The organism is Nisaea denitrificans DSM 18348, from assembly GCF_000426505.1.
In the GTDB taxonomy this organism is placed as follows: domain Bacteria; phylum Pseudomonadota; class Alphaproteobacteria; order Thalassobaculales; family Thalassobaculaceae; genus Nisaea; species Nisaea denitrificans.
In genome coordinates, this window is the sequence record NZ_AUFM01000015.1 from 342360 (window position 1) to 397917 (window position 55558).

The 55558-nt window shown below is 61.0% G+C and carries 59 protein-coding genes and 1 tRNA gene (1 of these 60 running past the window's edge); 33 read left to right on the forward strand and 27 right to left on the reverse strand.

What is annotated here, in order from left to right:
- Both K328_RS0112040 and K328_RS23755 read left to right on the forward strand, forming a co-directional pair.
- Positions 1–544: the 3' portion of a tetratricopeptide repeat protein gene (locus tag K328_RS0112040; RefSeq protein ID WP_028466188.1), read on the forward strand. It extends 1193 nt beyond the left edge of the window; only the last 544 of its 1737 coding nucleotides appear in the window; its start codon lies beyond the left edge, outside the window; its stop codon occupies positions 542–544.
- A complete protein-coding gene (locus tag K328_RS23755) occupies positions 537–1445 on the forward strand; it encodes a 4-(cytidine 5'-diphospho)-2-C-methyl-D-erythritol kinase (RefSeq protein WP_051284828.1) in 909 nt (302 codons plus the stop codon). The genes K328_RS0112040 and K328_RS23755 overlap by 8 nt, the downstream gene beginning before the upstream one ends.
- Here K328_RS23755 and K328_RS25825 read toward each other — a convergent pair.
- The 3 genes from K328_RS25825 to K328_RS0112065 form a co-directional block, all read right to left on the reverse strand.
- Positions 1442–3784 (reverse strand): SEL1-like repeat protein, encoded by a 2343-nt coding sequence (locus K328_RS25825; protein WP_156901297.1) that lies wholly within the window; start codon positions 3782–3784, stop codon positions 1442–1444. The two genes, K328_RS23755 and K328_RS25825, sit on opposite strands and share 4 nt — an antisense overlap.
- 117 nt (positions 3785–3901) lie before the next feature.
- On the reverse strand, positions 3902–4732 hold the full coding sequence (locus tag K328_RS26680; RefSeq protein WP_156901299.1) for a hypothetical protein: 831 nt from the start codon (positions 4730–4732) through the stop codon (positions 3902–3904).
- 174 nt (positions 4733–4906) lie between these two features.
- Positions 4907–5323, reverse strand: coding sequence for a hypothetical protein (locus K328_RS0112065; protein WP_028466191.1), 417 nt, complete (start codon positions 5321–5323; stop codon positions 4907–4909).
- Between the two features lie 124 nt (positions 5324–5447).
- Between K328_RS0112065 and K328_RS0112070 the strand changes: the two genes are divergently transcribed.
- Positions 5448–5522, forward strand: a tRNA-Gln gene (locus K328_RS0112070).
- A gap of 43 nt (positions 5523–5565) precedes the next feature.
- Here K328_RS0112070 and K328_RS0112075 read toward each other — a convergent pair.
- The 5 genes from K328_RS0112075 to K328_RS0112095 form a co-directional block, all read right to left on the reverse strand.
- A complete protein-coding gene (locus K328_RS0112075; protein WP_245577509.1) occupies positions 5566–6360 on the reverse strand; it encodes a class I SAM-dependent methyltransferase in 795 nt (264 codons plus the stop codon).
- Positions 6361–6445: 85 nt separating this feature from the next.
- Positions 6446–7279 carry an MBL fold metallo-hydrolase gene (locus K328_RS0112080; protein ID WP_028466193.1) on the reverse strand — a complete coding sequence of 278 codons (834 nt, stop codon included), beginning with the start codon at positions 7277–7279 and terminating at the stop codon, positions 6446–6448.
- 115 nt (positions 7280–7394) lie between these two features.
- Positions 7395–8084, reverse strand: a complete 690-nt coding sequence (locus tag K328_RS0112085; RefSeq protein WP_028466194.1) for a response regulator transcription factor — start codon at positions 8082–8084, stop codon at positions 7395–7397.
- 68 nt (positions 8085–8152) lie between these two features.
- The gene (locus tag K328_RS0112090) at positions 8153–8458 is read right to left on the reverse strand and encodes a DUF427 domain-containing protein (RefSeq protein ID WP_084608262.1); all 306 of its coding nucleotides are present in this window, start codon (positions 8456–8458) and stop codon (positions 8153–8155) included.
- A 13-nt stretch (positions 8459–8471) separates the two neighbouring features.
- Positions 8472–9341, reverse strand: a complete 870-nt coding sequence (locus tag K328_RS0112095; protein ID WP_028466196.1) for an alpha/beta hydrolase — start codon at positions 9339–9341, stop codon at positions 8472–8474.
- Positions 9342–9440: 99 nt separating this feature from the next.
- Here K328_RS0112095 and ribA point away from each other — a divergent pair, with 99 nt between their 5' ends.
- From ribA to K328_RS0112110, 3 genes are all read left to right on the forward strand, one after another.
- Positions 9441–10598 carry a GTP cyclohydrolase II gene (gene ribA / locus K328_RS0112100; protein ID WP_028466197.1) on the forward strand — a complete coding sequence of 386 codons (1158 nt, stop codon included), beginning with the start codon at positions 9441–9443 and terminating at the stop codon, positions 10596–10598.
- 75 nt (positions 10599–10673) lie between these two features.
- Positions 10674–11597: a hypothetical protein gene (locus tag K328_RS0112105; RefSeq protein WP_156901301.1), complete on the forward strand. Its 924-nt coding sequence runs from the start codon at positions 10674–10676 to the stop codon at positions 11595–11597.
- Between the two features lie 46 nt (positions 11598–11643).
- The gene (locus tag K328_RS0112110) at positions 11644–12183 is read left to right on the forward strand and encodes a L,D-transpeptidase family protein (RefSeq protein ID WP_036553961.1); all 540 of its coding nucleotides are present in this window, start codon (positions 11644–11646) and stop codon (positions 12181–12183) included.
- Here the strand turns inward: K328_RS0112110 and K328_RS0112115 are convergent.
- From K328_RS0112115 to K328_RS0112135, 5 genes are all read right to left on the reverse strand, one after another.
- Positions 12180–12887 (reverse strand): YggS family pyridoxal phosphate-dependent enzyme, encoded by a 708-nt coding sequence (locus K328_RS0112115; protein WP_028466200.1) that lies wholly within the window; start codon positions 12885–12887, stop codon positions 12180–12182. The two genes, K328_RS0112110 and K328_RS0112115, sit on opposite strands and share 4 nt — an antisense overlap.
- Positions 12868–14799 (reverse strand): tetratricopeptide repeat-containing sulfotransferase family protein, encoded by a 1932-nt coding sequence (locus K328_RS25830; protein WP_051284831.1) that lies wholly within the window; start codon positions 14797–14799, stop codon positions 12868–12870. The genes K328_RS0112115 and K328_RS25830 overlap by 20 nt, the downstream gene beginning before the upstream one ends.
- A gap of 20 nt (positions 14800–14819) precedes the next feature.
- Entirely contained in the window at positions 14820–15665 is an 846-nt protein-coding gene (locus K328_RS0112125) for a sulfotransferase domain-containing protein (protein WP_028466201.1), read from the reverse strand.
- Between the two features lie 19 nt (positions 15666–15684).
- Positions 15685–16872 carry a JmjC domain-containing protein gene (locus K328_RS25835; RefSeq protein ID WP_028466202.1) on the reverse strand — a complete coding sequence of 396 codons (1188 nt, stop codon included), beginning with the start codon at positions 16870–16872 and terminating at the stop codon, positions 15685–15687.
- Positions 16873–17019: 147 nt separating this feature from the next.
- Positions 17020–18123 (reverse strand): porin, encoded by a 1104-nt coding sequence (locus tag K328_RS0112135; RefSeq protein WP_028466203.1) that lies wholly within the window; start codon positions 18121–18123, stop codon positions 17020–17022.
- A 241-nt stretch (positions 18124–18364) separates the two neighbouring features.
- Here K328_RS0112135 and K328_RS0112140 point away from each other — a divergent pair, with 241 nt between their 5' ends.
- From K328_RS0112140 to holA, 4 genes are all read left to right on the forward strand, one after another.
- Positions 18365–18988 (forward strand): DUF3576 domain-containing protein, encoded by a 624-nt coding sequence (locus tag K328_RS0112140; RefSeq protein ID WP_245577511.1) that lies wholly within the window; start codon positions 18365–18367, stop codon positions 18986–18988.
- A gap of 95 nt (positions 18989–19083) precedes the next feature.
- Entirely contained in the window at positions 19084–21645 is a 2562-nt protein-coding gene (gene leuS / locus K328_RS0112145) for a leucine--tRNA ligase (RefSeq protein ID WP_028466205.1), read from the forward strand.
- Entirely contained in the window at positions 21638–22156 is a 519-nt protein-coding gene (lptE, locus tag K328_RS0112150; RefSeq protein WP_028466206.1) for an LPS assembly lipoprotein LptE, read from the forward strand. Before leuS ends, lptE begins: the two co-directional genes overlap by 8 nt.
- Before the next feature lie 12 nt (positions 22157–22168).
- Entirely contained in the window at positions 22169–23209 is a 1041-nt protein-coding gene (gene holA / locus K328_RS0112155; RefSeq protein WP_028466207.1) for a DNA polymerase III subunit delta, read from the forward strand.
- A gap of 5 nt (positions 23210–23214) precedes the next feature.
- Here the strand turns inward: holA and K328_RS23775 are convergent, their stop codons facing one another.
- The 5 genes from K328_RS23775 to mnmE form a co-directional block, all read right to left on the reverse strand.
- A complete protein-coding gene (locus K328_RS23775; protein WP_084608265.1) occupies positions 23215–24279 on the reverse strand; it encodes a ParB/RepB/Spo0J family partition protein in 1065 nt (354 codons plus the stop codon).
- Positions 24276–25103, reverse strand: coding sequence for a ParA family protein (locus K328_RS0112165; RefSeq protein WP_028466208.1), 828 nt, complete (start codon positions 25101–25103; stop codon positions 24276–24278). Before K328_RS0112165 ends, K328_RS23775 begins: the two co-directional genes overlap by 4 nt.
- Positions 25075–25749, reverse strand: coding sequence for a 16S rRNA (guanine(527)-N(7))-methyltransferase RsmG (gene rsmG / locus K328_RS0112170; protein ID WP_084608266.1), 675 nt, complete (start codon positions 25747–25749; stop codon positions 25075–25077). The genes K328_RS0112165 and rsmG overlap by 29 nt, the downstream gene beginning before the upstream one ends.
- A complete protein-coding gene (gene mnmG / locus K328_RS0112175; protein WP_036553964.1) occupies positions 25715–27577 on the reverse strand; it encodes a tRNA uridine-5-carboxymethylaminomethyl(34) synthesis enzyme MnmG in 1863 nt (620 codons plus the stop codon). Before mnmG ends, rsmG begins: the two co-directional genes overlap by 35 nt.
- Positions 27578–27694: 117 nt before the next feature.
- The gene (gene mnmE, locus K328_RS0112180) at positions 27695–29056 is read right to left on the reverse strand and encodes a tRNA uridine-5-carboxymethylaminomethyl(34) synthesis GTPase MnmE (RefSeq protein ID WP_028466211.1); all 1362 of its coding nucleotides are present in this window, start codon (positions 29054–29056) and stop codon (positions 27695–27697) included.
- A 102-nt stretch (positions 29057–29158) separates the two neighbouring features.
- Between mnmE and K328_RS23780 the strand changes: the two genes are divergently transcribed.
- From K328_RS23780 to K328_RS0112200, 4 genes are all read left to right on the forward strand, one after another.
- Positions 29159–31186, forward strand: coding sequence for a thioredoxin domain-containing protein (locus K328_RS23780; RefSeq protein WP_036553967.1), 2028 nt, complete (start codon positions 29159–29161; stop codon positions 31184–31186).
- Positions 31183–31671, forward strand: coding sequence for a methylated-DNA--[protein]-cysteine S-methyltransferase (locus K328_RS23785; RefSeq protein ID WP_036553970.1), 489 nt, complete (start codon positions 31183–31185; stop codon positions 31669–31671). The genes K328_RS23780 and K328_RS23785 overlap by 4 nt, the downstream gene beginning before the upstream one ends.
- An 88-nt stretch (positions 31672–31759) precedes the next feature.
- A complete protein-coding gene (locus tag K328_RS0112195) occupies positions 31760–32458 on the forward strand; it encodes a dienelactone hydrolase family protein (protein WP_028466212.1) in 699 nt (232 codons plus the stop codon).
- Between the two features lie 18 nt (positions 32459–32476).
- The gene (locus K328_RS0112200) at positions 32477–33451 is read left to right on the forward strand and encodes a quinone oxidoreductase family protein (protein ID WP_028466213.1); all 975 of its coding nucleotides are present in this window, start codon (positions 32477–32479) and stop codon (positions 33449–33451) included.
- A gap of 72 nt (positions 33452–33523) precedes the next feature.
- On the opposite strand, the gene rho is transcribed toward K328_RS0112200, so the two are convergent.
- From rho to hemE, 3 genes are all read right to left on the reverse strand, one after another.
- Positions 33524–34786: a transcription termination factor Rho gene (gene rho, locus K328_RS0112205; RefSeq protein ID WP_028466214.1), complete on the reverse strand. Its 1263-nt coding sequence runs from the start codon at positions 34784–34786 to the stop codon at positions 33524–33526.
- Between the two features lie 206 nt (positions 34787–34992).
- Positions 34993–35427 (reverse strand): protoporphyrinogen oxidase HemJ, encoded by a 435-nt coding sequence (hemJ, locus tag K328_RS0112210; protein ID WP_028466215.1) that lies wholly within the window; start codon positions 35425–35427, stop codon positions 34993–34995.
- Positions 35428–35453: 26 nt separating this feature from the next.
- Complete coding sequence (gene hemE / locus K328_RS0112215) at positions 35454–36485, reverse strand: uroporphyrinogen decarboxylase (protein WP_028466216.1); 1032 nt, start codon at positions 36483–36485, stop codon at positions 35454–35456.
- A gap of 406 nt (positions 36486–36891) precedes the next feature.
- On the opposite strand from hemE, the gene K328_RS23790 reads away from it, so the two are divergent.
- Genes K328_RS23790 through dnaQ form a run of 4 tightly spaced genes read left to right on the forward strand, consistent with a single transcriptional unit; the run spans position 36892 to position 39640 of the window.
- Positions 36892–37716, forward strand: a complete 825-nt coding sequence (locus tag K328_RS23790) for a pyruvate, water dikinase regulatory protein (RefSeq protein WP_245577512.1) — start codon at positions 36892–36894, stop codon at positions 37714–37716.
- Positions 37716–38354, forward strand: coding sequence for a Maf family protein (locus tag K328_RS0112225; RefSeq protein WP_051284833.1), 639 nt, complete (start codon positions 37716–37718; stop codon positions 38352–38354). Before K328_RS23790 ends, K328_RS0112225 begins: the two co-directional genes overlap by 1 nt.
- A gap of 4 nt (positions 38355–38358) precedes the next feature.
- On the forward strand, positions 38359–38955 hold the full coding sequence (coaE, locus tag K328_RS0112230; protein ID WP_028466218.1) for a dephospho-CoA kinase: 597 nt from the start codon (positions 38359–38361) through the stop codon (positions 38953–38955).
- Positions 38948–39640, forward strand: a complete 693-nt coding sequence (dnaQ, locus tag K328_RS0112235; RefSeq protein ID WP_028466219.1) for a DNA polymerase III subunit epsilon — start codon at positions 38948–38950, stop codon at positions 39638–39640. Before coaE ends, dnaQ begins: the two co-directional genes overlap by 8 nt.
- Here dnaQ and secB read toward each other — a convergent pair whose 3' ends face one another.
- The 3 genes from secB to K328_RS25840 are packed head-to-tail and all read right to left on the reverse strand — an operon-like array spanning position 39641 to position 41314.
- On the reverse strand, positions 39641–40159 hold the full coding sequence (gene secB, locus K328_RS23795) for a protein-export chaperone SecB (protein ID WP_051284834.1): 519 nt from the start codon (positions 40157–40159) through the stop codon (positions 39641–39643).
- Between the two features lie 46 nt (positions 40160–40205).
- Positions 40206–40760 carry a histidine phosphatase family protein gene (locus K328_RS0112245; RefSeq protein ID WP_028466220.1) on the reverse strand — a complete coding sequence of 185 codons (555 nt, stop codon included), beginning with the start codon at positions 40758–40760 and terminating at the stop codon, positions 40206–40208.
- A gap of 41 nt (positions 40761–40801) precedes the next feature.
- Entirely contained in the window at positions 40802–41314 is a 513-nt protein-coding gene (locus K328_RS25840) for an FxsA family protein (protein ID WP_051284835.1), read from the reverse strand.
- Positions 41315–41475: 161 nt separating this feature from the next.
- On the opposite strand from K328_RS25840, the gene K328_RS0112255 reads away from it, so the two are divergent.
- From K328_RS0112255 to K328_RS0112285, 7 genes are all read left to right on the forward strand, one after another.
- Positions 41476–42147, forward strand: coding sequence for a Tim44/TimA family putative adaptor protein (locus K328_RS0112255; protein ID WP_028466221.1), 672 nt, complete (start codon positions 41476–41478; stop codon positions 42145–42147).
- A gap of 40 nt (positions 42148–42187) precedes the next feature.
- Positions 42188–43369, forward strand: coding sequence for a murein transglycosylase A (mltA, locus tag K328_RS0112260; RefSeq protein ID WP_245577514.1), 1182 nt, complete (start codon positions 42188–42190; stop codon positions 43367–43369).
- 66 nt (positions 43370–43435) lie between these two features.
- Positions 43436–44212, forward strand: a complete 777-nt coding sequence (locus tag K328_RS0112265) for a (Fe-S)-binding protein (protein WP_028466223.1) — start codon at positions 43436–43438, stop codon at positions 44210–44212.
- Complete coding sequence (locus K328_RS0112270) at positions 44212–45648, forward strand: LutB/LldF family L-lactate oxidation iron-sulfur protein (protein ID WP_028466224.1); 1437 nt, start codon at positions 44212–44214, stop codon at positions 45646–45648. Before K328_RS0112265 ends, K328_RS0112270 begins: the two co-directional genes overlap by 1 nt.
- A complete protein-coding gene (locus K328_RS0112275; protein WP_028466225.1) occupies positions 45645–46331 on the forward strand; it encodes a LutC/YkgG family protein in 687 nt (228 codons plus the stop codon). The genes K328_RS0112270 and K328_RS0112275 overlap by 4 nt, the downstream gene beginning before the upstream one ends.
- Before the next feature lie 22 nt (positions 46332–46353).
- Positions 46354–46959: a Smr/MutS family protein gene (locus K328_RS0112280; protein ID WP_028466226.1), complete on the forward strand. Its 606-nt coding sequence runs from the start codon at positions 46354–46356 to the stop codon at positions 46957–46959.
- A 19-nt stretch (positions 46960–46978) separates the two neighbouring features.
- Complete coding sequence (locus K328_RS0112285) at positions 46979–47350, forward strand: helix-turn-helix domain-containing protein (RefSeq protein ID WP_028466227.1); 372 nt, start codon at positions 46979–46981, stop codon at positions 47348–47350.
- Positions 47351–47366: 16 nt separating this feature from the next.
- Here the strand turns inward: K328_RS0112285 and hslU are convergent, their stop codons facing one another.
- Together hslU and hslV are read right to left on the reverse strand one after the other, a co-directional pair.
- On the reverse strand, positions 47367–48674 hold the full coding sequence (gene hslU / locus K328_RS0112290) for an ATP-dependent protease ATPase subunit HslU (RefSeq protein ID WP_028466228.1): 1308 nt from the start codon (positions 48672–48674) through the stop codon (positions 47367–47369).
- Between the two features lie 52 nt (positions 48675–48726).
- Positions 48727–49290 carry an ATP-dependent protease subunit HslV gene (gene hslV, locus K328_RS0112295; protein ID WP_028466229.1) on the reverse strand — a complete coding sequence of 188 codons (564 nt, stop codon included), beginning with the start codon at positions 49288–49290 and terminating at the stop codon, positions 48727–48729.
- A gap of 168 nt (positions 49291–49458) precedes the next feature.
- On the opposite strand from hslV, the gene hisB reads away from it, so the two are divergent.
- From hisB to K328_RS0112330, 7 genes are read left to right on the forward strand one after another with little or no spacing between them, the layout of a single operon-like run.
- On the forward strand, positions 49459–50067 hold the full coding sequence (hisB, locus tag K328_RS0112300) for an imidazoleglycerol-phosphate dehydratase HisB (protein WP_028466230.1): 609 nt from the start codon (positions 49459–49461) through the stop codon (positions 50065–50067).
- Positions 50064–50741 (forward strand): imidazole glycerol phosphate synthase subunit HisH, encoded by a 678-nt coding sequence (gene hisH / locus K328_RS0112305; RefSeq protein WP_028466231.1) that lies wholly within the window; start codon positions 50064–50066, stop codon positions 50739–50741. The genes hisB and hisH overlap by 4 nt, the downstream gene beginning before the upstream one ends.
- 11 nt (positions 50742–50752) lie before the next feature.
- Positions 50753–51307, forward strand: a complete 555-nt coding sequence (locus K328_RS0112310; RefSeq protein ID WP_036553979.1) for a GNAT family N-acetyltransferase — start codon at positions 50753–50755, stop codon at positions 51305–51307.
- Positions 51304–52047: a 1-(5-phosphoribosyl)-5-[(5-phosphoribosylamino)methylideneamino]imidazole-4-carboxamide isomerase gene (gene hisA / locus K328_RS0112315; protein ID WP_028466233.1), complete on the forward strand. Its 744-nt coding sequence runs from the start codon at positions 51304–51306 to the stop codon at positions 52045–52047. Before K328_RS0112310 ends, hisA begins: the two co-directional genes overlap by 4 nt.
- Complete coding sequence (gene hisF / locus K328_RS0112320) at positions 52047–52808, forward strand: imidazole glycerol phosphate synthase subunit HisF (protein ID WP_028466234.1); 762 nt, start codon at positions 52047–52049, stop codon at positions 52806–52808. Before hisA ends, hisF begins: the two co-directional genes overlap by 1 nt.
- Entirely contained in the window at positions 52805–53125 is a 321-nt protein-coding gene (locus K328_RS0112325) for a phosphoribosyl-ATP diphosphatase (protein WP_028466235.1), read from the forward strand. Before hisF ends, K328_RS0112325 begins: the two co-directional genes overlap by 4 nt.
- Before the next feature lie 31 nt (positions 53126–53156).
- Complete coding sequence (locus K328_RS0112330) at positions 53157–53522, forward strand: histidine triad nucleotide-binding protein (RefSeq protein ID WP_028466236.1); 366 nt, start codon at positions 53157–53159, stop codon at positions 53520–53522.
- A gap of 30 nt (positions 53523–53552) precedes the next feature.
- On the opposite strand, the gene K328_RS0112335 is transcribed toward K328_RS0112330, so the two are convergent.
- The gene (locus K328_RS0112335) at positions 53553–53951 is read right to left on the reverse strand and encodes a DUF427 domain-containing protein (RefSeq protein WP_205620654.1); all 399 of its coding nucleotides are present in this window, start codon (positions 53949–53951) and stop codon (positions 53553–53555) included.
- A 300-nt stretch (positions 53952–54251) separates the two neighbouring features.
- On the opposite strand from K328_RS0112335, the gene K328_RS0112340 reads away from it, so the two are divergent.
- Entirely contained in the window at positions 54252–55514 is a 1263-nt protein-coding gene (locus K328_RS0112340; protein WP_028466238.1) for a pentapeptide repeat-containing protein, read from the forward strand.
- Positions 55515–55558 lie beyond the last annotated feature (44 nt).

Genomic DNA, 55558 nt, shown 5'->3' on the forward strand with positions numbered 1-55558 from the left:
TGCGGCCTATGACGAGGCCTTCGACAAACTCGGAAAGGCCGCGACGCAGGACTGGACGCTCTACTACACACGGGGCATCGCGCTCGAACGGGCGAAAAAATGGGAACGCGCGGAATCCGATTTTCTGGCCGCCCTGAAGCTCGCGCCGGAGCAGCCCTATGTCATGAATTACCTCGGCTATTCATGGGTCGAACAGGGCCTCAACCTCAAAGAAGCGCAGACTCTGATAGAACGCGCCGTCCAGCAGCGTCCGGATGACGGCTATATCGTGGACAGCCTCGGCTGGGTCCTCTACCGCACCGGCCAGCACAAGGAAGCGGTCCCCCACCTTGAACGCGCCGTTCAGCTCCGGCCGGGCGATGCCGTCATAAACGATCATCTCGGCGATGCCTATTGGCAGGTTGGACGCCGCCGCGAGGCGGCTTATCAATGGCGCCGCTCGCTGGAAATGGACCCTGATTCCGAATTGGCCGCGCAACTCGAACGGAAGCTTCGCGACGGGCTAATCTCGGAAACGGGCAAACATTCAGCAAACAATGGCTAAAACAGGCTATTCAGCCACCCTGATTGCTCCCGCCAAGCTCAACCTCAGCCTGACCGTTCTGGGCAAACGTCCGGATGGCTTCCACGATCTGGTCAGCCTGGTTGCTTTCGCGGACCTGCATGACGTGCTGTCAGTGACGCTGGCAGAGACTGCGGTTGACCAGCTCACGGTAGCGGGCCCCTTTGCCGGCAGCCTTGATCGGGACAATCTCATCCTGAAGGCGGTCTCGGCCGTCCGCGACGCAATCAAGGCGGTGCCGCCGCTTTCGATCACGCTGCACAAAACCATCCCTGTTGCCGCCGGTCTTGGCGGAGGATCGGCCGACGCGGCCGCGATCCTGCGGCTGCTGGCCCGGCAACATGGCCTGGCCGCCATGGCTCCGCCCATTCAAGAGATTGCCGCCGGGCTCGGCGCGGATATTCCGGTCTGCCTTCAATCCCGATGCCGGTATATGCGCGGCACCGGAACGACCCTTGATCCGGAGCAAAGCGGATTTGCCCGCTATCCGGCTCTACTGGTCAATCCGGGGGCCGCTGTCCCCACCGGCGCCGTATTCAAGACGTTGGCCGCGAAAAAGAAAGCCGCGACAGACACTTCGGTCCCGCATGGCCTTACGGAGGAGATCCTCGCCGGTAGAAACGATCTCGAAGCCCCCGCCGTCGCGGTGGCTCCAGAGATCGGCCCGGTATTGCGCACATTGTCCGGCCTGCCGGGTGCTCTCGGCGCACGTCTGTCCGGCAGCGGCGCCACCTGCTTCACGCTTTTCAAGACCGATAGCGCGCGGGATCAGGCGGCGGAGCTGTTCCGGCAGACTTATCCGGCATATTGGATGCATGCGGGCGCACTCAGGAACTGGGATCCGGATTCCCTGTTTCCGGAGACACCGGCGTTTTCAGGCTAAGGCTTGGCCGCTTTCAGTTCCTCAAGCAGGATTGTCGTCGCCTCGCCACTTTCATCCATTCCGGCAGATAGCTCGAACTCACGGATAGCGGCGCGGGTCTTCGGCCCCATCAAACCGTCAATGCGCCCCGAGTAGAAGCCAAGACGGGTGAGCTCTCCCTGAACCGCGGCGACCATAGCTGCCGGTGCGTCGGCTGCGGTTTGCACTCCATCCGCGCCGTTCAAGGTCGAGCTGTTTTCTCCTGACGTCTCGCCGCTGCCCGAGAGCATTTCAATGGCTCGCTGGTCGCCGGCTTCCGCGGCGGCGCTGAACAGCTCAAGAGCTTTCTTCTTGTCCTGCGCCACGCCAAGACCCTCATCGGTCATCACGGCAAGATTATAGAGCGCCCGTGCCATGCCCTGTTTGGCTGCCGCCTGAAACCAACGGGCGGCTTCCCCGAAGTTCAGCGGGATACCCCGGCCCTCGGCATACATCACACCGAGATTGTACTGCGCATTCGGATGCCCCTGCTCGGCAGCGCTATGGTACCAGAGCAGTGCCCGGACATCGTCCTGCCGGACGCCCTGTCCCGTTTCATACAGCACGGCGAGATTGTACTGCGCACCAGGCAAGCCCTGGATCGCGGCTTCCCGCAAGAGTTCCGCGGCCCGTTCGGGGTTTTGCGTGCCCGCCGCGCCGGTCAGATAAGCCAGGGCAAGATCATGCTGAGCCTTTGCGTCTCCGGCGTCGGCACTCTGCTCAAGCGATTTCCGCTCTCCTTGCTGTAGCCCGGCTTGAGGCGATGCGGACGCCCCCGTATCGACCGGATCTTTTGCGTCCGATGTCGGCAATGCAGGGGCGGGCGGCGGCACGGCTTCCGAGACTTTCGGCGCGGGTGCCGCGTCAGGCACCGGAACCGGCGGTTCACTTGGCGCGGGCATCGGAGCGATCTCGCCCGCGGATACAGGTGCCGTTTCTTCAACCGGTCCCGGTGTGGCCGTTTTCGGCCCCGCTGGTGCCGTCTCCGCGGGCTCCATTTTTGCCGGCTCTGCGGTCTGCGGCGCATCTCCTTCGTCACTGGACGGCAAGGAACTGCCGGATTGATCAGGCTGCGCAGGCTCCTCGGGCGGCGTTGCCTCCACCGCATCGTCCATCGCTTTTTCAGGTGCTTTTTCAGGCGCGGGAGCTTCGGGACGATCTGCACCAAGCAACGCTGTCCGGGCCTGCTCGATCATCGGCGCGACACGCGCCGCCGCATTCTCCCAGATGTGGGCCGCCCCTTCCGCGATGTGATGTGCAGCCGGCTTCAGACGGCTGTCCAGGTCATGCCGCAGCGGTCCTAGCCCAAGCTGACCGGCAAAAACATAGAGCCCGATCGCCAGAGCGACGGCGAGGCCTGTCGTTCCCAGAAGAATCTTTCGAAGCCCACGTTTGCGCTGACGCCGTGTGCCCCGCGCGACCTCACCAGCCACCGCACCGGGAGCAGACTCAAAAGCGTCTTGCTGTAGCCCGCGGAACGCCATCGGAAGCACGAGAGGCGGCTCCGGCTCGCTTTCCGGTGGCGGCGCGTCGATAACAATTTCCGCCGGACCGAGATCGCCTGTCGGCGGTGGCGGGTCCCCGTCGACGGCATCAACCGCGTCGACCTCACCGGCAAGAGCCCTCAGACGGCGATCGATCTCCCGGGCGCGATCCGTCTCTTCGACGGGAAGCATCGGCACATCGAGACTGTCGAAGTCCGTAGCCAGATCGTGAGACGGTGGAGGCGGCGCCTGCTCCGGGTCCGGCGCTACACTCGGCGCCACACTGGGAGCCGGTGCGTCATACATTTCCAGTTCCTGCTCTTCGGCAGGCTCGTCAAATGTCTCCGGCGGAAGTTCCGGCCCGAAATCATCGTCGACTGCCTCATCCAGCCCGAGGGCCCCGGCATGTTCGGGGCCCTGCTCGCCAGGCGCCGCTCCGATGCGTGCCTGGCCCGACCGATCTTTCTCGACGGAAACCATCCGCTCGGCCAGATCGAGCAGAGCGAGACCCATGGGGCGCAATGCACGATCAAGCCGGTTCGTCGAGGCGTCCAGCTCCCGGTCAATGATATCGAGCAGGGCCTGGTCCGTCAGGCTGGGCGCAGCCGTCTGCTGCTTTGCCGTATCGGTCGGTGCGGGTGTGACTGCGACCGGCCCCTTATCTTTACCAGCATCATCTTTGCCGGCATCGCGTGGCCGCTGCCCGCCATGGACACGGATCGCATGATCTATCCAGGAGCCGATGGTCTGCTGATCCCGTTCCGCCGCAGCACGAGCGATATCACGGATATCTTCCTCGATACCCTTCACACTCCATGTCGTCGGCTTTCGGACCACCGGCACTCCTCACGATGCAGGATGCGCGGGTTTACGGGTAACAGTCGGAGTAGTGGTCCCTCCGAACCCGCCTAACCTATCGCTTTTGTTCAATTTATACAGTTCTGGAAAGTAGCGCTACCCACGACGGAAGAGGCGCGAGAAGAATCCACGGCCGCGCCTGGAGCCGGGCAGAACAGTTTGCTCTACCCTGCCCAACCGTTCAGACAATCGCATCACCGCGCGCTCTATGGGCGCCGTGGAAAAAGACGCTTCGCCCTCCGCAATCATCGCAGGCTTGGCGTCGATCCGGTCAATCTCGGCGGCGAGAGACTCGATCTTGGCGAGGATTGGCTCGAAACGGGCAAGCGTTTTGTCTTCTACCGTGTTGATCCGCTGTTGCAGATCACGGAGCCGGCCTTCAAGGGAATCAACACGCTTTTCGATCGCATCCGCCTCTTCGCGAGACATACCGGGCGGCTGAGGCGCGGGCACTGGCATCTGTTGTGGTTGTTGCATGGGCGTCGAATAGCCGCCATTCGCAGGTACTGGCGGCGCCTGTACTGACGGCGCAGCTATGGCAGGGGGCGGATGCTGGGTATTGCGGAACTGCCACGGATAGGCTGCGGACGCATTTCCAACCATCCCTTTGTCCACGGCCTCTTCCGCAACACTCCACTGCCCGCGTCCGAACGCAAAGCGGGGGTCTACCTGGCCGCTGCGCTGGCGCTGCTGTGGGGGATGATCGCGCGGCCCGGGTTCCTGTGGGTGCCGATGATCTTCCTCATCAGGCATGCGGGGCCGTTCCGCAGGCGGCTGTTCAGGCGGCGGCGGCTCTTCAGACGCATGGCGGATCTGTTCGCTCAGCCAGACACCAATCGGCACGCCCGCTTTACGGGCCGCGATCTTCGCAACCTCGCGGTCTTCCGCCGAGATACCTTTTACGCTCCAGGGGGATTTACCTGACAACCGACACCCTGCCTTTATCTTGTTTCGGAGGCCGGGCCACCGAATGGTCACCAAAGGAGCGGAAAAATACCAAAGGTTACCCGGTAAGGCAAGGGTTTCTGTGCACTACGCGCAAATCGAATGCCCAAATATGACCGGCCTTCCGACCGGCCTACGGGGCTGCGGAGGTGAGAGCTACCAGCCATCCAGGCGGCGTGGATCGGCATCATCGTTGACGCGCTGTTCCGGCCGGTCCTCGACCCTCGCATCCCTCTCCTCGATCCGGGTCAGCCGACGGGAGAGCCGTTCGATGATTTCCTGCAACGGGCCGACCATGTGCGCGACGCGCTCTTCGGACTCGTAGATCCGGGTCCGGACAGCTTCGCGCACCGTTTCTGCATCCGTCTCGGTGCCGCCGGACAGAGGAGCTTCGTCATGCACCGGAACACTCTCCGGCACGGTTTCCGGTTCCTGTTCCGGGCCAACATCCCGGATTGCACGGCTGACCCATTCACCGATGGTCATGCCTTGCTGGGCCGCCGCCTTTTTCGCGATTTCCCGCGCTTCGGGCGACACGCCCTTCAGGCTCCACGGCAAGACAGGTTTGGACATGATTATCCTCATCCCCAAAAAGCGAAATAATCTAAGGAGTCTAGCTGTTTCGGATCAAGATGTTAAGGGAGCAGAGCCGAAGCAGTTGCATGGATTTGGGTTTCTGATTATGTTCGCGCCCGATTGGGGCGTAGCCAAGCGGTAAGGCAGCGGTTTTTGGTATCGCCATGCGCAGGTTCGAATCCTGCCGCCCCAGCCATTCCATAAAACCGATCCGACTGACGGCAAACCCGCAGCGCGGGCTATAGCTTCTCAAGCCAGAGGCTCGTCTCGAGCGCCCCCTGTTGCAGCGGCAACCAGTCAAGTGCAGGCCCGTCGAGCATTGGAACACCATCACGGCCGAGCAGGCGCGTGCGGGCATAGTGGCTCGAGAAAACCGGCCGGAATCCGCCTCCGCTCAGCAGAGCCGCCACCAGCAATTGCTCGTTATAGACTCGCCAGTCCCAAGCTTCCGGATAGGGGTCGGGCAGCACAATGTCATGGATGTGAACCAGCAGGCCGGCAGGCAGGGTCGGCAACAGGTGATTCAAGACCAGGTCAACGTCGGAGCCCGGCAGGGCCAAATGGCTTGAATCCAGAAACAGCACGTCACCTGGACCAAGATCCGGCAGACTCTCACGCGGTACATCCTGGATCGTATGCTCAAGGAAGCGCACACCAGTCCCGGCAAGGCTGGCACGCGGTGCCGGATCGACACAGGTAATCTCGGTTTCAAGGCCGCCATCGCGGACGGCGCGGGCAAGGAAGCGGGTGCTGTGGCCCGAGCCAATCTCCAGAATGCGCGCCGGGCGACGTTCCCGCACGAGAGTATAGGCCGCGGCACCGTCAAGTCCGGGAAACCAGTCCTGACTCCAGCGGGGTTCCGGCGGCTCCTGATCACCTACCGCCTGTAGCGCATCCCGGTAGCGGTCAATATCGGAAAGCATCCCGGAAAATGCGGGTAGCGCATCAGTGGCGAAGCGCTCCTCGACCCAGTCATACCGACTACCTTGCGTGGGAACCTGCGATGCGTACCGGTATGGAACAAAGTAACCCATTGGTTTTAAGCCAAGAATCGTACTTAACCCAAGACGGAGCCGACGCCATGAATGACCTCGGTTTGTCGATTTTGAGTTGGTCATATCAGGGAGTAATTTTCAGGCCTTCGTAGGCCGCTATGGTGCCGGGGCGGCGTTCGTCGGCCTGGTGAAGGATCTCGTCCATCTTCTCGTCCGTGTGGCTCGGGTCGTGGTGGAAGAGAACGAGCTTCTTGACCCCTGCCGCATCGGCAAGCCGGATGCCCTCCTGCCATGTCGAATGGCCCCAGCCGACAAATTTCGGGAATTCCTCATCCGTGTAACAGGCATCGTAGATCATCACATCCGCATCCTGCACCAGCTCCAGAATATTCTGGTCAGGCTCGCCCGGCCGATGCTCCGTGTCGGTAATGTAGCAAATCGACTTGCCGCCATAATCGAAGCGATACCCGACAGCACCCTGCGGGTGATTGAGCGACGTGGTCCGTACGGAGATATCCGGCCCGAAGGCCAACGTGTCACCCGAGACAAAATCGTTGAATTCGAGCTCCGCCTGAAAAATCTCCAGCGGCACCGGAAAAAGCGGGGAGGACATCAGCCGCGCAACCACATCGCGCATACTCGCCCTGCCGCCCAGATGTCCGGACCAGACACGAAAGACGTTGCCCTTCTTGAAGGCTGACGTGAAGAAAGGCAGACCGCCCAGATGATCAAGATGAGAATGGGTGAAGAGGATATCCGCGTCCACCGGGCCGGACTTGTCCAGCATCAGGCCGAGATTGCGGAGGCCCGTGCCGGCATCGAGAATAAAGACCCGATTGCCACAACGAATTTCAAGACAGGCGGTGTTTCCGCCATAGCGCACGAATTCAGGCCCCGGGCATGCAATGCTTCCGCGGGCGCCCCAGATCCGGACAAAGAATTCGGCTCCCGGCGACACAACAACTCCCAACCCACAATCCACAGCCGGCTATTTTGGAGCGCCAAGTCTGCATGAGCAGGGCCAACGTGAAAAGATTAATTCAGGACAAGACTCTATTTGGCACCGAGCGCAATCAGGGAACCAGTCTGTAACCGCCCGGATCCGTCACCAGAATTTGCGCATTGGACGGATCGATCTCGATCTTTTGCCGCAGCCGGTAGACGTGGGTTTCCAGCGTATGCGTGGTCACGCCCGCATTGTATCCCCAGACCTCGTTCAGCAGGGTCTCACGCTTCACCATGCGTCCGCCGGTCCGATAGAGATACTTGAGGATCGCGGTTTCCTTTTCCGTCAGCCGGACCTTCTTGTTCCGGGCTTCGTCGAGCAGCAGCTTGGCGCTGGGACGAAAACTGTAGGGGCCGATCGTGAAAAGCGCGTCGTCGCTCTGCTCATGCTGCCGCAGATGCGCCCGCATGCGGGCCAGTAGCACGGCGATCTTGAAGGGCTTGGTGACATAGTCGTTGGCCCCGGCGTCGAGGCCGAGAATGGTATCCGCGTCGCCGTCCTGGGCGGTCAGCATGACGACCGGCGATTTCACGCCGTTGCGGCGGATCAGCCGGCAGACATCGCGGCCGTCCATGTCCGGAAGACCGACATCAAGCAGGATCAGGTCGAAATGTGCCGACTTGACTGCCTCCAGCGCCGCGGCTCCGTTCTCCACTGCGCTGACCACGAATTCCTCATGCAGCTCCAGCTGTTCGCTGAGCGTCACCCGAAGAGCTTCGTCATCCTCGACCAACAGGACTTTCTTACCGTTCACCATCACCAGCCACGACCCGTTGCTACGTACCCGTCCACACTTAAGGAGAAAGGGAGGCGAATACCAGAGGCTTAAACCGGCCCAGTTTCGACCTCTTTCCAGAAACTGACAAAGCCGGCGACGCGTTTTGCCTTCCGGCCAGGCTGCGGGTAGGACCAGGCCGCGTCTGCGGAAATGCGCGTTCCGTCGACCACATCATAGTAGACAGCCTCCCCGCGCCAGGGGCACCGGGTCCGGGTCGCCGTCTCCCGCAGCAGCTCGAAACGCACGGAATTCGGCGGAAAATAGACACTCCCCTCGATCGTCACGGTTTCTTGTTCCGGCGCCCGGGCTATTTCCGTCTCGCCGAGACGCGCCACCAAGACCTGATCGAACATCGCGTGCTGCCCCTCAGAAAGACGGCGCCAGGATCAGCCGGAGCATCGCCAGGCACATTGGATGATGCGGATCGCCGAAGGCTTCAAGTGCGGTAAAATGATCGCGATCTGGCAAATCGACACACTCGACGGGTTGCCGTTTCTCCCTCAACGCACCCGCAAGCTCATCCCGCTGACGCAGATATTCCGGCCCTTCGAGACCGCCGACCGTAAGAAGGTGTGGCGGCAAACGCAGCCCGGCAGCATCCGCATCGCGCACAAGCCGGATCGGAGACAATAGGCTCACATCGCTTTCCGTGAGGGACAGTGCGTCATTCAGATAGCAGAGCCTGATCGGCTCCAGATCATGCAGACCGCTGACAGAGCAAATGCCCTTCAATGTGCCTGCCGGTACCCCGGCCGGCCCCCCCATCAGCGCCGAGAGATGTCCCCCCGCCGAATGCCCCGCAAGATAGAGATCCCCCGGATTACCGCCGAAGCGGTGGGCGTTTTCCTTGACCCAGGCAATCGCCGCACGGATGTCATCGGCAATATCCGCTACCGTGACCTCCGGGCAAAGCCGATAGCCGACAGAGACGAAATTGATGTCCGCGGCGATGAAGGTCGGCGCCAGAAAATGCGCGATCGACTTGTCGCGCATGTGCCAATAGCCGCCGTGAATGAAAATCAGCACCGGCGCATCCCGTTTCCCGGCAGGAAAAACATCGACGCGCTGGCGTGGATGATCGCCGTAAGGCTGGTCGAGATCAGCCGAGAACTGTTTGCGTACATCGGCGCCAGCCGCTTCCCAACGTGCTGAAATCTCAGCACTGTTGGCGACTTTCGCACGATTGTCGTATTCGCGGTCGAGCCCGGCGCGGTCATAGGAATTGAAAAGTGTCATATCCCGGTCCATCTGTGCACATCTCTGCTAACAGTGCGGGAGGCAGAAAGCCGGTTCAAGGTGCTTGACCTCCAGCCCGGTCGGAACATGATGCGGTCCATGACAGATACACTCCCAATTCAGGGTACCGGCACGCCCGCAGGCTCACCGACCCAGACCCATGTTGACAGGGCAATCTCCGAGCTGCGCCGCGGTGGGCTGATCCTGCTGCACGGTTCGGCCGAGGAGAGCGTGCTGCTGGTGCTCGCCGCCGAAATGGCGAATGAAAGCGGTCTCGGTGCAATGATCCGGCTGGCGGGAAGCCTGCCTTCGGTCATCGTACCGAAGAACCGGGCCCGCGATATTACCGGAAACCCGGAGCTGCCGCCCTATTCCAGCATGGCCCTCCCCAAAGGGGCGGATGCCGCCCTGATCCGGCAGATCGCCGACCCGCTTTTCGAGCCGGAGAAATTTGGCACGCTTCGGCGCGGCCTTACCGTGGTCCCGGTGCGCGCGGGCCGGCTTGGACCGGCGGCTGTCCAGTTATCCAAATGGGCCCGGCTGTTGCCGTCTGTCGTCGTCGCCCGGCTGACCGATGTGAAAGTCGCCGACGCTGAATCCTGGGCACATGGACAAGGCCTCCTGTCAGTCAGCGTGTCGGACACCGAAGATTACGTCGAGGAGAGCGCGCGGCGCCTCACCCGGGTTGCCTCCGCCCGCGTGCCCCTGGCGGATGCCGAAGCGTCCCGCATTGTCGCCTTCCGCCCGGCAGATGGCGGGGAGGAGCATCTGGCAATCGTTGTCGGCGAGCCGGATGTCAGCCAGCCGGTTCTGGTGCGACTGCATTCCGAATGCCTGACAGGCGACCTGCTCGGCAGCCTGCGCTGCGACTGTGGCGACCAGCTGCGCGGCGCCCTTCGGGAGATTGGCAAGCAAGGGTCTGGCATCTTGCTCTATCTGGCGCAGGAAGGCCGGGATATCGGCCTGATCAACAAGCTCCGTGCCTATCAGCTACAGGATCTCGGCAGCGATACAGTCGATGCAAATGAGCAGCTTGGTTTCGAAGCGGACGAACGGGTCTATCTGACCGCCGCCGAAATGCTGCATCAGCTTGGCGTCGAATCCGTCAGGCTGATGACGAACAATCCGGAAAAGATTGCCCAGCTCCGGAGCTCCGGGGTCAATGTGGTCGAACGGGTGGCTCATATTTTCCCGTCCAACACCCATAACGAAGAGTACCTGCGCACCAAAGCGAACCGCACAGGGCATCTTTTCTAGGAAAACCGGGCTTTTTCAGCACCGTCTGTTAATGGTACGCGGCTTGCATCAAAGCGAGGCAAAGGAGCCTTCGCGATGGATGTCAGTCAAACGGCAGCAGCACAACCGGCCTGGTGGTCACAGTCCTCCCAAAACGGGGAACGGGACGTGAAAGAGGATATGTACGAGCCAGCGCAGGCCGCTTCCGCAGCCGGTGATGATGGCTGGGGTCCTGATGGTTTCGGTTTCGACGATTTCGTCGACATCATCAATCCGCTGCAGCATCTTCCGTTTGTTTCCACCCTTTATCGGGAATTCACCGGCGACACGATTGCGCCTGCGGCTCGTACTGCGGGAGGCGCATTGTATGGCGGCCCTGCGGGGCTCGTGGCTGGCGTGGCAAACGTGATGTTCGAAGCCGAGAACGGATCCGATATCGGCGCGACGATGGTCGCAGAGCTGACGGGTGGAGGATCAACACCAGTCAATGCCGCCCCGGCCGAAGCGGCCTTACTGGCTGAAGCGCCTCAAACAGTATCACCGTCCCCGGTACCCGCTCCGAACGATGGCGCAATTACACCTGCCGCCAATCACCGCAGCTTTGCCGTTCCAGGTATTGAGACCGCCAACGCGGATGCGGCCATGACGCCCGAGGCCATGGCCGCCTATGCCCGGGCAAGCGCCCTTACAGCGCCTACACCAGGCAAAGGCTCCGTAGACTGGACCAACGGCGTGATCACACAACCCGCCGCAGAGTCCGGCACCGGCATGCAAGCAGTTTCCGGAGGAGGCCTTGATGCCCTCATCCGGGACAGTCAGGCAAAGACAGCGACGCGGCGGCGTGGCCCGGCCTTGCCGTCCCTGGTACAGCCCGGTCTGAAAACCCGTGGCGCCCAGGCACCGGCAAGCGAGCCGGCTCTGCCTGTCGATCCGTCTCAGCGCGCCGGATTGGCAGATTGGATGATGAAGGCGCTCGATAAATATGGAACCATGAAGGTCAGCGGCAGCGGTGTCGGATAAACTCCGCCAGACGCTGCTTTCCGGCGTCTGATCAGGAGTGCCCCCCTTGGACCTCATCCTCCGCGCTCAGCAAGATGGTTCCCACAGCATCGTACTGGATGGGCAGGCGCTGTCCTGTGCTATCGGCAAAGGCGGCATCCGTGAATACAAACGCGAGGGTGATGGGGCAACGCCGGTTGGGCGGTTTCCTTTCCGGCGGATCTTCTACCGGGCAGATCGCCTGAAACATATTCCCGGATGCCCGGATGCGATCCCGATCGAAGAGGATCATGGCTGGAGCGACGATCCGGCTGACCCGGAACAGTACAACCGGCTGGTCAAACTGCCTTATCCGCACTCTCATGAAAGCCTGAAGCGCGAGGATGCGGTCTACGATGTGGTTGTGGAGCTTGGCTACAACGATGCCCCGCCGATACCGGGTCGCGGCAGTGCGATATTCATGCATGTGGCCCGGCCGGATTATTCCGGAACGGAAGGCTGTATCGCATTGGCCCTTCCGGATCTGCTGCGGGTCCTGGAGCAGACCGCGGGCAACGGCACCGTTATTGTGCCGCCAGAGCTTGCGGACACAACAGGGCCGTCTTAACCGGCGGGTTTCAGCCTGTCACCGAAGATGGCCGTGCCGACGCGGACATGGGTCGCACCGAATTCGATCGCGACCTCATAGTCTCCACTCATGCCCATGCTGAGCTTTTCCAACCCATGGCGCCGGGCAATTTCGCGCAAGAGGGCGAAGTGAAGCGCCGGCTCGTCATCCGCTGGGGGAATGCACATCAGGCCGACCACGTTCAGGCCATGCTCATTCCGGCACGCCTCGATAAACGCATCAGCATCACCCGGCAGGACGCCTGCTTTCTGGTCTTCCTCGCCGGTATTAACCTGCACGAAACACTCCAGCGCCCGGCCCTGCTTTTTCATTTCCGCAGCCAGAACCCGGGCCAATTTGGGCCGGTCGACCGTCTCGATCACATCAAAGAGCGCAATGGCGTCCGCCGCCTTGTTGGTCTGCAGTGGGCCGATCAGATGCAATGTCACGTCTGGATAGCGGGCCTTCAGCTCCGGCCATTTTCCCTGCGCTTCCTGCACCCGGTTCTCGCCGAAAATACGCTGCCCTTCCGCGAGAGCCGCCTCGACCTTCTCGACCGGCTGCACCTTGCCGACAGCGACCAGCGTGACCTCTCCGGGTGCCCGGCCACCCGCCTTTTCAGCGGCCTCGATCTGTGCCTTCACAGCCCGGAGATTGGCCCCTACATCAACCGTCGCACTCGCCTCAGGCATCTGCTGTTCCATTGCTCTTATCCCTGTATCCGAACGCTTCGATCTCCGGCGCGAGCTCTTTCGCGGCCGCATCCATTACGCTACCGTAACGCCTCCATCGCGCCACGGCGTGACTGTAGAGCGGCTGCGTCACCTGGGCATAACTCGGTGTCGCGATATAGCCGCGCTGGCGGGCATGCTCATGGAAGTCCATCACGCGCTCATCCCAATCAAGGCCGAGAAAATCGAGAACCGGCTCTGCCGCCCCGCGCAGATCGCGGGTCATGTCTTCGTATTTCACAGTAACGAAGGCTGGTTTCAAGTGCGTCAGATAACGTTGCCAGAGCCCGAACACCTCGCGATAGAAGCGGATCGTATCGGGCAACGAACAGAAGACTGCCATTGAATGGTTGAGGCCAAAATTCTGCATCAGACAACTGAGACAAACGTCGCAAGGGTGCCGCAGGGCCAGGATAAACCGCGCACGGGGAAAGATTCTCAGAATCAGTCCTGCATGCACGATGTTGAGCGGCATCTTGTCGACATAGATCGCTCCGTCGGACGGCTCAAGAAACCGGTTCCGCTCCGCGAAGTAGGCCGCGCGCATTTCCGCCCGCATCGCTTCCGGCAGAGCCTCCAGTGCCCCCGGATACCCTGCCGCCTCTCCCAGTCTCGTCGCCAGGCCCGTGATCAGTGGGCGCTCTTCCAGCACCTCGACTCCAGGATGAGCATCGAGGACCTGATCGAGCAACGTCGTGCCCGAGCGCGGGAAACCGATAAGGAAAACAGGATCTGCTTCACCACCCTCCGGCTGCGGCGCTGAAGCAGCCCAGGCCGGAGGGTGATCAAAAGCCGCGCTGAGAGCCGCGACTTCGGCAAAAGCGCGCTTCGGATCGGCGAGCCCGCCACGAAACTGGTCGAGCTGGGTCCGGTTCGCCGTCTCAAACCAGGAAAAGGCACCGGCATGATCGCCAAGGGAGTCGAGTGCCTGCGCCAACTCGAATCCAAGCCGGTGCGTGTCAGGACCCGCAATGGTTCCGTCCAAGGCTTTCCGGAGCCCGGCGGCAGCTTCGTCGAACCGTTTCAGGCGGCGGAGAGCCCGGCCCTCTAACGCCGCCAGATATTGGTCAGACGGCAACAGGTAGAGACCCTGGCGAGCCACTGAAAGTGCCCTCTCCAGATCCGATACCCGATCATGCAGTTCTGCCAGCATCGTATAGGAGGCGCCCTGGACCGGATCGAGCAGAAGGGCCCGCATGGCCAGACGCACCGCCTGCTCCGCATTACCGGTATCGCGGGCAAAAATCGCCTGGGCACGCAAGGCCCGCGGATCGGTGCTTCCCTGCTTGGCGATCCCGTCGAACAGCAACTGCGCGTCATCAAACCGGCCGGTCGCAAGATAGAGGCTGGCGAGATTGCTCCGGATCTCTATTCCGCCATCCTGCTTTGCTGCGCGTTCCAGCATGGTGACGGCTCGCTGAAGGTCACCCATGCCCCGATAGATCAGGGCAAGGTTATTCAGCACCGTTGGGTCCTCTCCCTGACGCAACGCCACTTCTAATGCAGTCACTGCCTCTTCTTCGCGGCCCGCTTCCAGCAATGCCGTGCCGTAGAGTTTCTGCACTGCCGGGCTTGTGCCCAAACGGCTGGCAAGCGGATCGAGAATACCAAGAGCGTCGCGAGGCTTCCCGCGATGCAAATGAACCTGGGCCAGATTTACAGCCACCTGTAGCTCGCCAGGCGCCAGGGAGCGGGCTTTCTCCAGCGCTTTCACTGCCCGGTCGAAATCACCGCCCGAAGCTTCAAGCATGCCGGCCATATAGAAAGGCCGCCAATCCTTGCCTGCTTTCCGGAGGATGCGGGCATAACGCTCCCGCGCCTCGCGCCAGCGCCCGGCGGCCGCAAGCTTCTGAACCTGCTCGAAATCAATCGATGGAGCGGACATGGGCTTCAGGACCGCAAGATTCAGACACGGGGAACTCCGGACTTTGTAATGTAGCCGAGCTCCAGGAGCAGATCATAGTGACGATCCGTCAAGCGCTTCACATGATCCTCGCTCAATACCTTGCGATATCCGCCGACACCGCCGGAACGGAAGAATTTCTGCGACTGGTGCACCCGCTCGCGGAAGCCTTTTTGGTTTTCCTGGCTGGAAACCACGGAAAAGCTGCTGTTCTTGATCGCCCGCTTCAACCGCTGGGGGCTTTTAGGCACCCCGAGATAACGCATGAAAGAGCCAAAGGCCTTCATCGGGCTCTTCACCATGTCCTCGTATCTCAGCGTCAGCGGATTGAAGTTCTCCACCGCGTGCCAGCTGCGGTAATGGTCTGTCCAGGTACCAAGGACCTGAAACACCGCCGCCGGACTGGTCCGCGTGGTCTGCAGTCCCGAGGTCATTGCCTCGACCGCATCGTCAAGCGTGAGCCGATAGTGATCCGCATAGGAAACCGTCACATCGAACACATTCCGCACGACATAGGCCGCGCCCGCCGTGCATTCGAGATAGATGAGCGGCCGTCCTTCATGCAGTACAAGAGCATTGTGGGTCTTCACAATGGTGGTCTGTGGTTCCTGCGCCCAGGATTTCTGCAAAGGCTCACGCAATGCATGCAGCTCGGCATCGCTCATTTCCTGCAACGGCTTTCCGGCGATTTTCTCGTAGAGCGGCCCCATCATATCGCCGTAGCGGACCACGCCGAGCTCATTGATCGAGACCGGCTCCGCACTGTTGCGGAACAGGTTCTCGATAAAGACCCGGAGCCAGGTGTTTCCGGACTTTGGAAAGGACGCGAGCCAGAGGATACCGCTCATGAGGTCATGCCGGTCCAGCTCATCCGCGCAGGCGCCAGATGACGCGACTCTGGTCCAGTGCTTTAAGCAAGGGTTCGAGGTGCGCGACACGATCGGGGAACTTCGCGCGCAGATCAGAAAGCCAGAACTCCTCGGATTTCACGATATAGTCGGCAACCGCAAAATCGTCCTTGGCGATATCGAGCGTAAAGCCGTCCCCGGTCAGCATCGCGGCCTGGCCCCTGCGGGCAAGCTTCAGAGGCCGGCGGGTCACCATGAAATTGATGTCAGGCGTACGGTCAGGCAGCGTATGCCGGACCACTTTGTCAGCGACTTTGCTCATCAGGACGCTGCGGACGTGATTATGAAACTCCGGGCGAGCCATATGATCCGCAACACGCTTGCCAAGCTCGGTTATGTAGTCTTCCAGGTCTCTCCCATCATCAAAATGTGGGATTCGTTTCCGGAAAATCTCATCCTGATGCAGGAAGGGCGCGAGCATCGAGAGCGAGGTGTGGCCATCGACATAGGTCGCGCCGAAGGACAGATGCAGCGAGGCGGTGTCCGTCGTCATTGCGTCGTGATACAGCCCCCGCGGCAGATAGAGCACGTCGCCCGGGCGCATGACGATCTGCTGCATGATCTCGCCCTTTTGCTGATCATGCTGTTCCCGGGAAAAGTCTCCCGGACGCACCTGCGGGACGTCGATCGCCTCGTTCACACGTCCGCGATAGATGTTCCAGGTCTTCTCACCCTCGATCTGAATCGCAAACACACACATCGTGTCGAAATGCGAGTGATAGGCCTGCACGCTCTTCCAGGAACAATAGGCGTTGCAGGAGGCGTGCGTTCCGGTGAGCCGCTCGATAAAGCGGGTGGCGTCCTGGATAGAGGGATGAATGCCCTCGATATAGTCGAGAACAAGACTGGCGCCCTTGGACATCAGGAAGCGTACACGCTCCGGGTCCGGCACCATTACGTTCATGCCCTTCCGATCGAGCCCCGGACGGCAATATTGCTCGGACGGCAGGACGTTTCCGTCAACCGCCATCTCCATATAGTTGGCGTGCCAGAGCTTGGAGCGATTGACCAGATCGTTCATCTGATCCCAGTTGAACAGATCACTGACGGGATCGAAGGCCCCCTGCTCGAAATAGTAGGCCTTATCCCAGTAATCCTTCAGGAACTGGTCGCGTGTGATTTTCTTGAAGAAAGTCTCGAACTGCACCGTGTTGCCCCCAGATACCGGTTGGTCAGTGATCTGTATAACAAGGACGTTGTGAGTTCCAGAGGGCAAGCTGCTTGTGGAAGAGATAGGCAAAAGAAAAGGGGCCGCGCGAGGCGGCCCCTTCCCATAGTCCCTAACCCGTTTGGATTAGAAGGACACTTTCATGCCGACGACGAAATAGGTGCCGTCGGTGTCGCTGTTACCAGCAGAAGCGGTGTTCTTGGTGCTGAGTTCGGTATAACCGAGCGTGGCAGCAGCGGTGACACCCGGGCCCAGAGCGTACTTGCCGTTCAGGGAGTAGGTGTCATGCTCGCCGTCGTTGGTGATCACACCAGCGGTGGTGATCGCATCGCTCTCGCCATGGAACCAGTTGACGCTGACGCCCCACGGACCGGTCGCATAAGCGGCGCCGAGGGTGTAACCGGTTTCTTCGTCACCAGTTGTGGTGCCTTCGCTGGCAGCATAAGCGCCACCGAGGGAGAAGCCGCCGAAGCCAGCGGTAGCACCGAAGGAATAAGCAGACGGATCTTCAGCGCCGGCCACACCATCGGTGAACGCACCGTAACCAGCGGACAGGCCGACGTTGAAGCCGTCGAAGTCGCGCTTGAAGTTAGCAGCGATGGCATAACCATCGGACACTTCAGAGTTGCGATCAACGGTGCCGTTGTCATCCTGGCCGGATTCCGGAATGTAGGAAACACCGAGCTGGAAGCCTTCAACACGCGGTGTGTAGTAGGTCAGCTTTTCGGAGTCGTTGGTCCGGTTCGGCTCAACATTGGTGGAACCGAACGGGCTGCGGAAGAAGCCGCCGGAAGCACCGATTGAGTTCGGAACCCACGCGGTCTGGTCACCGGAGTTGATGCCGATGCCGTAGTCAGACGGACCGTAGTTCATCTTGTACAGCGCGGAGTTTTCAGAACCCAGGTTGATCTCACCAAAGTTGCCTTTGACGATCAGGTAGGATTCATCGATCTGGTCGCCAGGGTTGCTGTTGGCTTCCAGCTGGACATTGACGCCGACAGAGATGCCGTTGTCGAGGGTGGTCATGCCCTTGAAGTGGATTTCCGCATCAGAGACGTTAGCGAAGCCCTGATAATCAGCGGAGCTTTGGTCGTCAGCTGTCGTGTAGCCGAACCACTGTTCCATGTAACCACCAACGGACACTTTAAGCTTTTCAGCAGCGTCCACAGACGGCGCAGCGATCATGCCAGCGGCAACAATCGCAGTCGTTCCGAGAAGAATCTTTTTCATCTTTTCCCCTACTCCCGAGAGTCATCGGTTAAGTAACGCGGTAAGTTGTTTGCAGAGAATCTGCCTAACCCCCTAACCTCACGTCACAGCATCACTATTCTCTCACCATTTGACCGTCAAGAAAGACAGGCTGGGCATTTATGCAAATCTGTCTCAATGTGGCGAAAATGCCACAAATCGATGGCTGCGCTTGTATTTATCGGGATTCTTGCATGCAGAACCGGCGTGATCATATGTCAAGTTGTTCACGGGCAAGAGAAACGGTAAAAGGCGTCTCGTCCGTATCGAAACGCGAGTGCGAGTCTTGGCTGATATGAAAATTCCGGGTCTTCTGGAGCTAAACAAGAGCCTGCGCCTGCTGGCGCTGCTTGGGATGGCATCCCTTACGGCATGTTCAGGTGCTGATATCGAATACGAATATCCGCGCACTGGTGCCGGAGGAAGACCAACCTACGAAAAAGAAGAGAAGATCTTCGGCGAGGATGGCTTCACCCTGCTTGGGAGCGATGTGGACAACCAGCAGGCTTCTGCCGGGTCCGGCATTGCCGTGAACAGCTACCTCTGGCGCGCATCTCTCGACACGATCTCCTTTATGCCATTGGCATCGGCAGACCCGTTTGGTGGTGTCATCATCACCGATTGGTATTCGCCACCGGACACGCCGAGCGAGCGCTTCAAGATCAATGTCTTCATCCTCGACCGCGCATTGCGGTCCGACGGCATAAGGGCCAAGGTCTTCAAGCAGAAGCTCACGGCATCCGGCCAGTGGCAGGATCTGGGCACGGAAGAAAAGCTGCACAGAGACCTTGAGGACGCGATTTTAACGCGGGCGCGGCAACTGCGCATCGGTTCCACCAAGAACTGATCACCCTCGTCAATATGAGTTTTGGCACCGGCACGCTCATGTGCCGGACCATTACAGAAGATCAGGCGCAGAGCGCCACCGACCAAGGCTAAAAGATGTCCCGTTACAATTTCCGCGAAACCGAAACCAAATGGCAGCGCGCCTGGGAAGAGAACCGCTGCTTCGAAGTGACGGAGGACCCGGACAAGCCGAAATATTATGTGCTTGAGATGTTCCCCTACCCGTCCGGGCGCATCCATATGGGACATGTCCGGAACTACACGCTCGGCGATCTCGTTGCCCGCTACAAGAAAGCCAAGGGCTTCAACGTCCTGCACCCGATGGGCTGGGACGCCTTCGGGCTTCCGGCCGAGAATGCGGCTTTCGAGCGCGGCGTCCATCCGGCAAAATGGACTCACGAAAACATCGCCTCGATGCGCGAGCAGCTCAAGACCATGGGCTTGTCCTACGACTGGCGCCGCGAGATCGCGACCTGCGATCCGGACTATTACCAGCATGAGCAAAAGATGTTCATCGACTTCTACAAGGCGGGCCTCGCCTACAAGAAGGAAAGCTGGGTCAACTGGGATCCGGTCGAGAACACCGTGCTGGCAAACGAGCAGGTCATCGACGGCATGGGCTGGCGCTCCGGCGCGCCTGTCGAAAAGCGCCTGCTCTCCCAGTGGTTCCTGAAAATCACGGAATATGCCGAGGACCTGCTGCAGGCTCTTGAAGGTCTGGACCGCTGGCCGGACCGGGTCACGCTGATGCAACACAACTGGATCGGCAAATCCGAAGGCGCCCGCGTCTTCTTCAAGCTGAAGGATGCGGACGACAAGCTTGAGGTCTTCACCACCCGGCCGGATACGCTCTACGGCGCTTCCTTCTGCGCGATCGCGGCGAACCATCCGATCGCGGCCAAGGTGGCCGAAAACAATCCCGCACTGGCCGAGTTCATTGCCGAATGCAACCGCATGGGCACCAGCGAGACCGAAATCGAAACCGCCGAGAAAAAGGGCTTCGATACCGGCCTCAAGGTCACCCATCCACTGGACGACAGCTGGGAGTTGCCGGTCTATGTCGCGAATTTCGTGCTCATGGAATATGGCACCGGCGCCATCTTCGGCTGCCCTGCGCACGACCAGCGCGATCTGGACTTCGCCCGTAAATACGATCTGCCTGTGACGCCCGTGGTGCTTCCGCCGGAAGCCGATGCCGATAGTTTCGAAGTCGGCACCGAAGCCTATACCGGCCCCGGCAAGATCTACAATTCAGACTTTCTGGACGGCTTGTCCGTCGACGACGCAAAGTCAAAAGTCGCCGAGCGCCTTCAGGGTGCCGGACAGGGTGAGAAAACCACAACCTATCGTCTGCGCGACTGGGGCGTATCCCGTCAGCGCTATTGGGGCTGTCCTGTTCCGTTCATCCACTGCCCCGATTGCGGCGAGGTTCCCGTTCCGGAAGCCGACCTGCCCGTTGAGCTGCCAGAGGATGTCGATTTCGAAGGCACCGGGAACCCGCTGGACCGGCATCCGACCTGGAAGCACGTCACCTGCCCGAGCTGCGGCGGCAAGGCCGAGCGCGAGACCGATACATTCGATACATTCTTCGAATCCTCCTGGTACTTCGCCCGTTTCGCGGACGCCAAGGCCGAGAACGCCTTCTCCAAGGAAGCGGCCGAATACTGGCTTCCGGTGGATCAGTATATCGGCGGCATCGAGCATGCGGTCCTGCACCTGCTCTATTCCCGCTTCTTCACCCGCGCACTCCACAAGTGCGGCTATCTCGATCTCGACGAGCCGTTTGCCGGCCTGATGACCCAGGGCATGGTCTGCCACGAAACCTTCAAGGATCAGAACGGCGCCTGGTTGTTCCCGACCGAGGTCCGCAAGGAAGGCGACGGCTACGTCACGATCAAGGACGATGCGCCGGTGAAGACCGGGCGCATCGAGAAGATGAGCAAGTCGAAGCGCAACGTGGTCGATCCGGAAAACATCATCGGGTCCTACGGCGCGGATACGGCACGCCTGTTCATGCTGTCGGACTCACCGCCCGAGCGGGATCTGGAATGGACGGAGTCCGGTGTTGACGGAGCCTGGCGCTATCTGAGCCGTCTGTGGCGCCTGATCACCGAGCCGGCAAAACCTTTCGCCCCGCATGGAACAGCCCGCCCGGCCGATATTGGTGCCGCGGCGGAAGCGGCCGAGCGCGCGACCCATAAAGCCATCAAGGCAATCGAAGAGGCCGTAGAACGGTTCCGCTTCAACACTGCGGTCGCCCAGGTTCGCGAACTCAGCAACGCTCTTGCAGAGCTCGATGGCGACGATGACGGCTCGGCCTGGGCGCGGCGCTTCGGTTATGAAACGCTGGTCAGGCTGATCGAGCCGATGGTGCCGCATATCGCCGAAGAGCTCTGGCAGCAACTCGGCGGAGACGGCATGCTGACGGACCGGCCCTGGCCGGTCTTCGATGAAGCCCTCGTTACGGACGACACGCTCACTATCGGCGTTCAGGTCAACGGCAAGCTGCGCGGCACAATCGAGGTGGCACGCGATGCTGACAAAGCACTGGTTGAGGAAGCCGCACTGGCCGTCGAGAATGTGCAGAAGATCCTCGAAGGAAAACCGCCGCGCCGCGTGATTGTGGTGCCGAACAAGATTGTGAATATCGTTGCCTAGATCGCTGACAGCCCTTGCCGTCCTTCTGGTCCTGACCCTCGGCGCCTGCGGGTTTCAGCCGGTTTACGGCACGCGGAGCGCGGGCGGCACGAGCAGCAGCGTCACAGTCGATCTGGCCGCCATCAAGATTTCTCCAATTGCAGACCGTGGCGGCCAGTTGCTCCGCAACAGCCTGCAGGACAAGCTGACACCGCGGGGCGTTCCGGCCCGGGCCCGGTACCGGCTGGATGTAAGCCTGACCGAAAACCGATCCGACCTTGTGATCCTGAAGGATTCCACCTCGACCTTTTCCAAGGTCCGGTTTGTCGCGGACTTCACTCTTGTAGATCTGACAGATGGACAGCCGGTGAATAGTGGTCGGGCTGAGTCCACCACCACCTTCAACCGGGTGGATTCCGATTTTGCCATTCTCGCGGCGGAAAAGGATGCACGGCGACGGGCCGCCGATGAAATCGGCGAGGACATCCGGCTTCGCCTCGGACTCTATTTCAATCGTATTCGCGGCAGCTAACCCGGACAGGCAATGAAGCTGAAATCGAACGAGATTGCCGGTTTCATCCGCCGCCCGCCGGATAGCGTCGGAGCCGTTCTGATCTATGGAGCGGACGGCGGTCAGGTCCGCGAAGTCTCCGATAGAATTGGCAAAACCATCGTCGAGGATCTGTCCGACCCGTTTCAGGTCGCTGATCTTACGCCGGAAGTTCTGAAGGATGAGCCAAGCCGGATTGCCGATGAGGCAGCCGCTATTTCCCTGACCGGTGGACGTCGGCTGGTCCGCTTGCGTGGCGCGACAGATACGGTAACCGCCGCTGCGGAACTGGCGCTGAATGCCGAAACCGGCGACAGCATGATCATCGTCGAAGCCGGCGCCCTCGAGGCACGCTCGAAGCTGCGCAAACTTTTCGAGACAAGCAAGAGCGCGGCCGCCATCCCCTGCTATCTCGATAGTGGAGCGGGACTGGATGCCGTGATCCGCGAAACCCTCAGCGCTTTCGACGTCCGGGCCACACCGGATTCCCATGCCTACATGATGGAGCATCTGGGTGGCGACCGGCGGGTCACCCGGTCCGAGCTGGAAAAACTTGCGCTCTATGTCGGCAAAGGCGGCGAAGCTAGCCTCGAGGATACGCAGAGCATGGTCGGGGATAGCAGCGCCCTCGCCCTGGACCAGATCGCGATCGCGGTGGCCAGCGGAGATATAACAGCCGCCGACCGTTTGCTTCGGCGGGGCTATGCCGATGGACTTAATCCGGTGGGCGTGCTCAGAGCGGCAATCCGGCATTTTCAGCGCCTGCATCGGGCCGCTGCGCATATCGCCGCCGGCGAAAATGCAGACCAGGCCGTACAGAGACTGAGACCGCCAATATTTTTCGCCGTGAAGCCGGCTTTCATGGCGCAGCTCCGCTCCTGGCCAATTCAGCGGCTTCGGCTCGCTCTGACCAGGCTTTCCGAGGCTGAAACGCTCTGTAAGTCCACAGGAACGCCGGATCTGTCTGTTGCGGGGCAGACCCTGCTGGGGCTTGCTTACAGTGCCGCCAGAGGGCGTCCTAGAGGGGCGCGATAACCGGTTCAGGCCGGTTTCGCCGTATCGCCCTCTTCCATCAGGTCGCTGAAGTCTATGGAGTTGCCATCCGCACCGGCGATTTCGTTCGCTGTCTCCTGATCATAGTCCGGGACGTCCGCCAGAAACCCGGACATGGCCGGCGTACTCATGTCGGCGGACACCGTCCGGGGCGCGCTCATGATCGCCAGCAGCGAGTCAAGTTGCTCCAGGGACTCATACCGGATCATCACCGCGCCCGACTGACCATCGACGCCCGCGGCGATTTCCACATGCAGTCCAAGCTTGTCCGAGAGGTCTTTCTCCAGCGCCCTGGTATCGGCGTCTTTTTCGATCGACCGCTTTTGCCGGGCCTGACGTGGCGTCGAGGACGAAGCCGGCTGCCTCTCCTTCTGCACCAGACGTTCCGTCTCGCGTACATTGAGTTGGCGCCGGACAACTTCGGAAACCAGTGCCGCCGGATGCTCCGCCGTCAGCAGAGCCCGGGCATGACCGGCGGAAATATCCCCTTCTTCGAGATGCGCTCTGACCTCTGCCGGTAGTGCCAGGAGACGCATCATGTTTGCGACGTGACTCCGGCTCTTTCCAACGGCTTGCGCAACATCGGACTGGGAGTGACCGTGACCGTCCACGAGGCGTTGGTAGCCCTCCGCTTCTTCCAGCGGACTGAGATCCTCGCGCTGCACATTCTCGATGATCGCGATCTCGAGTGCTTCGCGGTCATCGAACTCGCGGATCTGTGCCGGGATCTCATGGAGCTGCGCACGCTGGGCCGCCCGCCAGCGTCGTTCGCCGGCAATGATCTCGAAAGTGCCGTCCCGGTCCGGGTCCCGCCGCAGCAGGATCGGCTGGATGACACCCTTCTCGCGAATGCTCTCCGCAAGCGCCTCAAGCTCTTCTTCATTGAAAATGCGGCGCGGCTGGAAACGGCCCGGGTGGACATGCTCGATCGGCACCGTCCGACTTTGCTGCATCCGGTCGACCGAGCCGGATTCTGAACCATCCTCGCCAAGCAGTGAGGCAAGTCCCCGTCCGAGACGGCGTTTCTTGGCGTTGCCCTCTTCCGTGCTCACGCGGCAATGCTCCTTTCGCGCTTCATCACCTCGCTGGCCAGATGGATATAGGCCTGCGAGCCGGAGCAGCGCATATCATAGACAATCACCGGCAGCCCGTGAGACGGAGCTTCCGAGATCCGCACATTCCGCGGGATCACCGTCCGGTAAACCTTGTCCCCGAAATGCTCCCGTACATCCTCGGCGACCGCAAGCGAGAGATTGTTGCGGCGGTCGAACATGGTCAGCACCACGCCCTGGATTTCCAGGTCCGGGTTGAAAGCCTGCCGGATCCGCTCGATGGTCCGCATCAGCTGGCTCAGACCTTCCAGCGCATAGAACTCGCATTGCAGCGGCACCAGCACCGCGTCGGCCGCGACTAGCGCGTTCAGGGTCAGCAGCCCAAGCGAGGGCGGGCAGTCGATCAGGATATAATCATATGTGTTCCGGCCGGCGGCGAGATGCCGGACCAGAGCTTCCCGGAGGCGGAACTCACGATCTTCCATGGTGACCAGTTCGATCTCCGCGCCGGACAGATGGACGGAGGACGGAACAATGGAAAGCCGGGGAACATCGGTTTCCGTGATCGCTTCGGAAATCGGCGAAGCGCCAATCAGGACCGAGTAGGAGTCATTCTCACGATTATTGCGCGGCACGCCGAGTCCGGTGCTCGCATTGCCCTGCGGATCAAGGTCGATCACCAGGACCTTTTTCTGACAGGCCGCAAGCGCGGTCGCGAGGTTGATGGCTGTCGTAGTCTTGCCAACCCCGCCCTTTTGATTAACAACCGCCAAAATCCGGGGCGCTACGGCTGCATCACCCCTCAGCACCATTGCTTCTGACATATGATATGCCCTCCAAGCGCAAGAGACATCCCTCGGGGTCCGACCAGCTCGGGGTGAGGGTTTCAGCCATATTCCACCTTTCCCGTGCAGTAGTCAATTCCTTCTGGACAGCCCTACCCTTCAGGAAGAGGCAACACCCGTCCTCCTTGAGGTGTGGCTTGGAGTAGTCGAGTAATACATCGACAGTCGCAAGAGCACGCGCCGTGACTACATCTACATCTAGTGGCTCGAGTTCCTCAATCCTACAAGAGTGAACCGTCGCCTGGGCTCCGCAGGCCCGCGCCACTTCCCGCAGAAAGACCGATTTGCGCTGATCTGATTCACAAAGATGCACGTCCCGCGCGCCCATGATCGCGAGGACCATGCCGGGGAAGCCAGCCCCGCTTCCAAGGTCGAGAACGCGTGTGTGATTTTGGGGTAACTCAGGAAAGACCTGCGCGGAATCCAGAAAGTGCCGGCGCCAGATATCGGCGAGTGTGTTTTTGGATACCAGGTTGATGGCTCGCTGATATCGCTCGACCATCTCTGCGTAGATTTTCAGCCTATCCAGCGTTTCACGTGAAACGCCGGCGCGGGCGGCAAACTCTTCAGGATTCACGGTGTCTCCGTCTTCAAGCGGCGTCTTGTTTAGCCAGACGCCGGACATACCGCAGGAGCAGGATAACGGCTGCGGGCGTCACTCCGTCAATCCGGGCCGCCTGCCCGATGGTACGCGGCGCCACCTTGGTGAACTTCTCGCGCACCTCGGTGGAGAGGCCGGAGATAAGGGCATAGTCGAGGTCCGCCGGGATCTCCAGCGCCTCGTCCCGGCGATAGGCCGCAACGTCTACCTCCTGCCGCTCTATATAACCGGCATACTGCGCGTCGATTTGCACCTGCTCGGCTACTGCCGGCTCCAGAGCGCCAAGATCCGGCCAGAGCGCAACGAGCGCATCCCAGCCGACGGTGCGATACCCAAGCAGATCGTAGGCACTGCGCCAGACGCCATCCTGATTGATCTTGATTCCGGCTTTCTGCAGCGCGTTTGGTGTATCGCCGAGCCTCAGGGCAAGTTCCCGACCCTTCTGAATCGCGCCACGCTTGACCTCGAAGATCCCGGCCCGCTCCGCTCCGACACAGCCTATTTCCATGCCCTTCTGCGTAAGCCGCTGGTCCGCATTATCGGCCCGCAACCGCAGCCGGTACTCCGCGCGTGAGGTCAGCATGCGATAGGGCTCGCTCACCCCCTTGGTCACCAGATCGTCGATCAGCACACCAATATAAGCGTCCGCACGATCCAAAACGAAGTCATGCTCCTGGCCGCCGGTGCGGAGCGCGGCATTCACGCCGGCCATCAAGCCCTGCGCGGCCGCTTCCTCGTACCCCGTCGTGCCATTGATCTGCCCGGCAAAATAAAGCCCGGGGATCTTCTTGGTCGCCAGAGTGTGGGAAAGCTCGCGCGGGTCCACATAATCGTACTCGATGGCGTATCCCGGACGGATAATCCGGGCATTCACCAGACCCGGGATGGTCTTGAACATTTCCGCCTGAACATCGGCCGGTAGCGACGTCGAAATCCCATTCGGATAGACCGTCGGATCATCAAGTCCTTCAGGCTCAAGAAAAATCTGATGCTGAGAGCGATCCTCGAACCGGACGACCTTATCTTCTATAGAGGGACAGTAGCGCGGCCCAACCCCCTCGATCCGTCCGCCATACATCGCCGAACGATGCAGGTTGTCGCGGATGACCTGGTGCGTTTCAGGGTTCGTATAAGTGATGTGGCAGCTGATCTGCGGCACCGCGATGCGGTCCGTCAGATAGGAAAATGGCTCGGGCGGATCATCCGCCTTCTGCTCCTGCAGACCCGACCAGTCGATTGTCGTTCCATCGAGCCGTGCCGGGGTTCCTGTCTTGAGGCGACCGAGCTTGAAGCCAAAGCGCGCCAGGGTCTCGGCAAGCGCAACAGCCGGTGCGTCACCGACGCGGCCAGCCGGGCGACGTTCCTCACCCAGATGAATCTCGCCGCGCAGGAACGTCCCGGTCGTCAGCACAACGGCACCGGCTTTGATCTCCCGGCCGCCATCGACAACGATCCCGGTAATCTCACCGGACTCGTTCAGGAGCAGGTCTTCAACGGAAGCCGCTTCGATCGTCAGGTTGTCCTGATTTTCAAGCAGGTCCCGGATTGCCGCGCGATACAGCGCCCTGTCCGCCTGGGCCCGCGGGCCGCGAACGGCCGGGCCCTTGCTCCGGTTCAGCATGCGGAACTGAATGCCCGCCCGGTCGATAGCGCGCCCCATGATGCCGTCCAGCGCATCCACTTCGCGCACGAGGTGCCCCTTGCCGAGCCCCCCGATTGCCGGGTTGCAGGACATCTCTCCGATAGTCTCGATCTTATGGGTGGCGAGAAGCGTGCGAGCGCCCATCCGGGCCGCTGCTGCGGCCGCTTCGCAGCCTGCATGGCCGCCGCCAACGACTATCACGTCGTACATCGCGTCCGTCTCCGGATCAGTGCGGAAAATATGTAGCCCAAAATGCTGTGACGCCCGGCAAAAGGCAATCTCTGTTTCGCGATATCCGCTCTGCATGTTTCACGTGAAACAGAGGCTCTATTTACCGATGCAGAACTCCGAGAACACAAGATCGAGGATTTCCTCGATATCAACCGCTCCCGTCACACGTCCCAGCGCCCGCGCCGCCAGCCGCAAGTCCTCAGCCACGAGACCGTATTCCACATCAAACTCATCCGCCTCAAACGCACATTGTCCGAGCGCGCGGCGCAAATGCTCCAGGGATTCCGTCAGCCCTTCACGGTGCCGGGCCCGGGTAAGTGCCGGTGCTTCACCCAGATCCATCAGGATCGCCGCTTTATCGGCGATCATCGCCAGAAGCCCGTCCATGCCCTCACCCGTCGCCACGGAAACCGCGACACGGTCTTTATCAAGTAGGCCTCGTTCAGCCTCGGAAAGCACATCAGCTTTGGTCGCGATCAAGATCCGTTCGGCATTTCCGGAGACCGGCTCCGCCTCATCTTTCTCCCTGGTAGACCGCGCGTCCGCCAGATCGAGGACCAGGTCAGCCGAATCCGCCCAGGCGCGTGCCCTGCGAATGCCCTCGGACTCGATAAAGTCCGCCCCTTCTCGAAGTCCTGCCGTATCCGCTACCAGGATGGGATACCCCGAAATGTCCAGATGGATCTCGATGATGTCGCGTGTCGTACCCGCTACGTCGGACACTATCGCTGCATCCCTTTTGGAGAGCCAGTTCAAGAGGGAGGACTTACCGGCATTAGGGGGGCCTATAATGGCCATACGCAGACCGTCTCGAAGGCGCTCCCCCCGCCCGCCATCGTCCAAATGAGCCGAAATCGACGCATCAAGGTCATACACTTGGCCCCGGATCCCGTCCCAGACCTCTTTCGGCAGATCTTCGTCCGGAAAATCGACCAGCGCCTCGATATGGCCGAGCACCCGAAGCATCCGTTGCCGCCAATCCTGGTACAGCGCGCCCAGCGCGCCCCGACTCTGCCGCCGTGCCTGAAGCCGTTGGGCCTCCGTCTCCGCATCCACCAGATCGGCGATGCCTTCCGCGGCTGTCAGATCCATTTTGCCGTTGAGCACCGCACGGCGGGAAAACTCGCCCGGCTCAGCCATCCGGTATCCCGGCTGGGCCGCCAGCGCCTTCAGCATCGCGGACTGCACGGCGCGGCCGCCGTGCATCTGATACTCCACCACATCCTCGCCGGTAAAACTGGCCGGGCCCGGAAAGGCCAGAACCAGACCGTCATCAATCGCGCCTTCACCATCCGAGACCGTCGCCCGCACAGCCATCCGCGGCTCAATCCCGATCAGGCCCGTCAGGCGCCGCAATCCCTCGAATGCCGCCGGGCCGGAAACCCGGAACATGGAGACACCCGCCCGCCCCGATGCCGTGGCAAGCGCGTAAATCGTCTCTTCCGTCGATCCGTTCATCCCGTTCCAGACTCCCGTGCCACACGCAGCGCTGGACCTCATAGGTCGCAGCCCTCACCTTGAGCTTGAGAACAATACCAACCCCGACCCGGATGCTGCCCCATGCGCAACGAGCTCGACAAGGAAACCAGCCCCTATCTGCTGCAACACCGGGAAAACCCGGTGCATTGGCAGACCTGGTCGGAGGACACCATCGCCATGGCGCGCCGGGCGGACAAGCCGATCCTGCTCTCCGTCGGATATGCCGCCTGCCACTGGTGTCATGTCATGGCCCACGAAAGCTTCGAGGACCCCGATACCGCAGCGGTGATGAACGAGCTGTTCATCAACGTCAAGGTGGATCGGGAGGAACGGCCGGATCTCGACATGATCTATCAGACCGCGCTCGCCATCACGGGCCAGCAGGGCGGCTGGCCGCTCACCATGTTCCTGACGCCGGAAGGCGCGCCGTTCTGGGGCGGCACCTATTTTCCACCGGATCAGCGCTATGGCCGGCCGGCATTCCGGGATGTGTTGCGCCAGATCGAAGGCGTCTACCGGGAGGACCCCGGACGCGTATCGAGCAATGTTACGGCCATCGCGCAACGTCTGGAGACCGTCTTTGCCGGCAACCCCGGCACGCGCATCCCGCTGGAGGCCGCGCCGGACGTTGCCGCCCAGTTCCTCTCCCAGCATGACCCGGTCTATGGCGGGATCGGCGATGCACCGAAATTCCCCCAGCCGACCATCCTGAAATTCCTCTGGCGGACAGGCCAGCGCACCCAGAACAACCAGATGCTGCAGGCCGTGCGGACCTCCGTCACCGCCATGTGCGAGGGCGGGATCTACGATCATCTGGGCGGCGGTTTCGCCCGCTATTCGACCGATGCGGAATGGCTGGCCCCGCATTTCGAGAAGATGCTCTACGACAATGCCCAGCTTGTCTCCCTGATGACCGAGATGCAGCGCCAGGAGCCAAACCCGCTCTATGAACAACGTATCCGGGAGACAATTGACTGGCTGTTCCGGGAAATGATCTCGGACGGCGGGGGCTTCGCCTCCGCCCTCGACGCGGACAGCGAAGGCGAGGAAGGAAAGTTCTACGTCTGGAGTGCGGAAGAGATCTCCGAAAGCCTGACGGAAGCCGGGCTCGACGCGACGCTCTTCGCGGAACATTACGACGTCACGCCCGGCGGCAATTGGGAAGGCACGGTGATCCTGAACCGGCGCCACCGCAAGGGCCCCTTCCCCGAAGAGATCGAAGCCAAACTACGCGCCGCCCGTCAGCATCTGCTGACCCAGCGCGACAAACGCATCCGCCCAAGCTGGGACGACAAGGTGCTGGCCGACTGGAACGGCCTGATGATTGCGGCGCTCGCCGATGCGGCAATCCTGCTCGGAGAGGTGGACTGGCTAGCCCGGGCCGAAGTCGCCTTCGCCTTCATCACAGAGCATATGGAGAAAGACGGGCGATTGCTGCATTCCTGCCGGAACGGACAGGCAAAGCATGCGGCCACCCTGGACGATTATGCCAACATGATCCTCGCCGCCCTTACCCTCGAAGCCGCGACCGGAAAGCCCGCGTACCTGGCGAAAGCGGAGACATGGGTTTCCGTCCTCGATCGGCATTTCCGCGATCAAAAGGACGGCTCCTACTTCTTCACGGCCGACGACCAGACGGATCTGATGCTCCGGACCAAGACCGCGATCGACAATGTGACCCCGGCCGGGAACAGCACACTGGTCGAATGCCTCGCCCGGCTCTGGCTCTTGACCGGAAAGACGGCCTATGCAGAGCGGGCAGACACCCTGACAAAAGCCTTCGCCGGATCCTTCCAGCAACAGCCACAGGGCTTTCCCGGCCTGCTCAACGGCATGGAATGGCTCCTGCATGGCCGGCAGATCGTCATTGTCGGCGATCCGGAGGCAGCAGAGACCAAAGCACTGGCCCATAGCGCCCGCACCGCCGGACGGGCCCTTTCGACCGTGCAAATCATCCGGGACGGCACCGCGCTTCCGGAGGATCATCCCGCCCACGGCAAGGGACCTGTCGATGGCGCACCCGCCGCCTATCTCTGCGTCAACCAGGTCTGCTCAGCGCCGGAAGTTGATCCGCAAGCGTTCCAAACCGCCCTTGAGGCCCGGCCATGAGCGCGCCCCATCAGCACAGCTTCAACAGCCCCATCGGCCGCATTCACCTGACCGAAGAGGGCGGAGCCATCACAGGCCTGACATGGGTTTCACGTGAAACACCTGCACTTCATTCCGACAACGCAACAACCAATCTTATGGCGGAAGCAGAGCGTCAGATACGTGCCTACTTCGCGAAAGAACGCCGGAATTTCGACCTGCCCCTGGCTTTCAATCGCGGCTCCGCTTTCGAGCAATCGGTCTGGCGGGCCATGCAGGAAATCCCCTTCGGCACGGTCTGGACCTACGGCGATATCGCGGACCATGTCGGCGGTGTCGCCCGGGCGGTGGGCGGTGCCTGCGGCTCCAACCCGATCCCGCTGATCATCCCTTGTCACCGGGTGGTCGGCAGCAATGGCAAACTGACCGGGTTTTCCGGTGATGGCGGCATCGCCACCAAGCAGCGCCTGCTCGACCATGAGTCGGACCAGCTCTCTCTGTTTTGACGGACACCCATGCCGCAACGGAGCGTGGACACGGGATCGCCCGCACGCCTAGTCTCTCGCCAATGACAGCTTTGGAGGGAGGCATTCAATGGCATATGTGACAGTCAAAGCCGCTGACGGCGGCTCTTTTCAGGCCTATCACGCGGCGCCCGCAGGCGGCGGAAAAGCCCCGGGCATCGTCCTGATCCAGGAAATCTTCGGCGTCAACAAGGTCATGCGCGACCAGGCGGACGCCTATGCGGCCGAAGGATATCACGTGCTCTGCCCGGATGTTTTCTGGCGCATCGAGCCCGGCATCGACATCACCGACCAGAGCCAGGCCGAATGGGACAGGGCGTTCGCGCTGTTCAATGCCTTCGATGTGGACAAGGGCGTTGAGGACCTGAAGGCCGCCCTCGCCCATCTGAGGACCATGGACGGCTGCAGCGGCAAGGCCGGGTCCGTCGGCTATTGCCTCGGCGGTAAGCTCGCCTACCTGATGGCCACCCGGTCCGACGCCGACTGCACTGTCAGCTATTACGGCGTTGGTCTGGATGATCTTCTTGGAGAATCCTCCAATATTACAAAACCCTATCTGAACCACATGGCCTCCGAGGACGGTTTCGTCCCGAAAGAGGCGCAGGCGAAGATCAAGGCGGGCCTGGCAGACAATCCGCAGGTCACACTGCATGTCTATGACGGCCAGGACCACGCTTTTGCGCGTCAGGGAGGCGCGCATTACGATGCGGCGGCGGCCAAGACGGCCAATGCCCGCACCACGGACTTCTTCAAAACCCATCTCGGCTGAAACAAGGGAACAAGAAACATGGTCAAGGCAATCCAGTTCAAGACACCGGGCGGTCCGGAAGTTCTCGAAATGACCGACATCGATCTCGCGGCCCCGGCCGCGGGTGAAATCACCGTGCGGCATACCGCGATCGGCCTCAATTTCATCGATACCTATCACCGCAGCGGACTCTATCCCCTGCCGCTTCCCGCCGGCATCGGCATGGAAGGTGCCGGCGTGGTCGAGGCTGCCGGCAGCGCCGTGTCCGACCTCAAGGTCGGCGACCGCGTGGCCTACGCCTCCCCGCCCCCGGGCTCCTATGCCGAGGCCCGCAACATCGCCGCCGACCGCGTCGTCAAGATCCCGGCCGGTGTCGAGGACCAGACCGCCGCCGCGATGATGCTGAAGGGCATGACCGCGCAGTACCTGATCCGGCAGATCTACAAGGTCAGCAAGGGCGACACGATCCTGATCCATGCCGCGGCCGGCGGCGTCGGCCAGATCGTCAGCCAGTGGGCCAACCATCTCGGTGCCACCGTCATCGGTACTGTCGGCAGCAAGGAAAAGGCGGAAATCGCCAAGGCCAACGGCTGCCATCATCCGGTGCTTTACAATGACGAGGATTTTGTTGAGCGGGTGAAGGAGATCACGGACGGCAAGATGCTGCCGGTGGTCTATGATTCGATCGGCGCGACGACTTTCGACAAGTCCCTCGATTGCCTGCGTCCGCGCGGCCTGATGGTCAGCTTCGGCCAGGCCGCCGGCCCGATCCCGCCGGTCAATCTCGGGGTTTTCGCACAGAAGGGCTCGCTCTTCTTCACCCGGCCGACGCTGTTCAACTACATCTCGACCGCTGAAGATCTGCGCGCGACGGCTGGCGATTTGTTCGATGCAGTCTCCTCAGGCGCGGTGAAGATCCATATCGACCAGACCTTCCCGCTGGCAGAAGCCAAGGCTGCCCATGAGGCTCTCGAGGCACGGAAGACCACGGGTTCGACCATACTGATCCCGTAGGATCCGGTCTCTGGACAAACAAAAAGGGCGGAGCCTGGAGGCTCCGCCCTTTTCTTTGATCTTTATGGCCGGTCAGGAATTCATGGCATCGAAGAAATCGTGGTTGTTCTTCGAGACCTTGAGCTTGTCGATCAGGAATTCCATGGCATCGACGGTGCCCATCTGGGTCAGGATACGGCGTAGCACCCACATCTTGTTGAGGGTCGCACGATCCACCAGAAGCTCTTCCTTCCGGGTACCCGAACGGGTGATGTCGATGGCCGGGAACGTCCGCTTGTCGGCCAGCTTGCGGTCCAGGATGATCTCGGAGTTACCCGTACCCTTGAACTCTTCGAAGATAACTTCATCCATTCGGGAGCCAGTATCGATCAGCGCGGTCGCAATGATCGTCAGCGAGCCGCCCTCCTCGATATTCCGGGCCGCACCGAAGAAGCGCTTCGGCCGCTGCAGGGCGTTCGCATCCACACCACCGGTCAGCACCTTGCCCGAGGACGGCACCACCGTGTTGTAGGCACGTGCCAGACGGGTGATGGAATCCAGCAGAATAACCACGTCGCGCTTGTGCTCGACAAGGCGCTTTGCCTTCTCGATCACCATCTCCGCGACCTGGACGTGGCGTGACGCCGGCTCGTCGAAGGTCGAGCTGATAACCTCGCCCTTCACCGAACGGTCCATGTCGGTCACTTCTTCCGGCCGCTCGTCGATGAGCAACACCAGGAGATAGGCGTCCGGATGATTTTCGGCAATCGCATGCGCGATGTTCTGCAGCATAACCGTTTTACCGGTACGCGGCGGCGCCACGATCAGACCACGCTGCCCCATGCCAAGCGGTGCGATCAGATCGATCACGCGCGTTGTGGCACCCTGCTGCTTGTTCGTGGGATCTTCGAGCTCAAGATTGAGCCTTTGTTCCGGATACAGCGGGGTCAGATTATCGAAATTGATCCGGTGGCGAACCGCGTCCGGATCTTCGAAATTGATCTGATTGACCTTGAGCAGCGCAAAGTACCGCTCGCCGTCTTTCGGTGCCCTGATCTGCCCCTCGACCGTATCGCCGGTGCGCAGCCCAAAGCGCCGCACCTGACTCGGAGAGATGTAGATATCATCCGGACCCGGTAAGTAATTCGATTCAGGCGATCTTAAGAAGCCGAAGCCATCCGGCAGTGTTTCAAGAACACCTGTGCCGTAGATCGGTAGATCGTTATCAGCTAATTGTTTAAGAATAGCGAACATCATGTCCTGCTTGCGCAGAACACTTGCGTTCTCGATCTCCAAGTCTTCCGCAAATGCGAGAAGATCTTGAGGTGTCTTCGATTTCAGCTCTTGAAGATGCATCGTCCTGTCGATGATCAGGTATAACGAATGTTTTGAGAGTTCGGCCTCATGAGCAAGCCGCACGAGTGTGCTGGTTAGAGCAGACTTTTATTATTCGTTCTTGTGCGGGAAAGACCTGACGCAGCGCCCTAAGGCGATCAGCGCTGATTTCAATTACAGTGCTTCAGCGCTTAATGTCAAACCCGAATATTTGAGAAAAATGGAATTCATCCGGAAAACGGCTTCACGATTACCATGATCACGATCACGATCAGCAAAATCGTCGGAACTTCATTCGCTATGCGATAGAAGCGTTCGCTATGCGGATTTGCATCCGCAGCGAATTGCCGTCTCCAGCGCGCCAGTCCGCCGTGAAAAGCGGTCATGATTACGATACAGGCAAGCTTCACATGCATCCACGGCTCCGAGAGATAGTCCGGAACCAGAACCAGCATCCAGATACCGAATATGAACGTCGAAATCATCGCCGGGTTAATAATCGCCCGCAGCAACCGTCTTTCCATCACCTTCAGGGTTTCGGAGAGCTCGGAGCCAGCCGCGGCGCCCACGTGATAGACGTAGAGACGCGGCAGATAAAACATCCCCGCCATCCAGGCGACCATGCTGATCACATGAAGAGCCTTGATCCATTCGTAGCTCATGCGCGCATCTCTCCCTGCAAGTAGCGTCAGCGCCCGGCGCGGACCTGCCGGACAAGCTGTTCCACGTGTTCAATCGGCGTGGTCGGCAAGATGCCGTGCCCGAGATTGAAGATAAATGGCTTCGAGGCTGCCGTCGAAAGGATGCTCTCGACTTCTGCTTCAAGCCCGGCCCCCCCGGCAAGCAAGGCAATTGGATCGAGGTTTCCCTGGATCGGCATCCGGGTCTGGATGTTCTCGACAGCCCACCGGAGCGGCATCGCTGTGTCGACCGCGACCGCATCGACACCCGTTTCCTCGATATAGTCGAGATAATGGGCCCCGGCCGCGCGCGGAAATCCAATGATCGGCAGATCCGGATACTGGGCTTTTACCGCCGAGACGATCTTCTTTGTCGGCTCCAATACCGCCATGCGGAATAACCGCGATGACAACACTCCGGCCCAGGAGTCGAAGAGCTTGAGGACTTCAGCCCCTGCTTTCGCCTGACCGAGAAGATAGATAATCGTGCCCTCGACCACGATATCGATCAGCTCCTGAAAGCCTTCCGGATCCGAATAGGCCCAGCGCTTGGTCGCTGCGTAATCCTTACTGCTTCCACCTTCGACCATATAGGTGATCACGGTCCAGGGGCTGCCCGAGAAGCCGATCAGCGTGGTTTCGGCAGGGAGGGCGGCCCGAACCCGCGAGACGGTCTCATAGACGTTCCCTACGCGCTCTGAGAGGCCATTGATATCGAGACTCTTCAGCGCTGCACGATCTGTCACCGGTTCGAGAACGGGACCCTTGCCTTCGACAAAGCGCAGAGGCTGACCGAGACCGTAAGGCACGATCAGGATATCGGAAAACAGGATAGCGCCATCCATGCCAAACCGGCGGATCGGCTGCAAAGTCACTTCCGCCGCCATCTCCGGATTGAGGCAAAGATCGACGAAAGATCCGGCTTCTGCCCTGATCGCCCGATATTCCGGCAGATACCGTCCAGCTTGCCGCATCAGCCAGATCGGCGGGATTTCCGCTGTTTTTCCGGCGAGCACATTCAATAGAGCTTTATCGGTCATCGATTGCCTGTCCGTTTGGTGATAAGCGCGCCACTCCTATCAAAGAATCTTATTATAAATAAGTAGGAAGTGGTTGTAGTGGTGCTGTGAGTCCTGTGGATTACCGTTTCAGCACAGGTCATCCACAGTTCTGTTCTGCCGGAAGCATACAGGGCTGGATCGGGGACAAGGAGGGGTAAAAACGTCGCAAGGCCCCGGTATCTATCACACCGGGTTATTGTGAATAGCGGGGATATCTTGTCGCCGCTGGGCCGGATGGGAGTTGTCCATCTGTCGGGAAAAGATTGTCCCTGTATTAACAACCGGCCTGCTAGCTATGGCATGAAGTGGTGCAGTTTTTCTTTCGGAAGAGATTCCGGATTCTGTAAACAGATCGTACACAGTTATCCCCAACCGGATGTGGAATTTGACCGATACGGATATTCATCTTCACCTTGTGTCGGACGCGACCGGTGAAACCAACCATCAGGTCGCCCGGGCTTGCCTCGTTCAGTTCGAGGGTGTCCGTGCACGTGAGCATGTCTGGTCTCTGGTCCGAACATCGGGCCATATCGAGAAGGTGCTCGCTGCGGTCAGCGTCTATCCGGGGCCGGTGCTTTTCACCCTGGTCAATCCGGAGCTTCGCCAGCAGTTGGAAAAGGGCTGCCAGCAGCGCCGTGTTCCCTGCATTTCCGTGCTGGATACGGTGGTCAATGCCCTGGGCAGCTTTCTGGGTCAAGAGAGCCACGGCCGGCCCGGTCGGCAGCATGAACTGGACGCGGCCTATTTCGACCGGATCCGCGCCATGGACTACACCTTGGCGCATGATGACGGGCAGATGGTCCATGACCTTGAAGATGCCGACATTGTGATCGTTGGCGTTTCCCGAACCTCGAAGACCCCGACTTCTCTCTATCTCGCGAACAGAGGCTATGCGACGGCGAATATCCCGGTGGTGCCGGGGGTTGCACTGCCGCAAGAGCTTTACAGCCTGAAAAAGCCGTTCGTGATCGCCCTGACCAACGATCCGAACCGGCTGACCCAGGTTCGGCGCAACCGGATGCTGATGCTCCAGCACAGCAACGAAACGGACTATGTCGATCCTGAAAAGGTCCGTGCCGAGGTGATAGATGCACGCAAACTCTTCACAAAAGGCGGTTGGCCGGTAATCGATGTGACCCGTCGTTCGATCGAGGAAACTGCTGCGGCAGTGCTTCAGAAATACGCCAAGTTTCACGGTCTGGAATCCTGATGACCGAGCATTTTGATCCCTCTCATCTTGCCGGTACCGGTGAAAAACCGGTCGTGCTGGCCTCCGGAAGCCGGACCCGCGCCGATATGCTCCGCTCGGCGGGCCTGGCCGTGGAAATACGAAAACCCGCAGTCGACGAGTCCGAGTTCAAACGGAGCCTTCGGGCCGAAGGGGCGAGCGCAGCTGAGGTCGCGACCTTTCTTGCCGAAATGAAGGCAAACACCGTCTCCCGCGCGGTGCCGGAAGCGCTGGTGATCGGTGCCGATCAGATGCTCGATATCGACGGGGAGTGGCTGGATAAACCGGAAGACCGGGCAGGCGCCGCCGCGCATCTGCGACGTTTGTCCGGCAAGCGCCATAGCTTGATAAGTGCCGTGGTCGTTTCCGCCGGTGGAACCCGGATATGGCACAATATCGCTACGGCAAGCCTGCTTGTCCGCCCCCTCTCCGACGAGTTCATAGACGCTTATCTCGATACTGTCGGTGACATGGCGCTGGAGTCCGTCGGGGCCTATCAGCTTGAATCTGTCGGGGCCCAGCTTTTCACAGCGGTCGAGGGCGACTTCTTCACCGTTCTCGGGCTGCCTCTGCTTCCCTTGCTCGATTTCATGCGCACGCACAGCGCGCTCAGGACCTGAATCAATGCTGGTCCTCGGTCTGACCGGCTCCATCGGCATGGGGAAAAGCACTGCAGCCGCGATATTCCGGCGCCTGGGGCTCCCGGTGCATGATGCAGACGCTTCAGTGCATGCTCTTTTCCGGGCCGGCGGCCCAGCGGTGGCACCGATTTCCCGCCGGTTCCCCGAGGCCGTCGTCAACGGGGCGGTCGATCGGGAGCGGCTCGGCAAGATTGTTTTCGGCGATGCGGATGCGCTGCGTGATCTGGAAGCCATCGTCCATCCGCTGGTGCGCCGCGAGAGGGACCGATTTCTTGATCTGCAGCGCCGGGCCCGGCGCCGGGCGGCCGTGCTTGATGTGCCTCTTCTCTTCGAGACTGGTGGAGAGGGGATTTGTGACTATGTCTTCGTCGTATCAGCGCCCGCTTTTTTGCAGCGCCAGCGGGTTTTGGCCCGTCCCGGCATGACAGCAGAGCGGCTCTCTTCTATTCTGAAAAAGCAGATGCCGGATCGTGAAAAGCGCCGCCGTGCGGATTACATTCTGCCTACCGGCCTTGGCCTGGCTGTTACCACCCGGGCGATCAAGAAGATCCTCCGCCACTTGGGAATTCGACATGCGTGAACTGGTTCTTGATACGGAAACGACAGGTATCGATCCGAAACAGGGGCACCGGATTATCGAAATCGGCGCCATCGAGCTGGTCAATCATGTGCCGACCGGCGAGAGCTATCACGTCTATATCAATCCGGAACGCGAGGTCGAGCAGGGCGCATTCGAGGTGCACGGCCTTTCGACAGAGTTCCTCGCCGACTATCCGAATTTCGCTGGGATCGTGGACGGGTTTCTGGAATTCGTCAGTGATGCCACTCTGGTTATTCACAATGCCAAGTTCGACATGGGGTTTATCAATGCCGAGCTGAAACGGCTCGGCCATCCGGAAATGCCGATGGAGCGGTCGATCGATACGCTGACCATGGCGCGGCGCAAATATCCCGGCGCGCAGGCAAGTCTGGATGCGCTGTGCCGGCGGTTCGAGATCGATAACGGGCATCGCGATCTGCACGGTGCCCTCGTCGACGCGGATTTGCTGGCGTCAGTCTATCTGGAACTGATCGGTGGACGGCAGCCCGGTTTTGAGCTTGCGGGGCAGGAAAAGGCCGGAGCAGCCGCGCCGGAAATCCGAGAGGCAGTTATCCGGCCGCCGCGTCCGCACGCGGCAAGCCCAGACGAACTCGCTGCACATGCAGCACTGATGGACAAGGTGAAAGACCCGATCTGGAACCGGGCCGGGGAAGCCGCGGAATAATCAGGCGTTGCCTTCGGTCTCGACCGCCGCAACGTCGATGCCACCGGTTTCCTGACGCTGCTGCTCGTTCTTCTGGAACACGCCCAGGAAATCGATCGGCTGGATATGCAGCGGCGGATAACCGCCATCGGCTGTCACCTGACCGATGATCTGGCGGGCAAACGGGAAGAGCAGCCGGGCGCATTCGACCATCAGCACGTATTCCGCCTGATCCGGCCGGACATTTTCGAACCTGAAAACACCGGCATATGACAGCTCGACGATGAATACCTTCTCGCCCTCGTGAACGCCATTGACGTTCAGCAGCAGGATGACCTCGAAGACATTGTCAGCCATCCGCTCGGCGCGAACATCGACAGCAATTTCGATGTCGGGACGAATATCGGCACGCAAGCTAAAGGGCGCCTTCGGGTTTTCGAAGGACATGTCCTTGATGTATTGCGCCTCAACGGTCATCGAGAAGGTGTTGATCGCGTCACCCTTTTGGGCGGGCGCAGTACCGGTATCTGTGTCGGTCATCGGTTCGATCTTGTCTCTGCCGGGTCAATTTGAAGGCGCGTGGGTATCACGGATCAGGGGTGTGAACAACCTCTCCGGCGCCGTCCCGCTGGACCTTGACCACAGTTCCGTTGCCGACAGGCAGGCCGGTGAGACGGTTGATGAAACCCCAGTGGCTGACACAAACCACGCGATCCCAGTCCGTTCGCTGGTGGTTGGCATTCAGGAACGCACTCACCCTGGCATGAACCTCATGCTCTTCCTCGTGATGGTCCGTCCACCATTGCTCGTCGATATGGTCGAAAGCCAGATGGGGCCAGTCAGCCTGCAGCTCCGTGCGGGTGCGTCCGATATCGCAGATAAAATGCCGATGCTCGCGGATCAATGGCTCGATCCGGATCTTGCGGTCGATGGCCTCGGCGATGATATGCGCTGTTTCAAGCGCCCGGCGATAGGGGCTGGAGACGATGTGATCGACATCGTGCCCGCGTAAAGCTTCGGCGCTGTGCCGGATCTGGGCCTGCCCGAGCTCGGTCAAAGCCGGATCCTCGATCCCCGGGTCGCGCCCGGTGGCGCCATAGACGACATTGAATTCGGACTGGCCATGACGGACGAACAACATGCAGGTGAAATCCCTCAGATACGGATGTAGATGCGGCTGGATCAGCGCGGCGGTAATTTGCGATCGGTCTTGTCGGCACCGGTATCGGATTTATCGTCCGTATCCGTCAGATCCTCGAACTCTGCGTCGATGACCGTTCTGGAACCGGAGGAGGTTTTATCCGACCGACCACGGACAATCCAGACATGAGAGTGGGCAGCGCGTGCGGCGCCTTGGAACAACATGCCGATCAGTACGATGCGCAGCGGCGGTATGAAGAGCAGAAACCCGGCTATGTCAGTCACGAAACCGGGCAGGAAAAGGAAGGCTGCTGCCAGCAGGAGGCCAACCCCGTCAATGATTTCAGCCAGCGGTGTCTCTTCCCGCTGTAGCTGCTCCTGGGCCCGTTGCAGAACGGCTGTGCCTTGGCTCCGGAACATAATTGCACCCAGTGCGGCGGTCAGCAGGGTCAGGCCGACCGTTGCCCAGCCCCCGATGATCCCGCCCACTTCGGCAAAGACGTAAATCTCGATGGCCGGGATGCCTATCAAGATGAAAAGGATTATCAGGGCCATAGTTGTTCTTTCAAAAGTGACAGCCTATGTATGCTGTAGTACGGTCGCCCGAAGGTTAAAGCGGCAGCTCTCTGGTCAGAACTCAGCCAATCTGCCGTACAAACCGAAGGCGACTTCTTCATCAATGGATAAGGGTTTTTAAACCCGCAGTTAAGGGCGATATGGGCGACGGTGCCGCTTTGTTCGAGATAATTCTGTTCGCAATACTTGCGGGCTTCCTTGTTTTCAAGCTGCGCAGCGTGCTTGGAAAACGTACCGGGCATGAAGAACGTCACAGCGACCCGTTTTCGCCGGCACCCGAGCAGGGCAACAAGTCGGATAACGTGATCCAGCTTCCGGGCCGTGACGGGGAAATCGACAGTGCCGAACAACAGGACGGCGAATTGTCAGAAGCCATGCGCCTTAAAATGGCCGATCCGTCCTTTGACGAGATCGAGTTCCTGCAAGGTGCGCGGACCGCGTTTGAATGGGTGGTCGAATCTTTCGCCAAAGGCGATCAGGAAAGCCTCCGCCCGCTTCTGGCGGACGATCTGATGTCTGCCTTCGCCGGTGCGATTGACGCGCGTGAGCAGGCCGGCGAGACGCAGGAAACAACGATTTCCTCCATGCGGTCAGCCTTGATCAGCGAAGTTCACCTGGTTGGCTCAATTGCCCGCGTGACGGTCGAATTCATCACGGATCAGGTAAAGGTGACCCGTGCCGAGGATGGGTCGGTCGTCGACGGCGATCCGGACAAGATCGAAACCGTGACCGATCTCTGGACATTCGAACGCGATGTTGCCGGACGGGACCCCAACTGGCGCCTCGTCGCGACACGTGTGCCTGAAGAATAAAGCGTCGATCACAATGGTCCGAAACGGACTGGAGAATATTTTGACGTGGCGCGGCTTGTGGCTGCTGACAGTTTTTCTTCTGGCTGCGTGCACGCCGGACCAGGATCCGGATCGCGCGGACTCGCCGCCGGTCAGCTATAAGCGGACCGACCTTGCGGGACTGCCGTCCTGGAATAGTGACCGGGTCAGCGAGGCCCTCCCGGCCTTGAAGCGCTCTTGCGGAAAACTCCGGCGTCAATCCGATACCGATTCCATCGCACCGGCAGAAATCGGTGGCACGGTTGCCGCCTGGCGTGGCGCCTGCGATGCCCTTTCCCGGCTGTCCGACGGCAGCGGCGACGGTACCGTGCGCGAGTTTCTCTCGACCTGGTTCGATGCCTACGAGGTCCGGGCCGGCAAGAGTGACGGGCTCTTTACGGGATACTACGAGCCGGAGCTGAACGGTTCGCTGGAACGGCGCGCCGGTTTCGAGACCCCGTTGCTGGCAAAGCCGTCCGATCTGGTTCTGGTCAATCTCGGCGATTGGCGGACGGGCCTGCGCGGAGAGCGTATTGCCGGTCGGCTGCGCAGCGGGCGCTTGATCCCGTATGAAAGCCGGTCGGAAATCGAGTCCGGCGCGCTTGGCAACAATGCGGAGACGCTGGTCTGGCTCGACGATCCGGTTGATGCGTTCTTCCTGCACATTCAGGGGTCGGGCCGGATACGGCTTGACGACGGCCGGGTGCTGCGGGTTGGCTACGACGGTCACAATGGACACATCTACTACCCGATCGGACGTTATCTCGTTGAAAGCGGCGAGATAGAGCGCGAGGCGGTATCGTTGCAGACCATCCGTGACTGGCTACACCGTCATCCTGATCAGATGCGCGGTGTGATGGACCGGAACCCCTCTTACATATTTTTCCGCAGAATCAATGGCGATGGCCCGATCGGCGCCCAGGGCGTAGCTTTGACAGCCGGGCGTTCACTTGCCGTTGACCGGCGGTATATCCCGCTCGGCGCGCCTGTTTGGCTTGATGTCGATTATCCGGACGAAAGCGGCCGCCCCTTGCAGCGCCTGGTCGTCGCCCAGGATACCGGCGGCGCCATCAAGGGCGCGGTCCGCGGCGACGTGTTCTGGGGCCACGGTCCGACGGCGGCCGAAAAAGCCGGACCGATGGCAGCCCCCGGTCGATATTACGTGCTTCTGCCCAAAAATCTCGATATTGCCTTAAAGCAATAGGATACGGCGTGCCGGTCCAAGGGCCCCGCATCCTCAAGAAAAAAGAGATGTGAGTGGGAGCCTGCTGTGTCTGCGTCCGAGAATGCCCGTCCACGCGTTGGTCTGTTCGTGACATGCCTTGTCGATTTGTTCCGTCCGTCCGTCGGTTTCGCGACCCTGTCCCTGCTTGAGAAGGCAGGATGTGAAGTGGTTGTGCCGGAAGCGCAGACCTGCTGCGGCCAACCAACATTCAATTCCGGTGATTTCAAGGACAGCCGCGACATTGCGGCCAATGTGATCGAGGCCTTTGAGGGCTTCGATTATGTGGTCGCGCCGTCCGGCTCCTGTGCCGGGATGATCCGGGAGCATTACCCGGAGCTGTTCGAGGATGACCCGGCGATGGCCATGCGGGCCCAGCACCTGGCCAAGCGGACCTACGAGTTGACCTCTTTTCTTGTGGATATCATGGGTGTGGAGAGCACCGGCGCGGCTTTCGACGGCACGGTGACCTACCATGATTCCTGCTCCGGCCTGCGTGAGCTCGAGATCAAAACCCAGCCCCGCAAGCTGCTGGCAGCGGTGGACGGCACCTCCATCAAGGAGATGCCGGGCGCCGAGATCTGCTGCGGCTTCGGCGGCACCTTCTGTGTCAAATACCCGGAAATCTCCGACAAGATGGTGACGCAGAAAGCAGCCGAAATCGTCGAGAGCGGCGCCGATTACCTGCTGGCGGGCGATCTTGGCTGTCTGCTGAATATGGGCGGCAAGCTGAAACGGCTCGGCGCCAGGACGGAGATCCGGCATGTTGCCGAAGTGCTGGCCGGCATGACAGATCAACCCTCCATCGGCGAGGGAGAGCGCTGATGCAAACCACCTCGCACAATTTCAAACAGAATGCGCGTGATGCACTGACCGATGTCCAGTTGCAGAAGGCGCTTTCAAAGATGCGTCCCGGCTTCCAGCAGAAGCGGGCGGATGCAGTCGCCAAACTGCCTGAATTCGAGGATCTCCGCGACCGGGGCCGGGATATCAAGAACCATGTGCTGGAGAATCTCGATTTCTATCTCGAGCGCTTCGAAAGCAATGTCATTGCCAATGGCGGGCAGGTTCACTGGTGCCGGAATTCCGAGGAAGCCCGGCAGACGATCATGGAGATCTGCCGCTCCGTCGATGCCAAGACGGTGACCAAGGGCAAGAGCATGGTGGCCGAGGAAATCGGCCTCAACGAGTATCTGGAAGAGCACGGTGTTGAGCCGATCGAGACGGATCTCGGCGAGTACATCATCCAGCTCCGGGATGAGCCGCCGAGCCATATCATCGCGCCGGCGATCCATGTGAACAAGGAACAGGTCGTCGAGGCCTTCCGCAAGAAACACACGGATTTGCCACCGGACCGCCCGCTGGAGGAAGTTGGCGACATCACCGACGAAGCCCGCACGCAGCTCCGCCCCAAATTCTTCGCTGCCGATGTCGGTATCACCGGCGCCAATTTCCTGATTGCCGAGACCGGCCAGACGGTCATCGTCACCAATGAAGGCAACGGCGACCTCACCCAGACCCTCGGCAAGGCGCATGTCGTGGTGGCGAGCCTGGAGAAGATCGTGCCGACGCTGGAGGATGCGAGCTGCATCCTGCGGCTGCTGGCCCGCTCGGCGACCGGACAGGAGTTTTCCGTCTACACCACCTTCTCCAGTGGGCCGCGTCGGGAAACCGACCTGGACGGCCCGGCCTCCTTCCATGTGGTGCTGATCGACAATGGCCGCTCTGCCATGCTCGGCACCGAATATCAGGACATGCTCCGCTGCATCCGCTGTTCCGCCTGCATGAACCATTGTCCGGTCTATGCCGCCGTCGGTGGGCATGCTTACGGCTGGGTCTATCCGGGACCGATGGGCGCGGTGCTCACACCCAGCCTGATCGGCATCGATGAGGCGGGTCATTTGCCCAATGCATCGACCTTTTGCGGCCGTTGCGAGCAGGTATGCCCAATGCGCATCCCCTTGCCGAAGATGATGCGTCACTACCGGGCAAAAGAGTTCACTGAGAACAAGACTACCTCGCAGGTTCGCGCGGGTTTGGGGCTTTGGTCGTACTTTGCCAAAAGACCATGGCTCTATCGGCAATCGACCAAGTTGGGGGCTGTGCTACTGCATGCTCTGGGCGGAAAGCGCGGCCGGATCGCCAAGTTGCCACTGGCCTCCGGCTGGACCTCGGTGCGCGACATGCCTGCACCTGAAGGACGGACCTTCCAGCAGCTCTACAAGATGAGCGGGCACGGCAAGAAGGGAGACGCGCGATGAGCGAGGCACGGGAACAGATCCTGGCGGGCATCCGCAAGTCCCTTGGACGCGGCAAGCTCGAAGGCGCGGCAGCCGAGGCCGTCGAGGCGCGCCTGAAAGGGCATGAGCGCATTCTTGTGCCGAAGCGCTCAGACGGGGATCAGGCCCACAAGATCGGCCTCTTTGTCGAGATGGCGGAAGGGGTCTCCTGTACCGTCGACAGGCTGGAGTCCCTAGAATCCGTGCCGGAGCGGCTGGCGGACTATCTCCGCCGGGAGAACCTGCCGGCCCGGATCAAGCAGTCACCGGCCCTGGAAGACACGGTGATCCCGTGGGACAAGGCGCCCGCGCTTGAAATCACCAGCGGTGCCGCCGTCAACGAGGATGCGGTGGGGCTGACGCCGGCCCATGCGGGGATCGCGGAGACCGGCACATTGATGCTGCATTCCTCCGCCGAAACCCCGACAAGCCTGCATTTCGTGCCGGACACGCACGTGGTATTGCTGCGCGAGAGCCAGATTGTTGGCGCCTACGAGGATGCCTGGGACATGTTGCGGCAGAAGCTGGGGCTGGAGCCGGGAGCAAGTGTGCCGCGCACGGTCAATCTCGTCACCGGTCCGTCGCGGACCGGCGATGTGGAACAGATCATCCAGCTCGGCGCGCACGGTCCCCGGCGTCTGCATATCATGCTGGTCAAGGACTGAGCCCGAAAGCGGAACGGATTTCATGGCACGGCGACCGACAGCGGAGGAGCTTGATCTGTGGCGCAAGGTGGTCGCCGACACGGTGCCCCTGACGCCTGAGCGTCGTGCCGCCCTGGCCGAGGCCGAAGAGGTTCCAAAAGTCCCGGAACTCAGCACGAAACAGCCAAAAAAGAGCGGCAAAGGGCAGCAGGCGGCCCGCCATCACAGCCGTCCCCAGAACGACCCCGGCTTTGCCGCGATCAAGGTGCCGAGCGCGCTGGCGGAGTACGCTCCGGGCAAGGTTCCGGGGATAGACCGGCGCACGGCGCTCAAGATCAAACGCGGCAAGCAACAGATCGACGGCCGCATCGACCTTCATGGCATGCGCCAGGAGGAAGCCCACCGGGCGCTCAACGGCTTCATCGCGTCTGCCTACCGGCGCGGCCAGCGTTGCGTGCTGGTGATTACGGGCAAGGGCAGCCGCTCGGCCGATGACGGTGAGCGGGAGGTGGGTGTGCTGCGCCGGATGACGCCGCGCTGGCTGGCCGATGGGGCGAACAAGGACAAGGTGCTGACCTATTCCCCAGCCCAGCCACAGCACGGGGGCAGTGGCGCGCTCTATGTCATGCTGCGTCGGCAGAAGAGCTGATGACGAGGCAAGGCAACGCATGACCCCGTTCGGCGCAAAGATCCGCGAGCTGAGAGCCGACCGTGGGGTCACCCTGAAGCAGATGGCAACCGCCCTGCAGGTTTCCTCCGCCTATCTCTCGGCCCTGGAGCACGGCAAGAAGGGGCGTCCGACCGTCGGTCTGATCCACCAGATCTGCCAGTATTTCGGCCTGATCTGGGACGATGCGGAGGATCTGAAGAAGCTCGCGAAACACTCGAACCCGCGTGTCGTCATCGACACGGCCGGACTCAGTCCTAAAGCGACGGAACTCGCAAACACGCTCGCCGTCCGCATCCGTGAGCTGGATGACCCGCGGATCGACACCCTGCTCGCCGAACTCGCGCCGCCGGGCAAGGGGCCACGTCACTGAGCGCGGCGATGTCCCGTCAGAGGATAAACTTGCTGAGATCGGTGTTTTTCGCCAGCTCGCCCACCCGTTCGTTTACGTAAGCCGCATCGATCTTCAGCGTCTCGCCGCTCTTGTCGGAGGCGGTGAAGCTGATTTCGTCGAGCAGCTTTTCCATCACCGTGTGCAGCCGGCGGGCGCCGATATTCTCGACATTCTTGTTGATGTCGACCGTCAGGTCGGCGAGCGCGTCGATGGCGTCGTCGGTGAAATCGAGCGTGACTTCCTCGGTTGCCATCAGGGCCGTGTACTGGCGCAGCAGGCTGTTTTCCGGCTCCGTCAGGATACGGCGGAAATCGTCCCGCTCCAGTGCCCGCAGCTCGACCCGGTTCGGCAGACGGCCCTGCAGTTCAGGAAGCAGGTCCGAGGGTTTCGCCAGATGGAAGGCGCCGCTGGCGATGAACAGCACGAAGTCGGTCTTCACCGAGCCGTACTTGGTCGCAACCGTGGTGCCCTCGATCAGTGGCAGCAGGTCGCGCTGCACGCCCTCGCGGCTGACGTCACCGCCACGCTCCGCACGGCTGGTGATCTTGTCAATCTCGTCCAGGAAGACGATGCCGTTCTGCTCTGCCGTCTCGATGGCCTGGCGCACGACCTTTTCCTCGTCGAGCAGCTTGTCCGCCTCTTCCTCGACCAGAACCTTGTAGGATTCCGCCACCGCCATGCGGCGTTTCTTGGTGCGACCGCCGAAGGCCTTGCCGAACATGTCGTTCAGATTGAGCATGCCCATCTGCGCGCCTGGCATGCCGGGGATCTCGAAGGTCGGCATCCCGCCGCCGCCGGAATCTTCGGTCTCGATCTCGATTTCTTTTTCGTCGAGCTGGCCCTCGCGCAGCATGATGCGGAATTTCTGCTTGGTGTCCGGGCTCGCGTTTTCGCCGACCAGGGCTTCGACCACCCGGTCCTCGGCCGCCAGTTCCGCCTTGGCATGCACATCTTTGCGCATTTTCTCGCGGACCTGGCTGATCGCGATCTCCACGAGGTCACGGATGATCTGCTCGACGTCCCGGCCGACATAGCCGACTTCGGTAAATTTGGTCGCCTCGACCTTGATAAACGGCGCTTCCGCGAGTTTGGCGAGGCGCCGGGCGATTTCCGTCTTGCCGACGCCGGTCGGGCCGATCATCAGGATGTTCTTCGGCTGCACTTCCTCGCGGATGTCGTCGGCCAGCTGCTGGCGCCGCCAGCGGTTGCGCAGGGCGATGGCGACGGCGCGCTTGGCGTCGTTCTGGCCGATGATGAAGCGGTCGAGCTCGGAAACAATTTCACGCGGGCTGAAGGCGGACATGCGTGGGGCTACCAATCGTCAGGATGCAGGGGCTGATTCACGTATCAGCGCGTTATTCGGTATCGAGCATCTCGAGGGTGAGATTCTCGTTCGTATAGATGCAGATACCGGCGGCGATCTTCATCGCCTTGCGGGCGATCGCCTCTGCATCCATGCCGTCCAGATCCACCAGGGCGCGGGCGGCGGAGAGGGCGAAGGTGCCGCCGGAGCCGATGCCGATCAGTCCGTCCTCCGGCTCCAGCACGTCACCGTTGCCGGTCAGCACCAGGGAAGTCGTCTTGTCGGCCACGGCCATCATGGCTTCCAGACGGCGCAGATAGCGGTCGGTGCGCCAGTCCTTGGCCAGCTCGACCGCGGCCCGGGTCAGCTGGCCCGGATGTTTCTCCAGCTTTTCCTCCAGCCGCTCGAACAGGGTGAAGGCATCGGCGGTGGCGCCGGCGAATCCGGCGATCACATCGCCATTGCCGATCCGGCGGACCTTGCGGGCCTGCGCCTTCATCACGGTATTGCCGAAGCTGACCTGACCGTCGCCGGCGACCACCACGCGCCCGTTCTTGCGAACGGAAAGGATTGTGGTGCCGTGCCACTGGATCGGGTCTGCGGCCTGATTGCTCATGAGAACTCCATGGGTAACGTGCCTGTCCAATTTGGGCATCGGACGGATAACGTCAAGAGAACGCTTTTGACAAGGGTGGAAGCATAGAGAGAACTTGCGGTCCGGTGATTGGCATTTCGCCGTACTTCCTGCTACATAGCCGCCGTATATTGCTTGGGAGCAGAACCCATGTCGGACAACCGCCGCGCAACCGTCAAGCGCGTGACCAACGAGACCAGCATTTCCGTCGAGCTTTCGCTGGACGGGACCGGGAAATATGACGTCGAGACCGGAATCGGTTTCCTCGACCATATGCTGGAGCAACTGTCCCGACATTCCCTGATGGATCTGAAGGTCCGGGCCGAGGGCGATCTGCATATCGACGCCCACCACACCACCGAGGATTGCGGCTGGGCCATCGGCGATGCGCTGTCGAAGGCGCTGAAGGACCGCAAGGGCATCAACCGCTACGGCTCCTGCTATCTGCCGATGGACGAGGCGCTGAGCCGGGTTGCGCTGGATTGCTCGAACCGGCCCTTTCTGGTCTGGCGCGCGAGCATGCCGGCACAGAAGCTGGGCGACATGGACACGGAGCTGTTCCGCGAGTTCTTCCAGGCCTTCTCTCAGGCGGCCGGGCTGACCCTGCATATCGAGAACCTGTATGGTGACAACACGCACCATATCGTCGAGTCCATTTTCAAAGGCGTCGGTCGGGCGTTGCGGGTCGCCATTGAAATCGACCAGCGTCGCGCCGATGCCGTGCCCTCGACCAAAGGCACCCTCGGGGGGAGCCTGTGACCGCTTCGGGCGGCCGGACCACAGTCGCAGTCGTTGATTACGGGTCCGGCAACCTCCGTTCGGTGGCGAAAGCCTTCGAACGGGTGGCTTCCGAACATGGCAAAGGCACAGAGATCGTCGTGACGTCCGACCCGGCGGTGGTGCGCGCGGCCGGGCGGATCGTGCTGCCGGGGGTCGGTGCCTTCGCCGATTGCCGGAGCGGCCTCTACGGCCTGCCGGGCATGGTCGAGGCGCTGTCCGATGCCGTGCTTGAAAACGGCACGCCTTTCCTCGGCATCTGCGTCGGCATGCAGCTCATGGCGGAGCGCGGGTTGGAGCACGTGACCTCGGAAGGGCTCGGCTGGATCGGCGGCGAGGTCCGCCTGATCGAACCCGCGCCGGCGCCGGACGGCCGTGCGCTGAAGGTTCCGCATATGGGCTGGAACCGTCTGAACCTCATTCAGCCGGAGCATCCGCTGCTGAAGGGTATCGAAGACGGCGCCTATGTTTACTATGTTCATTCCTACCTGTTCGACGTGGCAGATCGCTCCGACCTGATCGCATCAAGCGACTATGGCGGCGAGATCGCCGCGCTTGTCGGGCGTGATAATTATTTCGGAACCCAGTTCCACCCGGAAAAGAGCCAGGCCAACGGGCTTGCCTTCATCCGGAATTTTCTCGACTGGACCCCGTGAGGGAGAGCGGCATGGACGACAGCGACGCTGAACCACAATTTCCGCCGGTCCCCACGGTCGAAATGCTGACCGAGTTCGGTCCCGGCGACCTGCAGGACCTGTCGGACGCGGCGGAAGCGGCGATCAAGGACGGCGGCGGCTTCGGCTGGATTACCCCGCCGCAGCGGGAGACGCTGGAAGCCTTCTGGCGCGGGGTTCTGCTGATCCCGGAGCGGGATCTCTTTGTCGGCCGGCTCGACGGGGTGATCGCCGGATCCTGCCAGGTCCAGAAACCCGCACGGAACAACGAGGCGCAGCGCCATACCTGCAGCCTGACGACGACCTTTGTCGCGCCATGGGCCCGGGGGCACGGTCTTTCCCGGGATCTGATGGAGATCGCGGAGAAGCATGCGCGGGACCAGGGTTTCAAGGTGTTGACGCTGGATGTGCGCGAGACCCAGCATGCCGCCATCCGGCTCTACGAGCGGCTCGGGTATGTCCGGTTCGGCAGCCTGCCGCATTATGCCTATGTGCGGGACGGCTACGTCTCCGGGCACTTCTTTTACAAGGAACTGGACGCGGAATGATCCTGTTTCCCGCGATTGACCTGAAGGGCGGCCAGTGTGTCCGGCTGCTCAAGGGCGAGATGAATACGGCGACGGTCTTCAACGACGATCCGGGCGCCCAGGCGCGGCTGTTCCAGGACGCCGGGTGCGGCTGGGTTCATGTGGTCGATCTGGACGGCGCCTTTGCCGGCGAGACCCGGAACGGGGAGGCGGTCGACCGTATCCTCGCGGCGGTCGACGTGCCGGTGCAGCTCGGCGGCGGCATCCGCGACATGGCGGCGATCGATGCCTGGCTCGAAAAGGGCATCGCCCGGGTCATTCTCGGCACCGTGGCGCTGCGCGATCCCGAGCTGGTGAAGGCGGCCTGCGCGCGCCATCCGGGCCGCATCGCGGTCGGCATCGATGCCCGCGACGGCATGGTCGCGGTCGAGGGCTGGGCCGAAACCTCGACCCTGTCGGCCGTCGATCTCGCCCGCCGGTTCGAAGGCTGCGGTGTGGCGGCGATCATCTTCACCGATATCGACCGGGACGGCGCGCTCGGCGGCGTCAATGTGGCGGCGACAGCCGCACTGGCCAACGCGATCTCCACGCCGGTGATTGCCAGCGGCGGCGTGGCCTCGCTTGAGGACCTGGCGGCACTGAAAGCGGCGGGCGCACCGGGCATTGCCGGCGCGATCTCCGGCCGGGCGCTCTATGACGGGCGGATCGATCTTGCCGAGGCGGTCGCGTTGCTGGCCGCGCCCGAAGCGGAGGCCGTCTGATGCTGACAGCGCGCGTGATCCCCTGCCTCGACGTGAAGGACGGCCGTGTCGTCAAGGGCGTCAATTTTCTCGATCTGGTCGATGCCGGCGATCCGGTGGAGCAGGCCAAGATCTATGACCGCGAAGGCGCGGACGAGCTTTGTTTCCTCGACATCACCGCCAGCCATGAGGAACGGGATACCCTGTTCGACGTTGTCGGCCGGACGGCGGAGCAGTGCTTCATGCCGCTGACCGTCGGCGGCGGGGTGCGGACGCTGGAGGATATCCGCAAGCTGCTGCTGGCCGGTGCCGACAAGGTGTCGATCAACACGGCGGCGGTGAAGGACCCTGATTTCGTGCGCCGGGCGGCGGAGAAATTCGGCAGCCAGTGCATTGTCGTGGCGGTGGATGCGAAAAGCGTCGGGCCGGACAGGTACGAGATCTTTACCCATGGCGGCCGCGAGGCGACCGGCATCGACGCCGTGGCCTGGTCCCGGCGGATGACCGAATACGGCGCAGGCGAGATCCTGCTGACCTCGATGGACCGGGACGGCACCAAGCAGGGCTTCAACCTGCCGCTGACCCGGGCGATTTCCGATGCGGTGAGCATTCCGGTGATTGCCAGCGGCGGTGTCGGCACGCTGGAGCATTTCGCCGAAGGTATTCTAGAGGGTCATGCCTCGGCGGTTCTGGCCGCTTCCGTCTTCCATTTCGGCACGTTCCGCATCGCCGAGGCAAAAGCGGCGATGGCAAAGGCCGGTGTTCCCGTGAGGCCGCAATGAGCGAGCATATTCTCGACCGGCTGCACGCCGTCATCGCCAGCCGCAAGGGCGCCGCTCCGGAAAGCTCCTACACGGCGAAGCTCTTCGACAAGGGCCCGAAGAAGATTGCCCAGAAGGTCGGCGAGGAAGCGGTCGAGGCTGTTATCGAGGCCGTTGCCGGGGACCATGACGGGCTGACGGCGGAGAGTGCCGACCTGCTGTATCATCTGCTCGTGCTGTGGAGTGCGTCCGGGGTGAAGCCGGAGGATGTCTGGGCCGAGCTGGCGCGCCGCGAGGGCCTGTCCGGGATCGAGGAAAAGGCCAGCCGCTCGGAGTGAGGGCGGCCGGTTGGAAGCGAGGGGAAGTTCGATGTCCTATGATGAGCAGAATGTGTTCGCCAAGATCCTGCGCGGCGAAATTCCCAACAAGACCGTCTATGAGGACGATCATGTCCTCGCCTTCGAGGATATCCAGCCCCAGGCCCCGGTGCATGTGCTGGTGATCCCGAAGGGCCCCTACAAGAGCATGAACGAATTCTCCGAGCAGGCCAGCGATGAAGAGATCGTCGCCTGGGTCCGGGCCATCGGCAAGGTCACGAAAATCATGGAAGCCCGCGAGGATGGATATCGTCTGATCGTCAACACGGGTGAAAATGGTGTGCAGGAAGTTCCGCATCTCCATATCCACCTGCTTGGCGGCCGACGTCTTGGCCGGATGTTGCAGAAGCAGGACTGACGCCGGGCAGGGCGGTGAGATTACAGGAGGTTATTCCCCCTCTACGATCCGCATTGTATCGCCCCAGAACGAATAGAGCCCGTTGAGCACCGCGGCAAATTCGAGGCTGCGATAGGCCCAGGCGATTTCCTGTCCTTCCAGTGAAAAATAGTCCGCGTCCCCTTTCAGGGGGCAGTGCGTGACCTTGTCCTGCCGGGTGAGCGGCACGGTCAGGGACTGCTCCGGCAGGTAGAGCCGTGGCTCGTAGGCGCGGCGCCCGATCTCGATCACACGCACCGCATCCATACTGTCCGCGACGAGGCGGTCGCCGAAAAAGATACGGACCCTGCGCCCGGCGGGCTGCACCACCATGAAATGATGCGGATTGGCGGGATTGCGGATCGCTCCCTCGACCGGGGCGACGGTGTCGGGCAAATCATTCTCTGCCACAGATATTCTCCCTTGATGACCAAGACTGAAGATCTTGGGTGCGGCGATCCAATCTGCAAGGACACGGATGCGCGAACCGGCGCCCGATTGAGTTGCAAATAAGTCTTTAGGTAGGGGTGATTTAAGGATTAGCTTTTAATCCACACCATAGAGTGTTGATTTTATTGATTGATATGCGCCTTTGGGTTGATTAAAGTAAAACTCTAAATAGGTACCAATATATAGACAAAACAGTATCCATTTTTTCTATATGTTGTTGTCTGTTTACCAGACGCTCGAATACTGGCCTGGAATTGAACAATGATTGTCGATGAACTTCAGCAAGAACTCGACAAAACCGTCTCGAAACACGAGGCGTTTTTGCGGCGCTATCCGGGCGGTGAAATTGCCGATCTGAGGCAGCGCGACTTGCGCGGTGTTCGTTTGCCGGGTGCGGATTTGCGTCAGGCTTTGCTCGCGGGTGCCAACCTGCAGAACAGCGTCTTTGCCGGTGCCAATCTTTCCGACGCCCAGATGCTGACGGCGCGCCTCAGCAATTCCGACCTGTCGGGCAGCCGCCTCGTCGGTGCTAATTTGCGGGGGGCCTCTCTCGCCGGCGCGAAGCTGATGGCGACGGACATGACCAATGCCGATCTGCGGCCAATGAAGCTCCGCGACGTGCATCATGCGATCGAGCAGGTAGCCGATCTGCAGAACAGCGATATGTCCGAAGCTAAGCTGATCCATACCGACCTCACCAATGCCAATCTTTCGGGTGCTGTTGCGGTCAACGCGAATTTCTCCGCCGCAAAGCTGGTCGGCGCCAATCTTCATCATGCCGACCTCAGCCGGACCATCTTCAAGGATGCGGTGCTGCAGAACGCTAATCTTCAGGGCGCTAACCTGACCCAGGCGCAGCTGCGCAACAGTGACCTTTCCGGCGCGGATCTGCGCTCCTGCAATTTTGACGGCGCGGATCTGACCGATGCGGACCTGACCGATTGCCGGATTGCCACCGGCATGGAGAATCTGCCGGACGATATCCGGCACCGGCTCATCGAGCACTTTCACTGGGTTTCCTCCGGCGGGACCAAAGGCACGCGCGGGGATTTCCGGGATACGGATCTTTCCGGCATGGATTTGAGCGGGACCGAACTCAGCGCGGCGGAAATGTCCCGGGTTAAACTGAACGGCACGAAGCTGAAGGGCGCGTCCCTTCGGCTCGCCAACCTGCAGAACGCCAACCTGACCCAGGCGGACCTGACCCGCGTCGACTTGCGCGGGACCAATCTGAAAGATGCGGATCTGAGCGGCGCGACCCTGGTTTCCGCCCGGCTGTCCCGGATTTCGATCCTGAAACCGGGCACGCTTGAGGTGTTGCGGGAATGGCCGACGGATCTGCGTGGCGCCACACTGGTCGGTGCGGACTTGCAGCGCGCCGATTTCGCCGGCGCCCTTGTTGAAGATACCTGCTTCGATCATGCGGACGTGACCCATGCCAGCTTTACCGAAGTGGCGGTGCGGTCCTGTTCCTTCCTTGATGTGCGTGGTGGTGACCCCGCCATGCTGGAAGAAAACTCCTAGGTCACATTGCGGTTTTCCTGAAAACAGGCCAGATCGGCTCATAA

Excerpts from the sequence above, each read along its gene's own strand:
- K328_RS23755 (WP_051284828.1), top strand. The coding sequence starts at position 537 with ATGGCTAAAACAGGCTATTCAGCCACCCTGATTGCTCCCGCCAAGCTC.
- K328_RS0112065 (WP_028466191.1), bottom strand. The coding sequence starts at position 5,323 with ATGTCCAAACCTGTCTTGCCGTGGAGCCTGAAGGGCGTGTCGCCCGAA.
- K328_RS0112075 (WP_245577509.1), bottom strand. The coding sequence starts at position 6,360 with ATGGGTTACTTTGTTCCATACCGGTACGCATCGCAGGTTCCCACGCAA.
- K328_RS0112085 (WP_028466194.1), bottom strand. The coding sequence starts at position 8,084 with ATGGTGAACGGTAAGAAAGTCCTGTTGGTCGAGGATGACGAAGCTCTT.
- K328_RS0112090 (WP_084608262.1), bottom strand. The coding sequence starts at position 8,458 with ATGTTCGATCAGGTCTTGGTGGCGCGTCTCGGCGAGACGGAAATAGCC.
- K328_RS0112095 (WP_028466196.1), bottom strand. The coding sequence starts at position 9,341 with ATGACACTTTTCAATTCCTATGACCGCGCCGGGCTCGACCGCGAATAC.
- ribA (WP_028466197.1), top strand. The coding sequence starts at position 9,441 with ATGACAGATACACTCCCAATTCAGGGTACCGGCACGCCCGCAGGCTCA.
- K328_RS0112105 (WP_156901301.1), top strand. The coding sequence starts at position 10,674 with ATGGATGTCAGTCAAACGGCAGCAGCACAACCGGCCTGGTGGTCACAG.
- K328_RS0112115 (WP_028466200.1), bottom strand. The coding sequence starts at position 12,887 with ATGGAACAGCAGATGCCTGAGGCGAGTGCGACGGTTGATGTAGGGGCC.
- K328_RS25830 (WP_051284831.1), bottom strand. The coding sequence starts at position 14,799 with ATGTCCGCTCCATCGATTGATTTCGAGCAGGTTCAGAAGCTTGCGGCC.
- K328_RS0112125 (WP_028466201.1), bottom strand. The coding sequence starts at position 15,665 with ATGAGCGGTATCCTCTGGCTCGCGTCCTTTCCAAAGTCCGGAAACACC.
- K328_RS0112135 (WP_028466203.1), bottom strand. The coding sequence starts at position 18,123 with ATGAAAAAGATTCTTCTCGGAACGACTGCGATTGTTGCCGCTGGCATG.
- leuS (WP_028466205.1), top strand. The coding sequence starts at position 19,084 with ATGTCCCGTTACAATTTCCGCGAAACCGAAACCAAATGGCAGCGCGCC.
- holA (WP_028466207.1), top strand. The coding sequence starts at position 22,169 with ATGAAGCTGAAATCGAACGAGATTGCCGGTTTCATCCGCCGCCCGCCG.
- K328_RS0112165 (WP_028466208.1), bottom strand. The coding sequence starts at position 25,103 with ATGTCAGAAGCAATGGTGCTGAGGGGTGATGCAGCCGTAGCGCCCCGG.
- rsmG (WP_084608266.1), bottom strand. The coding sequence starts at position 25,749 with ATGTCCGGCGTCTGGCTAAACAAGACGCCGCTTGAAGACGGAGACACC.
- mnmG (WP_036553964.1), bottom strand. The coding sequence starts at position 27,577 with ATGTACGACGTGATAGTCGTTGGCGGCGGCCATGCAGGCTGCGAAGCG.
- mnmE (WP_028466211.1), bottom strand. The coding sequence starts at position 29,056 with ATGAACGGATCGACGGAAGAGACGATTTACGCGCTTGCCACGGCATCG.
- K328_RS23780 (WP_036553967.1), top strand. The coding sequence starts at position 29,159 with ATGCGCAACGAGCTCGACAAGGAAACCAGCCCCTATCTGCTGCAACAC.
- K328_RS23785 (WP_036553970.1), top strand. The coding sequence starts at position 31,183 with ATGAGCGCGCCCCATCAGCACAGCTTCAACAGCCCCATCGGCCGCATT.
- K328_RS0112195 (WP_028466212.1), top strand. The coding sequence starts at position 31,760 with ATGGCATATGTGACAGTCAAAGCCGCTGACGGCGGCTCTTTTCAGGCC.
- K328_RS0112200 (WP_028466213.1), top strand. The coding sequence starts at position 32,477 with ATGGTCAAGGCAATCCAGTTCAAGACACCGGGCGGTCCGGAAGTTCTC.
- rho (WP_028466214.1), bottom strand. The coding sequence starts at position 34,786 with ATGCATCTTCAAGAGCTGAAATCGAAGACACCTCAAGATCTTCTCGCA.
- hemJ (WP_028466215.1), bottom strand. The coding sequence starts at position 35,427 with ATGAGCTACGAATGGATCAAGGCTCTTCATGTGATCAGCATGGTCGCC.
- hemE (WP_028466216.1), bottom strand. The coding sequence starts at position 36,485 with ATGACCGATAAAGCTCTATTGAATGTGCTCGCCGGAAAAACAGCGGAA.
- K328_RS0112225 (WP_051284833.1), top strand. The coding sequence starts at position 37,716 with ATGACCGAGCATTTTGATCCCTCTCATCTTGCCGGTACCGGTGAAAAA.
- coaE (WP_028466218.1), top strand. The coding sequence starts at position 38,359 with ATGCTGGTCCTCGGTCTGACCGGCTCCATCGGCATGGGGAAAAGCACT.
- dnaQ (WP_028466219.1), top strand. The coding sequence starts at position 38,948 with ATGCGTGAACTGGTTCTTGATACGGAAACGACAGGTATCGATCCGAAA.
- secB (WP_051284834.1), bottom strand. The coding sequence starts at position 40,159 with ATGACCGACACAGATACCGGTACTGCGCCCGCCCAAAAGGGTGACGCG.
- K328_RS0112245 (WP_028466220.1), bottom strand. The coding sequence starts at position 40,760 with ATGTTGTTCGTCCGTCATGGCCAGTCCGAATTCAATGTCGTCTATGGC.
- K328_RS25840 (WP_051284835.1), bottom strand. The coding sequence starts at position 41,314 with ATGGCCCTGATAATCCTTTTCATCTTGATAGGCATCCCGGCCATCGAG.
- K328_RS0112255 (WP_028466221.1), top strand. The coding sequence starts at position 41,476 with ATGGGCGACGGTGCCGCTTTGTTCGAGATAATTCTGTTCGCAATACTT.
- K328_RS0112270 (WP_028466224.1), top strand. The coding sequence starts at position 44,212 with ATGCAAACCACCTCGCACAATTTCAAACAGAATGCGCGTGATGCACTG.
- K328_RS0112275 (WP_028466225.1), top strand. The coding sequence starts at position 45,645 with ATGAGCGAGGCACGGGAACAGATCCTGGCGGGCATCCGCAAGTCCCTT.
- K328_RS0112280 (WP_028466226.1), top strand. The coding sequence starts at position 46,354 with ATGGCACGGCGACCGACAGCGGAGGAGCTTGATCTGTGGCGCAAGGTG.
- K328_RS0112285 (WP_028466227.1), top strand. The coding sequence starts at position 46,979 with ATGACCCCGTTCGGCGCAAAGATCCGCGAGCTGAGAGCCGACCGTGGG.
- hslU (WP_028466228.1), bottom strand. The coding sequence starts at position 48,674 with ATGTCCGCCTTCAGCCCGCGTGAAATTGTTTCCGAGCTCGACCGCTTC.
- hslV (WP_028466229.1), bottom strand. The coding sequence starts at position 49,290 with ATGAGCAATCAGGCCGCAGACCCGATCCAGTGGCACGGCACCACAATC.
- hisB (WP_028466230.1), top strand. The coding sequence starts at position 49,459 with ATGTCGGACAACCGCCGCGCAACCGTCAAGCGCGTGACCAACGAGACC.
- K328_RS0112310 (WP_036553979.1), top strand. The coding sequence starts at position 50,753 with ATGGACGACAGCGACGCTGAACCACAATTTCCGCCGGTCCCCACGGTC.
- hisA (WP_028466233.1), top strand. The coding sequence starts at position 51,304 with ATGATCCTGTTTCCCGCGATTGACCTGAAGGGCGGCCAGTGTGTCCGG.
- hisF (WP_028466234.1), top strand. The coding sequence starts at position 52,047 with ATGCTGACAGCGCGCGTGATCCCCTGCCTCGACGTGAAGGACGGCCGT.
- K328_RS0112325 (WP_028466235.1), top strand. The coding sequence starts at position 52,805 with ATGAGCGAGCATATTCTCGACCGGCTGCACGCCGTCATCGCCAGCCGC.
- K328_RS0112330 (WP_028466236.1), top strand. The coding sequence starts at position 53,157 with ATGTCCTATGATGAGCAGAATGTGTTCGCCAAGATCCTGCGCGGCGAA.
- K328_RS0112340 (WP_028466238.1), top strand. The coding sequence starts at position 54,252 with ATGATTGTCGATGAACTTCAGCAAGAACTCGACAAAACCGTCTCGAAA.